This is a genomic window from Herpetosiphon gulosus (genome assembly GCF_039545135.1).
Classification (GTDB): Bacteria; Chloroflexota; Chloroflexia; order Chloroflexales; family Herpetosiphonaceae; genus Herpetosiphon; species Herpetosiphon gulosus.
This window is the reverse complement of sequence record NZ_BAABRU010000011.1, coordinates 172206-228778: the sequence shown is the minus strand read 5'-3', so window position 1 is coordinate 228778 and position 56573 is coordinate 172206. Positions and strand designations below refer to the sequence as shown.

The 56573-nt window shown below is 50.8% G+C and carries 56 protein-coding genes (1 of these 56 only partly in view); 25 read left to right on the top strand and 31 right to left on the bottom strand.

What is annotated here, in order from left to right:
• Positions 1-44: the beginning of an elongation factor G gene (gene fusA / locus ABEB26_RS16495; RefSeq protein WP_345723142.1), read on the bottom strand. 2068 nt of this gene lie to the left of the window's left edge; the window shows 44 of its 2112 coding nt (coding positions 1-44); it begins with the start codon at positions 42-44; its stop codon lies off the left edge, out of view.
• 425 nt (positions 45-469) lie between these two features.
• A complete protein-coding gene (gene recG / locus ABEB26_RS16490; RefSeq protein WP_345723141.1) occupies positions 470-2947 on the bottom strand; it encodes an ATP-dependent DNA helicase RecG in 2478 nt (825 codons plus the stop codon).
• 306 nt (positions 2948-3253) lie between these two features.
• On the opposite strand from recG, the gene ABEB26_RS16485 reads away from it, so the two are divergent.
• From ABEB26_RS16485 to ABEB26_RS16475, 3 genes are all read left to right on the top strand, one after another.
• A complete protein-coding gene (locus tag ABEB26_RS16485; RefSeq protein WP_345723140.1) occupies positions 3254-3481 on the top strand; it encodes a DUF6504 family protein in 228 nt (75 codons plus the stop codon).
• Positions 3482-3493: 12 nt separating this feature from the next.
• Complete coding sequence (locus tag ABEB26_RS16480) at positions 3494-3721, top strand: hypothetical protein (RefSeq protein WP_345723139.1); 228 nt, start codon at positions 3494-3496, stop codon at positions 3719-3721.
• 129 nt (positions 3722-3850) lie between these two features.
• Positions 3851-4957 carry an NADH-dependent flavin oxidoreductase gene (locus ABEB26_RS16475; RefSeq protein WP_345723138.1) on the top strand — a complete coding sequence of 369 codons (1107 nt, stop codon included), beginning with the start codon at positions 3851-3853 and terminating at the stop codon, positions 4955-4957.
• Between the two features lie 199 nt (positions 4958-5156).
• Here the strand turns inward: ABEB26_RS16475 and ABEB26_RS16470 are convergent, their stop codons facing one another.
• A complete protein-coding gene (locus ABEB26_RS16470; protein WP_345723137.1) occupies positions 5157-6593 on the bottom strand; it encodes a protein kinase domain-containing protein in 1437 nt (478 codons plus the stop codon).
• A gap of 98 nt (positions 6594-6691) precedes the next feature.
• On the opposite strand from ABEB26_RS16470, the gene ABEB26_RS16465 reads away from it, so the two are divergent.
• Positions 6692-7651 carry an RNA-guided endonuclease InsQ/TnpB family protein gene (locus tag ABEB26_RS16465; protein ID WP_486348314.1) on the top strand — a complete coding sequence of 320 codons (960 nt, stop codon included), beginning with the start codon at positions 6692-6694 and terminating at the stop codon, positions 7649-7651.
• Positions 7652-7919: 268 nt separating this feature from the next.
• Here the strand turns inward: ABEB26_RS16465 and ABEB26_RS16460 are convergent, their stop codons facing one another.
• Both ABEB26_RS16460 and ABEB26_RS16455 read right to left on the bottom strand, forming a co-directional pair.
• Positions 7920-8042: a hypothetical protein gene (locus tag ABEB26_RS16460; protein WP_287045181.1), complete on the bottom strand. Its 123-nt coding sequence runs from the start codon at positions 8040-8042 to the stop codon at positions 7920-7922.
• Positions 8043-8093: 51 nt separating this feature from the next.
• Positions 8094-8801 (bottom strand): zinc metallopeptidase, encoded by a 708-nt coding sequence (locus ABEB26_RS16455; protein WP_345723136.1) that lies wholly within the window; start codon positions 8799-8801, stop codon positions 8094-8096.
• Positions 8802-8944: 143 nt separating this feature from the next.
• Here ABEB26_RS16455 and ABEB26_RS16450 point away from each other — a divergent pair, with 143 nt between their 5' ends.
• Complete coding sequence (locus ABEB26_RS16450; RefSeq protein WP_345723135.1) at positions 8945-10831, top strand: ABC transporter ATP-binding protein; 1887 nt, start codon at positions 8945-8947, stop codon at positions 10829-10831.
• A gap of 147 nt (positions 10832-10978) precedes the next feature.
• On the opposite strand, the gene ABEB26_RS16445 is transcribed toward ABEB26_RS16450, so the two are convergent.
• The 4 genes from ABEB26_RS16445 to ABEB26_RS16430 are packed head-to-tail and all read right to left on the bottom strand — an operon-like array spanning position 10979 to position 15584.
• Positions 10979-12172 carry a glycosyltransferase family 2 protein gene (locus tag ABEB26_RS16445; protein ID WP_345723134.1) on the bottom strand — a complete coding sequence of 398 codons (1194 nt, stop codon included), beginning with the start codon at positions 12170-12172 and terminating at the stop codon, positions 10979-10981.
• Positions 12165-13331, bottom strand: coding sequence for a glycosyltransferase (locus tag ABEB26_RS16440; protein ID WP_345723133.1), 1167 nt, complete (start codon positions 13329-13331; stop codon positions 12165-12167). Before ABEB26_RS16440 ends, ABEB26_RS16445 begins: the two co-directional genes overlap by 8 nt.
• Positions 13331-14170, bottom strand: a complete 840-nt coding sequence (locus tag ABEB26_RS16435; RefSeq protein WP_345723132.1) for an alpha/beta fold hydrolase — start codon at positions 14168-14170, stop codon at positions 13331-13333. The genes ABEB26_RS16440 and ABEB26_RS16435 overlap by 1 nt, the downstream gene beginning before the upstream one ends.
• A gap of 13 nt (positions 14171-14183) precedes the next feature.
• A complete protein-coding gene (locus ABEB26_RS16430; RefSeq protein ID WP_345723131.1) occupies positions 14184-15584 on the bottom strand; it encodes a sensor histidine kinase in 1401 nt (466 codons plus the stop codon).
• Positions 15585-15686: 102 nt separating this feature from the next.
• On the opposite strand from ABEB26_RS16430, the gene ABEB26_RS16425 reads away from it, so the two are divergent.
• From ABEB26_RS16425 to ABEB26_RS16410, 4 genes are all read left to right on the top strand, one after another.
• Positions 15687-17426, top strand: coding sequence for a VWA domain-containing protein (locus ABEB26_RS16425; protein WP_345723130.1), 1740 nt, complete (start codon positions 15687-15689; stop codon positions 17424-17426).
• Between the two features lie 111 nt (positions 17427-17537).
• The gene (locus ABEB26_RS16420) at positions 17538-18440 is read left to right on the top strand and encodes a LysR family transcriptional regulator (protein ID WP_345723129.1); all 903 of its coding nucleotides are present in this window, start codon (positions 17538-17540) and stop codon (positions 18438-18440) included.
• Positions 18441-18524: 84 nt separating this feature from the next.
• Entirely contained in the window at positions 18525-19112 is a 588-nt protein-coding gene (locus ABEB26_RS16415; protein WP_012187954.1) for a sigma-70 family RNA polymerase sigma factor, read from the top strand.
• Positions 19113-19142: 30 nt separating this feature from the next.
• Complete coding sequence (locus tag ABEB26_RS16410; RefSeq protein ID WP_345723128.1) at positions 19143-20012, top strand: anti-sigma factor family protein; 870 nt, start codon at positions 19143-19145, stop codon at positions 20010-20012.
• Position 20013: 1 nt separating this feature from the next.
• Here the strand turns inward: ABEB26_RS16410 and ABEB26_RS16405 are convergent, their stop codons facing one another.
• On the bottom strand, positions 20014-20616 hold the full coding sequence (locus tag ABEB26_RS16405; protein WP_345723127.1) for an HD domain-containing protein: 603 nt from the start codon (positions 20614-20616) through the stop codon (positions 20014-20016).
• Between the two features lie 242 nt (positions 20617-20858).
• On the opposite strand from ABEB26_RS16405, the gene ABEB26_RS16400 reads away from it, so the two are divergent.
• Genes ABEB26_RS16400 through ABEB26_RS16390 form a run of 3 tightly spaced genes read left to right on the top strand, consistent with a single transcriptional unit; the run spans position 20859 to position 23020 of the window.
• Positions 20859-21680, top strand: coding sequence for an alpha/beta fold hydrolase (locus ABEB26_RS16400; protein WP_345723126.1), 822 nt, complete (start codon positions 20859-20861; stop codon positions 21678-21680).
• 12 nt (positions 21681-21692) lie between these two features.
• The gene (locus ABEB26_RS16395; RefSeq protein ID WP_012187950.1) at positions 21693-21980 is read left to right on the top strand and encodes a metal-sensitive transcriptional regulator; all 288 of its coding nucleotides are present in this window, start codon (positions 21693-21695) and stop codon (positions 21978-21980) included.
• An 8-nt stretch (positions 21981-21988) separates the two neighbouring features.
• Positions 21989-23020, top strand: a complete 1032-nt coding sequence (locus ABEB26_RS16390) for a magnesium chelatase ATPase subunit I (RefSeq protein ID WP_345723125.1) — start codon at positions 21989-21991, stop codon at positions 23018-23020.
• Here the strand turns inward: ABEB26_RS16390 and ABEB26_RS16385 are convergent.
• The 6 genes from ABEB26_RS16385 to ABEB26_RS16360 form a co-directional block, all read right to left on the bottom strand.
• The gene (locus tag ABEB26_RS16385) at positions 23014-23409 is read right to left on the bottom strand and encodes a hypothetical protein (RefSeq protein ID WP_345723124.1); all 396 of its coding nucleotides are present in this window, start codon (positions 23407-23409) and stop codon (positions 23014-23016) included. The two genes, ABEB26_RS16390 and ABEB26_RS16385, sit on opposite strands and share 7 nt — an antisense overlap.
• 13 nt (positions 23410-23422) lie before the next feature.
• Positions 23423-24643 (bottom strand): phospholipase D-like domain-containing protein, encoded by a 1221-nt coding sequence (locus ABEB26_RS16380; RefSeq protein WP_345723123.1) that lies wholly within the window; start codon positions 24641-24643, stop codon positions 23423-23425.
• Between the two features lie 17 nt (positions 24644-24660).
• Positions 24661-25896 carry a molybdopterin molybdotransferase MoeA gene (locus ABEB26_RS16375; protein ID WP_345723122.1) on the bottom strand — a complete coding sequence of 412 codons (1236 nt, stop codon included), beginning with the start codon at positions 25894-25896 and terminating at the stop codon, positions 24661-24663.
• A gap of 57 nt (positions 25897-25953) precedes the next feature.
• Positions 25954-26331: an aspartate 1-decarboxylase gene (gene panD, locus ABEB26_RS16370; RefSeq protein WP_345723121.1), complete on the bottom strand. Its 378-nt coding sequence runs from the start codon at positions 26329-26331 to the stop codon at positions 25954-25956.
• A 295-nt stretch (positions 26332-26626) separates the two neighbouring features.
• The gene (locus tag ABEB26_RS16365) at positions 26627-26848 is read right to left on the bottom strand and encodes a hypothetical protein (protein ID WP_345723120.1); all 222 of its coding nucleotides are present in this window, start codon (positions 26846-26848) and stop codon (positions 26627-26629) included.
• A 38-nt stretch (positions 26849-26886) separates the two neighbouring features.
• The gene (locus ABEB26_RS16360) at positions 26887-27555 is read right to left on the bottom strand and encodes an HAD family hydrolase (RefSeq protein ID WP_345723119.1); all 669 of its coding nucleotides are present in this window, start codon (positions 27553-27555) and stop codon (positions 26887-26889) included.
• Positions 27556-27762: 207 nt separating this feature from the next.
• On the opposite strand from ABEB26_RS16360, the gene ABEB26_RS16355 reads away from it, so the two are divergent.
• Positions 27763-28644, top strand: a complete 882-nt coding sequence (locus ABEB26_RS16355; RefSeq protein ID WP_345723118.1) for a hypothetical protein — start codon at positions 27763-27765, stop codon at positions 28642-28644.
• Positions 28645-28647: 3 nt separating this feature from the next.
• Positions 28648-29286: a hypothetical protein gene (locus tag ABEB26_RS16350; RefSeq protein ID WP_345723117.1), complete on the top strand. Its 639-nt coding sequence runs from the start codon at positions 28648-28650 to the stop codon at positions 29284-29286.
• A 12-nt stretch (positions 29287-29298) separates the two neighbouring features.
• Here ABEB26_RS16350 and ABEB26_RS16345 read toward each other — a convergent pair whose 3' ends face one another.
• From ABEB26_RS16345 to ABEB26_RS16330, 4 genes are read right to left on the bottom strand one after another with little or no spacing between them, the layout of a single operon-like run.
• Positions 29299-29844: a protoglobin domain-containing protein gene (locus tag ABEB26_RS16345; protein ID WP_345723116.1), complete on the bottom strand. Its 546-nt coding sequence runs from the start codon at positions 29842-29844 to the stop codon at positions 29299-29301.
• A 16-nt stretch (positions 29845-29860) separates the two neighbouring features.
• Positions 29861-30238: a roadblock/LC7 domain-containing protein gene (locus tag ABEB26_RS16340; RefSeq protein ID WP_012187939.1), complete on the bottom strand. Its 378-nt coding sequence runs from the start codon at positions 30236-30238 to the stop codon at positions 29861-29863.
• Positions 30231-30806 (bottom strand): GTP-binding protein, encoded by a 576-nt coding sequence (locus ABEB26_RS16335; protein ID WP_345723115.1) that lies wholly within the window; start codon positions 30804-30806, stop codon positions 30231-30233. Before ABEB26_RS16335 ends, ABEB26_RS16340 begins: the two co-directional genes overlap by 8 nt.
• Before the next feature lie 8 nt (positions 30807-30814).
• Complete coding sequence (locus ABEB26_RS16330; RefSeq protein WP_345723114.1) at positions 30815-31513, bottom strand: DUF4388 domain-containing protein; 699 nt, start codon at positions 31511-31513, stop codon at positions 30815-30817.
• A 360-nt stretch (positions 31514-31873) separates the two neighbouring features.
• On the opposite strand from ABEB26_RS16330, the gene upp reads away from it, so the two are divergent.
• From upp to ABEB26_RS16295, 7 genes are read left to right on the top strand one after another with little or no spacing between them, the layout of a single operon-like run.
• On the top strand, positions 31874-32494 hold the full coding sequence (upp, locus tag ABEB26_RS16325; protein WP_345723113.1) for a uracil phosphoribosyltransferase: 621 nt from the start codon (positions 31874-31876) through the stop codon (positions 32492-32494).
• Between the two features lie 6 nt (positions 32495-32500).
• The gene (locus tag ABEB26_RS16320) at positions 32501-33481 is read left to right on the top strand and encodes an NAD-dependent epimerase/dehydratase family protein (RefSeq protein WP_345723112.1); all 981 of its coding nucleotides are present in this window, start codon (positions 32501-32503) and stop codon (positions 33479-33481) included.
• Between the two features lie 3 nt (positions 33482-33484).
• Positions 33485-34300 (top strand): MBL fold metallo-hydrolase, encoded by an 816-nt coding sequence (locus tag ABEB26_RS16315; RefSeq protein WP_345723111.1) that lies wholly within the window; start codon positions 33485-33487, stop codon positions 34298-34300.
• Positions 34297-35598: a F390 synthetase-related protein gene (locus ABEB26_RS16310; RefSeq protein ID WP_345723110.1), complete on the top strand. Its 1302-nt coding sequence runs from the start codon at positions 34297-34299 to the stop codon at positions 35596-35598. Before ABEB26_RS16315 ends, ABEB26_RS16310 begins: the two co-directional genes overlap by 4 nt.
• The gene (locus tag ABEB26_RS16305) at positions 35595-36848 is read left to right on the top strand and encodes a glycosyltransferase (protein ID WP_345723109.1); all 1254 of its coding nucleotides are present in this window, start codon (positions 35595-35597) and stop codon (positions 36846-36848) included. The genes ABEB26_RS16310 and ABEB26_RS16305 overlap by 4 nt, the downstream gene beginning before the upstream one ends.
• A gap of 19 nt (positions 36849-36867) precedes the next feature.
• Positions 36868-37854 carry a 3-oxoacyl-ACP synthase III family protein gene (locus tag ABEB26_RS16300; RefSeq protein WP_345723108.1) on the top strand — a complete coding sequence of 329 codons (987 nt, stop codon included), beginning with the start codon at positions 36868-36870 and terminating at the stop codon, positions 37852-37854.
• Between the two features lie 9 nt (positions 37855-37863).
• Entirely contained in the window at positions 37864-38619 is a 756-nt protein-coding gene (locus ABEB26_RS16295; protein ID WP_345723107.1) for an SDR family NAD(P)-dependent oxidoreductase, read from the top strand.
• A 110-nt stretch (positions 38620-38729) separates the two neighbouring features.
• On the opposite strand, the gene ABEB26_RS16290 is transcribed toward ABEB26_RS16295, so the two are convergent.
• The 3 genes from ABEB26_RS16290 to ABEB26_RS16280 all read right to left on the bottom strand — a co-directional run bounded on the left by ABEB26_RS16290 (position 38730) and on the right by ABEB26_RS16280 (position 41754).
• Positions 38730-39224 (bottom strand): hypothetical protein, encoded by a 495-nt coding sequence (locus tag ABEB26_RS16290; RefSeq protein WP_345723106.1) that lies wholly within the window; start codon positions 39222-39224, stop codon positions 38730-38732.
• Positions 39225-39539: 315 nt separating this feature from the next.
• The gene (locus ABEB26_RS16285) at positions 39540-40445 is read right to left on the bottom strand and encodes a DUF58 domain-containing protein (RefSeq protein ID WP_345723105.1); all 906 of its coding nucleotides are present in this window, start codon (positions 40443-40445) and stop codon (positions 39540-39542) included.
• Entirely contained in the window at positions 40417-41754 is a 1338-nt protein-coding gene (locus tag ABEB26_RS16280) for a hypothetical protein (protein WP_345723104.1), read from the bottom strand. Before ABEB26_RS16280 ends, ABEB26_RS16285 begins: the two co-directional genes overlap by 29 nt.
• Positions 41755-41914: 160 nt before the next feature.
• On the opposite strand from ABEB26_RS16280, the gene tkt reads away from it, so the two are divergent.
• Both tkt and rpiB read left to right on the top strand, forming a co-directional pair.
• Positions 41915-43918: a transketolase gene (tkt, locus tag ABEB26_RS16275; RefSeq protein WP_345723103.1), complete on the top strand. Its 2004-nt coding sequence runs from the start codon at positions 41915-41917 to the stop codon at positions 43916-43918.
• 78 nt (positions 43919-43996) lie between these two features.
• On the top strand, positions 43997-44440 hold the full coding sequence (gene rpiB, locus ABEB26_RS16270) for a ribose 5-phosphate isomerase B (protein WP_345723102.1): 444 nt from the start codon (positions 43997-43999) through the stop codon (positions 44438-44440).
• A 66-nt stretch (positions 44441-44506) separates the two neighbouring features.
• Here rpiB and ABEB26_RS16265 read toward each other — a convergent pair whose 3' ends face one another.
• The 3 genes from ABEB26_RS16265 to ABEB26_RS16255 form a co-directional block, all read right to left on the bottom strand.
• Positions 44507-47113 carry a choice-of-anchor J domain-containing protein gene (locus tag ABEB26_RS16265; RefSeq protein ID WP_345723101.1) on the bottom strand — a complete coding sequence of 869 codons (2607 nt, stop codon included), beginning with the start codon at positions 47111-47113 and terminating at the stop codon, positions 44507-44509.
• 290 nt (positions 47114-47403) lie between these two features.
• Positions 47404-48273 (bottom strand): fumarylacetoacetate hydrolase family protein, encoded by an 870-nt coding sequence (locus tag ABEB26_RS16260; protein WP_345723100.1) that lies wholly within the window; start codon positions 48271-48273, stop codon positions 47404-47406.
• 94 nt (positions 48274-48367) lie between these two features.
• Complete coding sequence (locus ABEB26_RS16255) at positions 48368-49609, bottom strand: PP2C family protein-serine/threonine phosphatase (RefSeq protein ID WP_345723099.1); 1242 nt, start codon at positions 49607-49609, stop codon at positions 48368-48370.
• 143 nt (positions 49610-49752) lie between these two features.
• On the opposite strand from ABEB26_RS16255, the gene ABEB26_RS16250 reads away from it, so the two are divergent.
• Both ABEB26_RS16250 and ABEB26_RS16245 read left to right on the top strand, forming a co-directional pair.
• Positions 49753-50883, top strand: a complete 1131-nt coding sequence (locus ABEB26_RS16250) for a M20 family metallopeptidase (protein ID WP_345723098.1) — start codon at positions 49753-49755, stop codon at positions 50881-50883.
• A 234-nt stretch (positions 50884-51117) separates the two neighbouring features.
• Complete coding sequence (locus ABEB26_RS16245) at positions 51118-51579, top strand: OsmC family protein (RefSeq protein ID WP_345723097.1); 462 nt, start codon at positions 51118-51120, stop codon at positions 51577-51579.
• On the opposite strand, the gene ABEB26_RS16240 is transcribed toward ABEB26_RS16245, so the two are convergent.
• The 5 genes from ABEB26_RS16240 to ABEB26_RS16220 all read right to left on the bottom strand — a co-directional run bounded on the left by ABEB26_RS16240 (position 51576) and on the right by ABEB26_RS16220 (position 56454).
• The gene (locus ABEB26_RS16240) at positions 51576-52979 is read right to left on the bottom strand and encodes a hypothetical protein (protein ID WP_345723096.1); all 1404 of its coding nucleotides are present in this window, start codon (positions 52977-52979) and stop codon (positions 51576-51578) included. The genes ABEB26_RS16245 and ABEB26_RS16240 overlap by 4 nt on opposite strands.
• Positions 52972-53784, bottom strand: coding sequence for a sensor histidine kinase (locus tag ABEB26_RS16235; RefSeq protein WP_345723095.1), 813 nt, complete (start codon positions 53782-53784; stop codon positions 52972-52974). The genes ABEB26_RS16240 and ABEB26_RS16235 overlap by 8 nt, the downstream gene beginning before the upstream one ends.
• The gene (locus tag ABEB26_RS16230) at positions 53781-54470 is read right to left on the bottom strand and encodes a response regulator transcription factor (protein ID WP_345723094.1); all 690 of its coding nucleotides are present in this window, start codon (positions 54468-54470) and stop codon (positions 53781-53783) included. Before ABEB26_RS16230 ends, ABEB26_RS16235 begins: the two co-directional genes overlap by 4 nt.
• Before the next feature lie 401 nt (positions 54471-54871).
• On the bottom strand, positions 54872-55723 hold the full coding sequence (locus tag ABEB26_RS16225) for an aldo/keto reductase (protein WP_345723093.1): 852 nt from the start codon (positions 55721-55723) through the stop codon (positions 54872-54874).
• A gap of 98 nt (positions 55724-55821) precedes the next feature.
• The gene (locus tag ABEB26_RS16220; RefSeq protein WP_345723092.1) at positions 55822-56454 is read right to left on the bottom strand and encodes an HAD-IA family hydrolase; all 633 of its coding nucleotides are present in this window, start codon (positions 56452-56454) and stop codon (positions 55822-55824) included.
• Between the last annotated feature and the right edge of the window lie 119 nt (positions 56455-56573).

The following is a 56573-nucleotide window of genomic DNA, read 5'->3' as shown; positions in this document are numbered from 1 at the left end:
AACAGGCCAATTGTGTGGATACGATCCGGACCGTACTCTTTCATAGAGACTCCTCCTTTGGAGTTACTTGAAACGACGACGGAATCAATGTGAGGTTGATTGTCTGTCGATTATAGCGCCGTCGTGACCGAACGGCAAGCCTAGCCAGATCTATTGCTCAAATAAGCCAAACAATCCAAATCCTCTTGATGTTGATTTAGGCTTTGAGCATACCACTTGCCAAGTGGCAGAAAGTTGTAGTTTCGCTACCGTTGGATACAAAGTAAAATTTTTTAGGGCAAAGTGAGAATGGGTTTGCTATTGAGGGAAAATAAAAAAGGTTCTAAAACCACAAACGGCTCGCATAATGGAGCCGCTTGTGGGAGAGAAGAGAGAGGAGAAGGTTTGAACATATAGTACCGCAACAATCACTCTCTGTCAAGAGGGTTTTTCGTGTTTTAGTCACGCAATGTTGCGAATTCGTCACAACCTAGTTGCTTTGGGTTTCCATGCCCGCCCAAAAAGCTTGTAATTTTTCACGAACTTTGCCATGCTCAGGCAATTCCAATTCAGGATCAAGCTTCAATATTCGTTCAGCCTCAATCCGGGCCGCATGCAGCAAGCGCGTATCAGTCAACTGGGCAACTTTGAGATCAGGTGTGCCGCTCTGACGAATGCCAAAAAACTCGCCTGGCCCACGCAATTCAAGGTCAATTTCAGCCAAGCGAAAGCCATCCTCGCTCTCTTCCATCGATGAAAGCCGCGCCACCGTGACATCATTATCTTCTTTATCGCTGACCAACACACAAAACGATTGATGGCTACCCCGCCCAACCCGCCCACGAAACTGGTGCAATTGAGCTAAACCAAAGCGCTCAGCCCCTTCAATCATAATTGTTGTAGCATTGGGAATATCAATCCCAACTTCAACCACCGCCGTTGCCACCAAAATATCAAATTCACGGTCACGAAACTGAGCCATAATCGTGTCTTTTTCGCCCGAAGTCATGCGGCCATGAATCAAGCCCACCTTGAGATCAGGGAAAATCTCGTGTTGCAAATGCTCTTGCTCAACAATTGCCGATTTTACATCTTCGAGTTTTTCGCTTTCCTCAACCAAGGGGCAAATCACAAAGGCTTGGCGACCAGCCGCAATCTCCTTGCGCATATGTTTGTAGGCTTTGCTGCGTTCGCCCGAGGTGATCCATTTGGTGCGAATTGGCTGGCGGCCTGGTGGGCGTTCGTCGATTACCGAAACATCAAGATCGCCGTAAATCGTCAAGGCCAACGAGCGCGGAATTGGCGTGGCAGTCATTACCAACAGATGTGGATTGAAGCCCTTGCGTTTGAGTGCCTCACGCTGCTCGACCCCAAAACGATGTTGCTCATCGACCACCGCCAAACCGAGTGCCTGATAATCGACATTGGCCTGAATCAGGGCATGGGTTCCAATAATGATATCAACTTCGCCATCAGCGATCAGTTTGAGTGCTTCACGGCGTTGGCGAGCTTTGAGGCTACCTGTCAGCAGCGCAACTCGAATGCCACCTGGCTCAGGTTCTGGCTCGTCGGCAAGCATCAACAATTGCTTAATTTGGGCTAATCGATTGCGTTTCTCTTGATCAAGCTTATCGCGCCAATCGCCGTTGCTGTTGGTTTCACGGCCTGGAATTTTGACGTTTGCGAGTAATTTTTTCAGCCCCCGATAATGTTGCTCGGCCAAAATTTCGGTTGGAGCCATCATCGCCCCTTGAAAGCCTGCCGCGACTGCTTGCACCAAGGCCGCCGCCGCCACCGCCGTTTTGCCCGAACCAACGTCGCCCTGCACCAACCGCGTCATAGGCACGGGTCGCTCCATGTCACGGCAAATTTCGTTGAATGTCCGGGTTTGGGCATTGGTCAAAGCAAAGGGCAAGCTACTCAGGTAGGCATCATGAATCGCTTGATTAAAAGCAATTGGCTGGCCTTGCACCCCTTGATACAGCCGTTTGCGCTGCAATACGCCCAACTGAATATACAAAAATTCATCAAAGCCCAAGCGTTGGCGAGCACGTTGCACCATCGCCCAGCTATCGGGAAAATGAATTTGGCTGATCGCAACGCCCAAGGGCAATAATCCAGCTCGTTCGCGTAGTTCAATCGGCAGTGGGTCGGGCAAGGTTGGGGTCAAGGCATCAACAACCCGTTTAATCACTTGACGGGCATTGCGATCTTGCAAGCCTTTGGTCAGTGGGTGAACAGGTACAAGTCGGCCTGTATGCACCAAATCGTCTTCAACAAATGGCTCCCACTGTGGGTTGCTCATCGATTTCATTTCGCGGAACATGCTGACTTTGCCACTGAGCACAATCCGCATGCCTTCGCGAAATTGCTTGGCCATCCACGTACCACGAAACCACGAGGCCTTGAGCACGCCCGTATCATCGCCAACGGTAATTTCTACGCCCTGGCGGCCTTTAGCATTGAAGCTTTTGATCGCATCAACGGTCACAATCACCGTATCGGTTTCGCCCACCACCAAATCGCAAATCTGCTTGCGTTTGCTGAAATCGTCGTAGCGATGGGGCACGTGATACAGCAAATCTTCGAGCGTATGCACATCGAGTCGGGCGAATGAACGGGCGGTGCTTGGCCCAATGCCTTGCAAATTTTTCAACAAGGTATCGATTGGCGGCACAGCACCCACGGGTTCAGCCGGAGCTTTGGGCTGTTTGCGAAACAAATTGCGTAGCCGATCAAGCGCGACACTCAAACGAGCCTCACGTTCAGCATGGCTCAAATCGGAGTAGCCATCGAGTGCATCAAGCACGCCCTGCACGACTGGTTCGTGTAAAGCTTGGGGATGTTGGGCCTGCCATTCACGCAGAAATATGCTGATGCCTTGGTTGGTCGCAGTATCATCGCAGCCAGCCTTTTCTTCGGCGGCCAAGGTTTTGCCAAGTTCAATAATATGCTGATTTGCTTGCATAGCCATCAAAATCTAGATTCGCTCAATTGTGCTTTATTGTAACAGGGATCAGGGACTAGGGATCAGAGTAGTCAATAATCCTGAGGACAGGATTGATAATGGATAGCCTTAGGTCGGTTATGGCACAAATTAATTGACATAGCACATACGTTCGTGTATACTCGAAGCACAAATTCTCCAAGTTGCTGTTTGTGATCCACGGTGCGCACCTTTACCTGAGGGCTTGAATCAAGTCCATGCTAGGCTTTTACAGCTGCGATGCTTGGAGCATTGCCACGATTGAGTACAACACGAAGGGTAACCGAGATGCAGATTGAGCCAATTCAATTAACTCACAAACGCCATAACTATTTGCCGATGGCCTTTTTATGGCGTGGCATCAGCCATCAGGTCGCCAAGATTGAGCGAGTTTGGAGCAAAGAGGCGCGTTGGGCCCGACCACCACGCCACTACTTTCGGGTGCGTTGCACCAACAATCAAGTTTACAACATTTTCCAAGATGTGCGCTTAAATGCGTGGTGCGTTGAACGCTAGAGGAGGCCGACCGTGTATTTAGCTTGGTTTGATGATCATCCGCGTAAAGAGTTACGCTTCAAAATTGCCGAAGCAATTTTTGCTTATGAAGATCGTTTCGGCGAACGCCCAAATGTTGTGCTGGTCAATGCTACCCAAATCTTTAACGAGGATGTTGAAGGGGTACGGGTGGTTTCACGGCCTTATGTTCGCAAAGATAACTTTTGGGTTGGCATCGAAGGCATCGTTGCTAGCTCGTAATCAATTGCTGCTTCTATAAGATTTGTGTTAATTCTCCTCTAGCTTGGCCGTTTTCAAAATCGACTTGTGGCACAATATATTGGGATACGCATATCTGCGTAATTCGATATATTGTGCTACGAGGAACTTATGTCATTGTTCGAGCCATATACGCTGCCTGTTAGCGGTGTTACCCTGCCCAATCGCCTCGTTCTCGCCCCCATGACCACCTATTCGGGCACACCGGAAGGCCAAATTAGCCCAGGTGAAGTTGCTTTGCTCCAACGTCGTGCTGCTGGCGGCTTTGGAACCGTTATCACCGCCGCTTGCTATGTTGATCGGGCTGGTCAAGCGTTTATCAATCAATGGGGCTGTGATAATGATGACAAGCTCGATTCATTACGTCAAGCAGCCAGCGCCATCAAGGCCGAAGGGGCAATCGCCATTCTACAAATTCACGATGGCGGACGCATGGCTGATCCCAAAGTGTTAATCGAGCCAACGCCACGCTCAGCCTCAGCCGTTGCCGCCGAACGCCAAGGCTACCTTGAACCTCGAGCCATGAGCGCTGCCGAAGTTGAAAAAAGCATCGCCGATTTTGCCGCTGCGGCCAAACGGGCAGCAGTCGCAGGCTTCGATGGGGTTGAAATCCACGGTGCAAACACCTATTTGATTCAGCAATTTTTCTCGCCACACTCCAACCGCCGCGACGATGAGTGGGGTGGCGATTTAGAACGGCGTTTGCGCTACCCAGTAACGTTGGCCAAAGCTGTGCGCGAAGCCGTCGGCGATACCTTCATTGTGGGCTATCGCTTCTCACCAGAGGAGATCGAAAATCCAGGCATTACGCTTAAAGATACTTTGGTTTTGGTTGATCGTTTAGCCGATTGCCGCTTGGATTATTTGCATATTTCGTTGGGCAATTATGCTGCTGGCTCGATCCGCAACCCTGAATCAACCCAACGGCTCAGCCCGTTGGTGATTGAAAGATTAGCCGGGCGTGTGCCCTTGATGGCAGTTGGCGGGATCGAAACCGTTGAACAAGCCGAATTGCCATTAAGCGATGGTGCTGAATTGGTAGCACTTGGCCGAGTAGCATTATGGGAGCCAGATTGGCCCAATAAAGTTAAAGCTGGTCGCAGCGATTTGCGCCAAGCCTTGCCAGCTAAAGATGGCGATGTGATTTGCAGCTTGCCTAAGCCGTTGTATGAGGTTTTAGTCCAACGCGCTGGTTGGGTCAAAGTTGCCGCCGAGTAGCTGCTAAAATTTAACGCAGAGGCGCAGAGGCAGCCTTTAGAGAACTTTTTTGATCAGCCACAGTTTTTGTTTTCATTGCAAATATTATTCAGATCAAATTGGTACTTTGCTTCTCTGTGCCTCTGCGTTAAAGCCCAATCCCCAATCCCTTATTGCTCTGCTCCCTGACAACTAGCCCCTGATCCATAGACTCTTGCAACTAATCATCGTCGTCGTTACCTTTGCCTGGTCCAGGTGGTTTAGGCTTTTTGGCTTCTTTGACCGCAATCACCAAAGTAATGCGGCTATTTTCGGCGATTGGGCTACCAGCAGCTGGCTCTTGGCTTAAAATTCGATCTTTGGCTTGCTCGTTGGCTTCTTCGACAAAATCGATTTTTAGCCCCAACTGACGTGCTTGCTGCTCGGCCTCGCCGCGTTTTAGCCCGACAAAATTGGGCATGCTAGGCAAGGGTTGGCTGGCGATGGTGGGTTCGGGAGCCGGAGTGCTGGTTGCCTCGGCCACAATCGTTGCCGTTGCTTCAGCTACAGGCTCAAGCGTGGCACTTGGTTGAGCAACAATCGTCGCATTGCCACTAGCGCTGGGTTGTTGGGGATCGCCGCTCAGTTTGGCAAAGGCAACCGCAATCATCACTACAAACGCCAAGGCGGCTAGGGTTAGGCCAATTTGTTTGTTGGCAGCAGGTTTGGGATTGGCAAGCAAAGCTTTGGTTGGGATTGGTTGAGGTTTGGCCTGCACCAAGGCTGCGGTTTTAGGTGGCACACGCACCGCCGTGGTCTCCATATTGTGAATCGAAACCGTTGAGCGGTGGCGCACTGGCATGGCAATCGTGGCCGAATTTGCGCCCTGTTGAATGCTCTCGATCTCGCCAGCTAAGGCTTGGGCTGAGGCAAACCGCTGGCTTGGCTGGCGCTCAGTCGCGCGTTTGATCAAATGCTCAATCGCGGTGGCTGTGCCAGGCAAGGCTTGGCGTAATGCCGGCACACCTTCATTCAAATGGCGCTGCACAATCGCCCACGCCGAATCTCCATCAAGCGGCACGCGCCCGGTTAATAGCTCATACAACATAATTCCCAAGGCATAAATATCGCTGGCCTCGATGGTTGCTCCACCTTCAGCCCGTTCGGGAGCAATATATTGGGGCGTGCCATAAACTTGTTCGGCATTGGTTGTGCCGATTGCTTGCACAATTCCAAAATCGAGTAAAACCGCATGGCCATCGGCATTAATCCGAATATTTTGCGGCTTGACATCGCAATGGACATAGCCTTGTTGATGAATCGCAGCTAAGGCTAGGGCAATTTCACGAGTCCATGTCAGGGCTTGGGGCGCAGCGACGGGCAATAATTGATCAAGGCTTTGGCCTTCGATCAGCTCTTGCACAAAAAACGGCCCGCTGCTTGGATCATGGCCGACATCGAAGATTCGGGCAATATGGGCATGGCTCAATTGGGCGGCGGTTTGGGCTTCGGCGCTAAATTGCTGGCTCAAGCTAGGATTATTGGCAAACTCAGGCCGCAAAAGCTTCAAGGCCACATCGCGCTTGAGCAACAAATCACGGGCACGATAAACCGTTGCCATGCCACCTTGGCCAAGCGTTGCTAAAATCTGGTAGCGATTTGCTAGGGTTTGATTCATAGAATGACGTGGCGCTTCCTCTCCATCCCTTTATGGGTGGGGTTTCCGCGCCGCCCTCCAAGCTTGCATCAGTTTCCAATTACTGGTATCATCATAATATGAGATTAATTGCACAACTCAAATTGTTGCCGACCCCTGACCAACATGCGGCATTGCTGCATACGCTGGAACAGGCCAACGCGGTGTGTAATGCGATGAGTGCAGCGGTCTGGACCACGCAGACGTTCAAGCAATTTGATCTGCATCGTTTGGTGTACGCTCCCACCAAGGCCACATCGGGCTTGTCGGCGCAAATGATTGTGCGCCAGATCGCCAAAGTTGCCGATGCCTACAAACATGACCGCACTGTCCAGCGCATATTTACCCCGCGCGGGGCGATTTCCTACGATGACCGCATCCTCAGTTGGAACCTGCACGCCCCATCCGTCAGCATCTGGACGCTCACTGGGCGGCAGTCGATCCCGTTTGTGTGCGGCAAACGGCAATGGGAACTGCTGCAATCGCGGCGTGGTGAAACCGATCTTGCCTATGTTCGTGGACAATTTTACCTCCTTGCGAGCTGCGATGTTGAGGAACCAACACCCGATGATGTGGACGGCGTGCTTGGTGTTGACTTTGGGATTGTCAATATCGCGACGACCAGCGATGGCGATACGTACAGCGGTGCGGCGGTTGAACGCACCCGCCAACGCTACAGCCGCCGCCGTTCCGCCCTGCAAACGGTTGGTACGAAGAACGCCAAACGGCGCTTGAAGCAGATCAGCGGCAAACAACGCCGCTTTCAAAAAGATACTAACCATCGAATCAGTAAGCAGCTTGTTGCAAACGCCCAACACACAACGCGTCTGATTGCCGTCGAAGCGTTGACGGGGATTCGAACGCGGGCAAGGGTTCGCGGTGCAGCGCAGCGTGCGAAACACAGCAATTGGTCGTTCCACCAACTGCGATCGTTTGTGACGTACAAAGCGGCGCGGGTCGGCATCCAGCTGATCGCGGTTGATCCACGGTTTACGTCACAAGCGTGTAATCGCTGTGGCACGGTTGACAAGCGCAACTGACCGAATCAAGCGACGTTCTGTTGTGTAGGGTGTGGACATACCGATCATGCTGACCACAATGCTGCGGCAAACATTCGTGATCGGGCGCTGGTCACCGCGCCTATGGCGACAGGCCTCCGGGTCTAGTTGCAAGCCTCGCCCCTTGTGGGCGGGGTAGGTTGACTGCAGCATCCTTATTGGTTGAGCCAATCTTGCGGCTATGATAGCAGAATTAAAAAAATTAAGAGGCGTAAGCTACGCCTCTCAACATCATTCGCTTAGTTTAATTTTAGACGGTTTCTGGTTCGCCCAAGATTTTGTTGGTTAAGTATAAGGCCAAACGGGTGGCCAATGTACCCAAGGCCAAGCTCAACAAACCATAGACAATCCGCCGTTTCAAATCATCATCCATGAATTATTCCTCCTAAATCAAAAAGCGCTGCTAGGCGCTAGTATAGCATTTTTAGTCGCGGCGACCACCAAAAACCCGAAATGCGAAGTAGGCAAACGTCAAAATCGATTGCGCCGCAGCCGCAACATAGGTCCAAGCAGCAGCATTCAACACCTTGGAAACCGCTGCTTGATCTTGTGGGCTAACCAAACCATTGGCGATCAACATTTTTTTGGCGCGGCTTGAAGCGTTGAATTCAACTGGCAAAGTTACCAACGTAAACAGCACCGCCCCAGCAAACAGCACCAAGCCAATCAAGGCCATGGTAAAGCCAATGCCGCCACTGCGTGAAGCAGCACCAAACATCAGGCCCAACATCACCAACCAAGTACCAATGTTGCTGCCAATGTTAGCAATCCCAACGATGGAGCTACGCAAGCGCAACATGGCATAGCCTTCGCGATCTTGCAGCGCGTGGCCCAATTCGTGGGCAACCACGGCCATCGCTGCGACTGAAGGATTAACCGACGATTGCGAAATATTGATCGACTTATCGGCGGGGTTGTAGAAATCGGTCAATTGGCCAGCAACTTGATTGACCCGCACATAGTTCAGGCCTTCAGCGTTCATCAAACGTTGAGCCACCGCAAAGCCGTTCATGTTGTGCATATTGGCCACATTGGCATATTTGCTAAATGTCGATTTGACATACCACTGTGCCCAGAAAGCAAACAACATACCAGGGATGGCGAAAACGAAATACAAAGGGTCGAAGATCATCGGTATCCTCCAAGGCGATGCTTGTCAATGTTCCTGTCCGCATGGACAGAAAATTCTAACATTAAGTATAGCAAGCTCTAGGCCTAGGCGTGTTAGCATGACATTAATACGCATACCCAAAATAGCACATAGAAGGAGTTTGCATGAATGGTGGAGGCTGGCGAGGGTTTGTTCGCGCCAATGAGGACGAACAACCCACCATCAGCCGCATGTTGTTGCAGCGCGTATGGGGTTATGCCAGACCCTATCGCAGCGGCATCATTGTGGTCTTAATTACAATTTTCATCGGAACCTTGTTGGATCGGATTACACCGTTGTTGGTGCGCCATTTGATCGATGTGGCGATTCCAGAGCGCAATCTAGGGCGATTAAATCTGGTTGCTGTCGGCTTAGTTGCAATTCCCTTGATCGGTGGTCTGCTCGATATTTTGCAGCGTCGCCATTCATCATTGGTTGGCGAAGGGATTATTTTTGATCTGCGGCGAGCGTTGTATAGTCATATGCAGCGCATGAGTTTGCGTTTTTTCACCAGCACCAAATCGGGCGAGTTGGTTTCGCGGCTCAATAACGATGTGGTTGGTTCGCAACGGGCGGTTACGGGCACGCTGATCACGTTAATCACCAATGTCATTACTGTCAGCATCACGCTGTTTATTATGTTGACGATTGAATGGCGTTTAACCTTATTAGCCTTGCTGGTTTTGCCTTTGTTTATGCTGCCAGCTCGCCGCGTTGGGCGAATTGTGCGCAACTTGACCCGCTCACAAATGCAGGCCAACGGCGAAATGAATGGCTTGATGGGCGAAACCTTGAATGTTAGCGGCGCGTTATTGGTCAAGATTTTTGGGCGACGCAACGATGAAGTCGCCAAATTTAGCCAGCATGCTGGTGAAGTCCGTGACCTTGGCATTCGCACCGCCTTGGTCATGCGCTCGTTTTTTGTGATGGTTGGTTTGGTCAGCGCAGTTGGCGTGACCTCAGTTTATTGGTTTGGCGGCTATCTCGCAATCACCTCGGATAATTTTAGCACTGGCGATATTATTGCCTTGGCCTTGTATTTGCCTGGTTTGTATGGCGCAATTTCTACGTTGGTCAATACACGGGTCGAATTAGCTTCATCATTGGTTTCATTCGAGCGGGTATTTGAAATTCTCGATTTGCCGCTAGAAATTGTTGATGCTGAGCAACCTCAAATACTACAAACCATTCGCGGCGAAGTGCAATTTGAGCATGTCTGGTTTCGCTATCAGGCTGATGAAATGAGCAGCCTCAGCTCACGCGATGGTAAAGAAACTACCATAATCAGCCCAATTACGACCCGTGAATGGGCCTTGAGCGATATTGATTTCACCGCCAAACCAGGCCAATTGGTGGCTTTGGTCGGGCCATCGGGCGCGGGCAAAACCAGCCTAACCTACCTGTTGCCACGTTTGTATGACCCCAGTCGTGGCCGTGTGCTGATTGATGGAATTGATGTGCGCGAGTTGGAGCTTGATAGCCTTGGCCAAGCGATCGGCATGGTCACCCAAGAAACTTTTCTCTTCCACGAGAGCTTGCGGGCCAATTTGCGCTATGCCAAGCCCGATGCAACTGATGCTGAACTAGAGGCCGCCTGTCGCGCTGCCAATATCCACGATTTGATCGCCAGCCTGCCCAATGGCTACGATACGGTGGTTGGCGAACGGGGCTATCGCTTCTCGGGTGGCGAAAAACAACGGATCGCGATCGCCCGCGTGATCCTCAAAAACCCACGGATTTTGGTGCTTGACGAGGCCACCTCAGCGCTCGATTCACGCTCGGAAGCATTAATTCAGGCCGCCCTGCAACCATTGCTCAAAGATCGCACCAGCATTGTGATTGCCCATCGGCTTTCGACAATTTTGGCAGCCGACTTGATTTTGGTCGTCGATCAAGGCCGCGTGCTCGAACGGGGCACGCATAGCGAGTTATTAGCCCAAGCCGGATTGTATGCCCAGCTCTATCAGACCCAATTTAAGGAGCGGGAACAAGCCTTAGAACATAGAACATAGAGCAGAGAACAGGGAGTTGGAGCTTTTTCAACGCAGAGGCGCAGAGGATTGTATGGTTATGGGCTGAAGGCTAGCGGCTAGCGGAACGTTTTGTAGTATCCCAATAATTCCGCTAGTCAAAAGCCCATAGCCTAGTGCCTTTCTCCCTCACCCCTCGTCCCTCCGTTTCACAAAACGAAACGCGCCGCCTTTTTCCACATCCATCACATGGCCACGCCAAACAATTCGCTGTGGAGCAAGCAAGGCTTGAATTAGTTGCACCGGAATCAATAATTCTAAACATGGCACCAATAGCCAATAGCGGCGTGGCGTGGCCTGCTCAAGATAGTGTTGATCAATTTGAATAAAACTGATCAGGCCAAGCAGAGTGTAGCTTGCCGCAAACCAGCGTTGGCGTTGACTGGGGCGCAAGACGGTCACTATGGTCAAAACCAATGGAAACAATGTGGGCACAATTGCCAAACAAAACATTAAGCTGCGTTCGCGCAAATTCAAATGGCGTAGCAGCGATTCACGCGGGAAGATAAACCAACGCTGAATGAGGCTGCGATAGCGTTGGGCATTGGTCACGGTGGTACGAATTGCATGGCGCATGCTGGTTTGTTGCAAGCGCAGACCAGCCTGTTTAACCCGCTGGGCCACCGCAAAATCGTCGGCCAAAATATGCTCTAAGCCAGCAAAACCATGCAATTGCTCCAAAACTTCGCGGCGCATGGCATAGAACATCCCATTAATCGTAAATGGCTCGCTCACTTGGCTATAAGGCACATAGGTCAGCAAACTATTGCTATTAACAAACAATGCCACCAAACTCGACCAAGCATTATCGAATGAGCGATAGTAGGGCAATCCAAAGGCCAAGCCAATGTCCGCTTGATCCAGCCATGGTAAACATTGTTCCAAGCCATAGGCTGGCAGGCTAGTATCATCATCAAGCACACAAATAATCTGGCCTTGGGCTTGTTGCAATCCAGTAATTAGCTTGAAGGTTTTGGGATTAACCCGCTCGGCTGGTGCTGGCAGGCTGATAATGCGGATAGTTTGATCGGCATATTCAGCTTGTAATTCATAGCAAAGGTGTTGGGCGACCTGATCATCGTCATCAATTAACCACAGCCATTCGCGCTTATAGCTGCTTGGAGCATTCAAATTGGCGCGTAAACATGTAGCCAGATGGGGGTCGCCACTCAAAATTGGCTGGAGCAAACTCACCAAGGTTGTTGCAGGCTCGTGTTGCATAGCAGGGATAGGCTTATCAAAAAAGCGCCAAACCTGCCACCACTTCCAACAGCGTTGACCAAGCATCAAGCCACACAACACTATCCAAGCTCGTTTAATCATGATCTTGCTCCTTGCCCAACCACTGTGCTGAGGCCGAACGCCGCAACCGAATACGCTCCCCACGCCAAACAATCGTATCATCGCCCAGCAAGCCCCACAGCATCAACAATGGGTCAAGCAATGTGCCAATGATGCTCAACGGCCAAGCCCACCAAGGCAATTTGGTTTGGCAATAACGCTGCATTTGCCAACGCTGCAAGCCTAATTGCGCTAGTAAACATGCCAACAGCCAAGGTCGTAGTTTTGGCTGGCGAATGCTTGCCAAGGCCAAAATTGTGGGAATAGGCTGAGCAAGGCTGGTCAAACTGGTCACAAACTGGTCGTGCTGGTTTAGATCAGGCAGCATCAGCACGCGGGGAATCGTAAACCAACGCTGCATCTGCTGAAGATAGGCTGGTAAATCCACAAAATAATTATCAACAGCGTAGATTAATGGCGTTTGTAGATTGCGCAGGCCATGGGCTTGCACCCGCCGCGCCAACTCATGATCGTCGTCGATGCGCCCCTGCATGCCACTAAATCCGCCAATTTGTTCAAACACCCTGCGTTGCAAAGCAAATTGATGCCCAGTAATCGTGTATGGCTCGGTCAAAGCCGCCAAGCCGATATAGCTGGGCAAGGCATTGGCATTAACAAAATTGCTCATCAAAGCCGACGGCAAATTACGCCAATTCACATAGCAGGCCAAACCAAAAATCGCCCCACCCTGCGGCTGCAACAAGTATGGTAAAGCTTGATTCAAACCATCAACGGGCAAGCTAACATCATCATCAATAAACCATAACACCTCGGAATTGGCTTGGGCCAGCGCAGCTTGCAATTTAACTAATTTCGAAGCGCGTTGGCCCCAATCTGGCGCAACTTGGATAATGGTGATGCGCTGCTCAGGATTTTTTCTCTGTAAAGCAGAACACACTGCAAATGTTTGACTATCAGCTTGGTCGATCACCCAATAATGTTGCAGTTGGCCCGTATAGCTCAATGTGAGACGTTGTTGCAAGGTTTTGGTTAAATCGAAAACCCCATGAGTTAATGGCTGAATCAAATCAATGCTGGGCCAACGTTTGGGTGCTGGTGGCTGAGACTTGGCAAAAAACCGTCGAATCATCAACCAACGCCAACAGCGATCAAGCAGATACCACCAAGCCAACCAACGCATTAGGCAACCTCAATCCAAGCCAAAGCCCAATCAATATAGGCATCAATTTGCGCCAGCGATGCACAATGTTGGGCGTGGGCCATGAGTTGGTAATTAGCAGCAGGGTAATATTGCCGCAACAACTGTTGATCACGCTGCCCAAACAAACCATCATGTTCAGCCACAATCATTGCCAACTTACCATGCCAGCGGGCCGCGCCCAAATGCCAATCAAGCTCACGCCACCAATTCAACAAGCGCAGATAATCGTGGCGCTGCAAATGGTGAATATTATGGTGCAAGCGCTCAGCCCAGAATGGCCGCAAGCTAGCAGCCATCGGCTGCAAAAATTGCTGTGTGCCATGCCAAAACAAGCGCCGCACCACGCCCAAGGGCAAGATCGCGACCAACGGTTGTAGCAATGTCAGCCAAACCCAGCGACTTCGGCGCGGCACGCCCGTATCGGAAAGTAGCAAACCCAAGGCCAACTGCGGGCGATAATGCAAAACAGCTTGGGCGATCAAACCGCTATACGAGCCAGCCACAATCCAAGCTGCCTCAAGCTGCAAATGCTCAAATAATTCTTGTAGCTTGGCTGCTAAATCTGCGAGCTTACCAATCGTGTTGGGATAGGCCAGGCTAATCACCCGAAAGCGTTGATGGCCACGGGCCAACCAACGAAAAGCTAGATCAGCGCGGGCCAAACCACCAGGCAAAATCAACAACACAGGCAAATCGCCACCAGTATCACAAAACTCCCATGTGTGGCGGTTGATGGTTAAGCGCTGAAGTGGATAACGCTCAAGCATAGCCTGATAGCAACGTTGGCAATCGGCAGCAGTTATGAGATGTTGAATCAAAATCGCTCCAGCATTACCCATCAATTGGCAGGCGTAATTGAATATGTGCGCCTTGCTCACTAGGAATTAGCATAGCTTCACCGCCATGAGCACGCAAAATTGTGCGGACAATTGCCAAGCCCAAGCCTGAGCCACCTTCAGCACCACGCACGCCCCGTTCCCAAATTGCCTCACGCAAGGCGGTCGGAATCCCTTCGCCAGTATCTTGCACATCAATCACCACCTGATCGGCGGTCAAACTGACGCGCATGCTAATTTGGCCGCCTGGTGGGGTGGCCCGTAAAGCATTATCAAACAAATTTAATAAAGCCTGCTTCAAACGGTCGCGATCAGCCTCGACCACAATTGGACGCGGCGGAACTTGGGCCAATAATTCAACGCCGCTCCGTTGTGCCCGCCCGCTCAAATTCTGCACCAATTCGTGGATCATCGCACCAAGATCGAGGGTTTGTTTGGGGCCAAGGGTCAAGCTGGGCTGAGCATCATTGCGCAAAAGCTCATCGGCCAAACGCGCCAAACGGGCAATTTCGGCCTGCATTGCCCGAATCGATTGAGCTTGTTCATCAGCGTTCTCGGCATCCTCGATATTTTCCAAATAGCCGCCCAAGGCCATCATTGGGGTGCGCAATTCATGCGAAACATCACGGTAAAAGCGCCGCTGAGCCTCAGATTGCTGCTCGATCCGCGATAAACGCTCGGCTAGTTGGTCGGTCATGGTATTGATTGAACGCGCCAATTGCACAATTTCGGATGGGCCACGTTCAAGTGCCCGTTCAGTTAAATCACCATCAGCCACTTGTTCAGCCGTTTCACGCAATTGACCAATCATACGGGCTAACCAACGGGCCACCAACGAAGAGCCTAAAAAGGCCGCTGCAAAGGCCAAACCAATCGAAATAAACACAAAACGAATCAACACTCGCAACAAGCGATCTTCATCTTCGACGCTTTGCGAAACCTCAATCACCCCCACAACTTTTTGCTGCCAACGGACTTGGCCCGCCACATAGCGCCGACCACGGGTCTCGGCCACAAACACGGTTGGAATGCTGGTCACAAATTGGCTGGCGGCAGCACGGCTGGGAAAAGCCGAGTTTGAGCCATTGGCCCCAAAAATCTGGCCCGCACTGCCAAACACCCGAATTGCCCCATCGCCACTCCCAACTGGCCGACTCAACAAAATATTGCTAGCTGATTGCAAATCGCCATCGCTGGCAATCAATTGCTCAGCAAAGGCTACATACAATTCAAGCTGATTATTTAATTCTAAGCTGCGGCGATCAGCTTCGCTGATGCGGACACCTAATAGAATAATTAATGCAATTAATGCTAATGGCAAGACACTAACCGCCACCATCGTGATGGTGAGGCGGACTGCCAAGGTTACAATTTTTGGGCGTTTAAATTTCTTCATGGCAGTATTATCGCATAGCTAGGGGGCTTGCATAGCATGATATAATCGCCTTTGAGAAAAAATCTCCCCTGATACGAAATAAATGTAGAAAGTGTAGAGGCAATGTCTACGTTAACCTACCCATCGCTGCCTGTGCCATTTGAAATGATTGGCCCTTGTGGCAAGCAATCGACCCATCGTCGTTTTTTTATGGCCAAAAAATCGGGCATTCCGCACCTCGTTTGGTGGGAAAGCCGCATTCCTGATGCCTTGCGCAAACAACAAATGGTCGTCCAGATTGCCGACCAAGCTGGTAGCGAAGTAGCAATTTTAGATGTGCAGTCGTTGACGCTCCAACAACTATTGGATACAGCCGGAAGTTTGCCAGCGCAGGTTGCGGCCCAATATGCCTTAGGCTTAATTGAAACTGCTGAATTCAATCATCGCCAACGCACCGCGCTCACTGCCAGCAATCTGTATGGGCCAAGCCTGCTTGATCTTGGTTCACAAGGCACAATCGTGCCAAAAATTGATCCCAGTGCTGGTCAAAAGGCTGGGCCAATTCCAGCCCAACTCTTGCCAGTCAACGAACAGCCCAGCCCTCAATGCGATATCTACTACATCGGAGCATTGATCGCGTGGATGCTTAGTGGTCAATTTGCCCCACAAGGCAACCCTTTGGCAATGCTACCAGCAATTGATGGCACGCTACGCAGCATTTTGCAACGAGCTACTGCCGCTAACCCCAGCCAACGCCCAAGCGCCCAAGACCTTGGTCAGCAAATCCAAGATTGGTTATCGGGCAAAGTTACCCCAGTTGCCAAAAAGAAGCCTTCCCACTTGAAGTGGCTGGCGGGCGCAATCGCAACCGCAGCAATTATGTGGTTGGTAATCTATGCTTTGTCGCGCCGCGATACCGTACCAAATACCTCGTTTGGAACAGCCGAAGCCAATGGCGAAACTACCGATTTTAACCAAGGCAATACGAGCAATGGTTTGATGCAGCTAGAAGATATCGATGGGGTTGAAATTAATCGGATTGACGATACCCGCTTCCCTGAAATTGATATGTACTTGAGCGTCATGCGCCCAACTGGTGTCATAACCGATGTACCACGCCAAAATGTGAGTGTCTTTCAAAATGATAATCCGATCGAAGGCTTTTCATGGGTCAATCTCTCACGGGTCAAAGATCCGCTTAATATTATGTTGGTCATGGATACCAGCGGGAGTATGGGGCCAAGCAAAGAGGGTTTAACCGATGGCGGCCTTGATGCAGCTAAAATTGCGGCCCTCGATTTTCTCGATCATCTGCCCTCAAACGCCAATGTTGGCTTGATTCACTTTGGTACGTTGGTGACGGTTGACCATTCACTAACTGATGATATTGAAGCAGTGCGCCAAAGTATCACCGAGCTTAAACCCGAAGGCCAAACCGCGATCTACGATGCATTGGCGATCAGCTATACCCAATTGCGCCGTGCCAAAGGCCAAACCTTCATCGTCTTGATTTCTGATGGCGCTGATACTGCCAGCAAAGGCGATAATTACGACAGCATCGTGACCAAAGCCAATAAAGCCAAAATTCCAACCTACATCATCGGCCTAACCAGCCCTGAATTTGATGGTAAATTGTTGGAGGATTTGCAGCGCGATACCAAAGCCATGATCTACCAAACCCCTTCAAAAGAGCAACTTAGCAGTTTTTATGGCGAAGTCGCCGAAGAAGTTTCGGGCCAATATCGCGCCAGTTTCAACATTCCTGACAGCTATAACACTGGCGACGAAATTATGCTCAAGGTCGAGGTCAACGCTGGCGATGGCCGCTTAGTCACCAAAGAACGCAAGTACATTCATCCCTAATTGTTGATCACCAATCAAGTGTCTATCGCAGCATCGTTAAGGTGCTGCGATTTTTGATCGGCTTAAACTTATGCTACAGTGCAGGCCACAATCACCACAGCGAGAACACGTATGTTGGATTTACAAAAATTACGGATGTTTGTGGCAGCAGCTCAAAGTCGCAATTTTACCCGGGCTGCCGAGCAACTTGATCTAACTCAACCGACCGTGAGCCAGCAAATTCAGACCCTTGAGCGCGAATTAGGCGTTAGTTTGTTCGAGCGGCTAAGCCGAGGAATCGAGCTAACAGCGGCTGGGCGAGCGCTCTTGCCGCATGCCGAGCAAATGATTGCCCTCGAACGGATTGCCGAGCAAGCGGTGCGAGCCGCCGCTGGTCAAAGCGAACGCACCTTACTGTTGGGCGTTGGCAATACCTTGGCAACCTATGCCCTGCCCGATTTGCTGCAACGTTTCAACTGGGAACACCCTGAGTTTGTGGTACATATTGGCACTGGCAACACTGAACAATTGCTAGCTCAAGTCATTTCAGGCGAGTTTGAATTGGCCTTGGTTGGCTCGCCAATTGTGCATACCCAATTGATCATTATGCCGTTTTTGACGACTGAATTGGTCGTGATTGTCAGCCCTGATGACCCATGGGCACGCTTGAAACAGATTAATATCGAGGCCTTACACGGGCGACGCATGCTCTTACGCGAGGAAGGTTCAGCCTTGCAAGCCAGCGTCAGTGAATTGCTCAACGCCCAGCAAATTCGCCCCAAACAACCAATTGTGCTAGGCAATTTAGAGGCGATCAAACGTTCGGTTGAGGTTGGCTTGGGCATCGCCTTAGTGCCAGCCATGGCCGTGCGGCGCGAAGTAGCGGCTGGCCGTTTGCGCCAAATTCATTTAGCCAATGTGCCAACCCGCCGCGTTTATAACGTCGTGCATCATCGCGACCGCCATATTACCAACGCCGCCCAGTTATTCCTTGACCTGTTGCGCAAACCCTTGGGGCCTGATACTAACGAATGAGCGGTTGATATGCTATGATATGGGCTATTGCTTCCGACCACCTTTTGGAGCAGAACCCGTTATGGGTGTGGGGGAATGGCCTGCATGACCGATGCAGAACGACAATGGGTTAGCGCCGCCAAGGATGGCGACGTTGAAGCCTTTAATCAATTAGTGCGCATGTACGAAGGGCGAGTCTATGGTTTGGCATATCGAATGCTTGGCGATAGCGATAGCGCTGCCGATGTGGCGCAAGATACCTTTATCTCAGCATTTAAGGCGATCAAGCGTTTTCGCGAAGGCTCGTTTGCCGCTTGGCTGCTGCGCATCGCCACCAATGCATGCTACGATGTGCTACGAGCGCAAAAACGCCGCCGTACCACCTCGATGGATCAATTGTTAGCTGGCGATGATGATAGCCCAGGCGAGCAATTCGAGGATCAATCGTTGCCGCTCGATCAGCATATGATCAATCGCGAGTTACAGGCAGCGATTCAAGCAGGCTTGGCAACCTTGCCCGAAGATCAACGCGCAGTATTAATTATGTGTGATATTCAAGGCTTTGCCTACGAAGAAATCGCGGCGGCTACTGATACCCAACTGGGGACGGTCAAATCGCGGCTCAGTCGCGCACGGGCAAAGTTACGCGATTATCTTAAAAGTCGGGAACTTTTGCCAACTGCCGAACGTTAAGCGTGATATGACTACACAAGTGGGTATGCAATGACACCAATATCTGAACAACAACAAGAACTTCTTTCGGCAGCCCTTGATGGTCAGCTTAGCGCCGCCGAGCAAGCTCAACTGGATCAACAGCTTGAGTACGACCATGGTTTAGCTGCGGAATTTGACGAGTTGCGCTCGATCCAGGCGTTGTTGCAAGAACTCCCGCCTGTGCGTCCACCCCGTAGCTTTACCCTCGATCCAGCAATTCATGCCCCCAAACGCAGCTTCTGGCTCGGCGGTTGGATGCGTTGGGTCGGTGTGGTTGGGGCATTTGCCTTAATGCTCACGGTTGGTTTACAACTGACGAATCAAACCGAGCAATCGATGACCATGGCTCCAGTAGCCGACAGCATAAATCCGCAAGCCGCCAATGGTGTATCAGAACACATGGCAACTGAAAACGATGCTATAACTGCGGAAGCTCCGCCCATGGGCGCGGGGAGCGATAGCGGCCCAGCCGATCCAGATCAGCCAACCACCGCAGATGCCGAAGATATGGCACGCATGCATCCAATGGTTGGTGGTGCAGCCCCAGCGATGATTGAGGGTTATCCAACGCCCATGGCCTATAGCTCAATCCCAATCAGCGATACTGCTGATATGGCCCGCATGAGCGCTGAGCAAGCCACCGCTATGGCTGGCAGTCCCTTGAATAACCCGCTGCTTGAGCAAAACGATACGTCATCACCCGATACGCTCGATTTGGAGCAGCCAGAGCTTAAGCAGCCGCCAGTAGTTCAGCCTGTGTCAGTTACGATTGCAGAGCCTGAACCATCATTGTTACTCTGGTTTAGCATCGCCTTAGTGCTAGGCGTTGGCTTGGCCGCCGCTATGGTCTACTGGCTCAAAAACTTCAAACAGCCCTAAATCACCACGGCTGCCCTTGCGATTCGGCTTGGGCAGCCGTAATAAATTGCTGCAACACCGCAATTCGCGCTTGAGCCAGTTGTTGCGAATTGGCCAAATGCAGTTGGCTCGGCAACTGCATCACATTATGTTCTAACGTCGCCAAAGCTTGATCAAAGGTTTGATAACGCGTATCTCGCCCAACTTTGCTGACAATTCGCAAGATTGCTACCGCCCCTAGTTGCTCCAATATATCAGCATCGCGCAACAAACTTGCTTCAATACTCGTTGGCGTTTGCTGCGGGCTATGTTGGGCAATCGCTGTCAACACTGCCTTAATTTTTTCAAGCGGAAACTGCCATTGCTGCAATAAAGCCGGAACCTTTTCCAAGGCATAGGCCACATTATCCCAAGCCGCCAATGCGGCAAGATCACTTGGACGATGGCCGATAAACACGCCCAAGTCGTGCAACCAAGCAGCGGCGTAGACCACATCATCATCATAGCTCAAGCCTTGGCCGATAGCTAAAATTAATTGATACAAACGTGGCTGATGACTATATTTATCGATTGGCAAAGCGTGTTCACGAATATATTGCTGAATCTGAGCACGAAAATCTGGCATCCAACTCACCTCTTGGGAAATACCACAGACTGCCATTTTACCCGACAAGCCCAACCTACAATTGACCCAGAAGTCCCCCTTGTAGATCCTACTTTTGAGAATTGACATAAACGTGCTATCACGGGTACACTACAGCGACCACTCAACCGTGAACCGATTGTTGCTGGCAATCCTGCGTTGCCGAGCTTTAGGCGGTATGGTATAGTTTGGTTGACAGCAGTCTGCAACGTGAGAGCATCACCATGAGCGTAATCGTCATTGATGACCAAGTTGTGCATTACGAGACCTTTGGGCGTGGTCGTCCAGTCCTATTTCTCCACGGCTGGCTCGGTTCGTGGCGATACTGGATGCCGACGATGGAATTCGTTTCCAAAGATTTCCGCACATATTCGTTCGATTTTTGGGGTTTTGGTGATTCAGATAAAACGAGTACTGCCAAGAGCATTAGCATTACCAATTTCTCTGATCAAGTGATTCGATTTCTCGATGCGATGGGCATCGATAAGGTTCCGCTGGTCGGCCACTCCATGGGCGGCATGGTCGCGCTCAAAACTGCAATCCGCCACCCCAATCGGATTAGCCGAGTTGCGGCGATTGGTGCTCCGATCGTTGGTACATCGCTTTCAGGCTTGCTCAAACTCACCGATAATCAGTATGTTTCGCGAGCTATGGCGCGAGTGCCAGTCGTCACCAAGTTTTTGTTTCGCTGGTTCTTAGGCAATGTCAACGATACGGCCTATGGCGAAATTCTCGACGATAGTGTCAAGCCCACCGAAGAGAGTTTGCGCCGCGCAGTTGGCTCAATGATGCGCACCGATTTACGGCCTGAACTTGAACAATTGACGATTCCAACCCTCGTTATTCATGGTGCTCGCGACGATATTGTTAATCCCAATCAGGCCGATATTTTCTTGCAGCGCGATATGGCCAATACTCAGGTGTTTGTGATGCCTGAAAGTCGCCACTTTCCGTTCCTCGACGAGCCAGCTCAATTTAACAAGGTGCTTCACGCCTTCTTAAAGCGGCCAGTCAACGAAGCGCGAGCTGCGGCAGAAGCGGCGTAGTAGGGCTAGTTCATGATCGATGAACAAACTGAAGCATTAGTGCGACGACTCAAAAGCATCGAAGGCCATGTGCGTGGCGTTCAACGCATGCTTGAAGAGGATGCCTATTGTATTGACGTGCTGCGCCAAACATTGGCTATCCGACGTGCCCTCGAAAAAGTCGATGCCTTGGTGCTCGAACGCCATCTCTCAACTTGCGTGACGAATGCAATTCGCTCACCCAACGAGGGCGAACGCGAACAGGCCATCACTGAGATTCTCGAAATTTTTGCGGCTACCCGCAGCGTTAGCGAGAAATAAAGCGCCCCATGAATGAGCTATTGCCCTATCCACTGCTCGGAATTGTCGGCCAGCGTGAGCTTAAAACGGCGCTCACCTTGGCCTTGGTCAATCCAGCGGTGGGTGGGGTTTTGTTAAGTGGCCCCTACGGTGTAGGCAAAACCACCGCCGTGCGTGGCTTGCTTGATATTATGCCCTTGGTCAAACGTTCGCGCTGCGAGAATAATTGCCCCCCTGATGACGAGAGCGATCTTTGTCCAACCTGCCTTGATTTTTTGGCGCGGGGCGAGTCACGGCTCAAAGATGATCTGATGCGCTTGATCGAGCTGCCCCTCAACGCTCGGCTAGAGGATGTGGTTGGTGGTTTAAACGAACGGGTTGCAATCGAACAACAGCGGGTAGTGCTCGAAGAAGGGGTTTTGGCGCGGGCAAATCATAATTTGCTGTATGTTGATGAGATTAATTTGCTTGATCACGCCGTTGTTGATGCAATTCTCGACGCAGCCGCCCAAGGCCAAACCTTCGTGCGGCGTGGGGCAATGGTCAAGCTTTATCAAAGTCGCTTGATTTTGATTGGCTCGATGAATCCGGAAGAGGGTCGGCTGCGCCCGCAAATTTTGGATCGGCTGGGTTTGCGGGTTTGGGTTGGGCCACTGCCAAATGCCCGCGAACGCTTGGAAATTTATCGTCGTGCGATCGCTTTTCGCCAAGATCGTACAGCCTTTCGCATGGCCTACGCCCAAGCTACCACCCAATTACGCCTCGATGTGCTCAAAGCTCGCGAACTCTTGCCCAAAGTTCACTTGACCAAAACTGCCGAACGCTATGCCATGCAGGTCATCACCCAATTGGCAATCCCTTCGCATCGTGCCGAAATTGTGTTGCTTGAGGCGGCGCGGGCGCGGGCGGCGGCTGATGATCGCGTTCGTGCCACCCCCAACGATATCAAAGCGGTCGCGCCCATGGCCTTGCGCTGGCGACAAAGCCCACATTTGAGTGATTTTTTGCAGCAGCATGAAACTGATGAGCACTTGATCACTCAAGCCTTGCAAACTCAATAATAGACTTCACGCCCAAAAAAGGCCTGCACATCGCGCGAATTCATATAGGCCAGCACAACCACATTCCACAACATGCCACCCCAAGCCCAGCGCTCACCCAACAAGCCATCCAAAATATAGCTGCCAATTGAAAGATAGGCACTGCCAATCACCACCCACCACATCACCCGCCAGCCTTGAAATAGTGCCAAACCCATCATTACTTGAAAACATGCCGTCACAATCAGCAAAAACGGATCATCAGACAAAATAAATTGTTCAAGGAATGCAGGCACTCGTCCATATAAGGCAACCGCAACTTCCAACATTGCGGTTAATACATAGCCAATCGCAATCACCGTAATCAAAAATGGACGGCCAAAGGCTAAAGATTCGTTGCGTTTGAGCATGCTTGCTCCATTTCTACAAAATTGGCCATAACGGCGAGAGCACCAATTCGGCGGCCTTGGTATACCATGGGCGCTTAATCCATTCGGCCAAGGTTAATTCACGGGCATTGGCCATATCGCAGGCAAAAATTTCTTGCATTCGTTCGGCGAAGGCCGCATTATAAATTTCTAGATTGATTTCATGATTGCCCGCTAAACTCAGCCGATCAAGATTGGCCGTGCCAACCGTTGACCAAATTCCATCGATCGTAGCGGTTTTGGCGTGAATCATGGCATTTTCATAGAGAAAAATCTTAATCCCATGGCGCAGGCAAAATTCAAAATAATGGCGTGCCAGCCAATCGGCTAGCACATGGTTCGATTCAGCTGGAACCAAAATTCGCACATCAACCCCGCGCCGTGCGGTCATTACTAATGCCTCTAAAATCGCCCGATCAGGAATAAAATAGGCGTTGCTGATGTAAACAAAGCGTTCAGCCCGTTCAATTGCATCAAGATACATCGAACGAATTGGGAAAACCAAACGGCCAGCGTCGTTGCGTTGCACCCGCACTGTCGATTGCCATTCCAAATCGAGGTCGATGTGCAAGCGCGTTAGGCGGCGACGATAGCGGTTCCACTGCGAAGCAAACATTTCGGCCAAATTGCTGACAATCGGGCCACGCACCTGCACATGGGTATCGCGCCACTCAGTACGATACAATTCGCCCAAATTGTAGCCGCCAATAAAAGCCACTTCGTTATCAACCACCAACAGTTTGCGATGGTCACGCGCATACGAACCAATATCGAAAATCTGCGATAAACGCGGAAAAGCCGGATAGCTCAACAGTTGAATTTCGGGCGGGAACTTCTTGAATTTGCGCGGAACCACCAAGTTGGCAAACCCATCGATAATCACATAGACGGCCACGCCATTGCGTGCTTTGCGCAATAAAGCTTCGCGAAATTTGTGGCCTAAATCATCGCCCTTGAAAATAAAGGTTTCGAGCAAAATCAAGCGCTGCGCCGATTCAATCGCTTGAAGCATGGCCGGAAACAGCTCTTCGCCCGACATATACAACTGAAATTGATGGCGCTCGTCGTTGGTTGGCGGCAGACTGATGCGCGGATAGCGTTGATAGCGCGTTGGTCGCCATTTGCGCACGCCAATTAACAACAATGCCAAGCTCACTTGGAGCACGAGAATAACCACCAGCATTGTTATCAGATCTTGAAACGACTCAAACGGCATGCGCGACGCTCCCTCAACTAGTGCAATTCCCCAAATAACACAACTTCGGCTAATTCACCACGATTAATGCCCTGTCCCGCCTCGGGTACAATCAATAAACCATTGGCGCGGGCCATCGAGCTAACCAAGCCCGAACCTTGTGCCCCAGTTAATTCGGCAGTCAGGCCAGTAGCGCTGCTTTTAACGATCACCCGCAGATATTGGCGACGCTCATTGCTTTCCAAATCGGCATCAAGCAACTTCGCCCAAACGCTCGGTCGCAGCAATTGTTGATATCCGCCCATCTTACGTAAAGCTGGGCGTACAAACAACTCAAAACAAACCATGGCCGAAACTGGATTACCAGGTAAGCCAAAAATTGGTTTGCCATCGATCGAACCAAAAGCCAAGGGCTTGCCTGGGCGCATACGCACTCGCCAAAATTCCAGTTTACCAACTTCATTCAAAATTTGCTTGACCAAATCGTAATCGCCAACCGACACGCCACCAGAAGTTAATAATACATCGGCTTCAGCGACGGCTTGAGCTAAAGTTGCTCGCAAGGCAGCAGCATTATCGGGCACAATCGGCAACATTATTGGAATTGCGCCTGCTTCACGCACTTGGGCGGCATTAGCATAGCCATTCGAGTTGCGAATTTGGCCTGCGTTTGGCTCAATACCCACATCAACCAACTCATCGCCAGTTGCAATAATCGCCACTCGTGGTTGGCGAAAGACTGGCACTTGCGCAGCACCAATCGTTGCCAAAACCCCAATACTGCCAGCATTCAACACTTGACCAGCCGCCAAAACCAAGTTACCAGCTTGCATGTCTTCGCCAGCAGGCCGAATATTGTTGCCATGCTGAGTTGGCTGAAACATGCGCACAACTTCGGTTTGGGCATTGGGTTGGCCTTCATCGGTTTCTTCAAATGGCACAACTGCCTCGGCATTGGCAGGCACTTGCGCCCCGGTCATAATCCGAATAGCGCTGCCAGCTCGCAATTGGTGTTGTGGCACAGCACCCGCCGCCACCCGCTCAATAATCTGCAACGCCACCGGATTATCAGCGCTGGCATTGTTCAAATCAGCGACCAACACCGCATAGCCATCCATGGCCGAATTGGCAAATGGCGGTGCATCGCGGTCGGCGTACATTGGCTCAGCCAGCACGCGGCCTAAGGCAGTAGTTAAGTCGATTCGTTCGCTGGCAAGGGTGGTCATGCGCTCAAGAATCGCCGCTTGAGCATCAGCAACAGCAAGTAACGTCATAAAAAAAGGCCATGGATGGGTCGCAAAACCCAATCCATGGCACGCTCCTCACAACAACTAGCGACCACCAACTGGAAACAAGGCCTTAACCTCGGTAATCGCATTTTGTTCATCCACAAACACCACGGTTGGCTCCCACTCTTCGGGCTTGGCATCAACTTGGGCATACGCCATGATGATCACCAAATCGCCAACATTGACCAAGTGCGCCGCTGCACCGTTGAGTTGAATCGTGCCTGAGCCACGTTCGCCCACAATTGCATAGGTTTCGAGGCGTGCTCCATTATTGACATCGACTACCTGAACCCGCTCAAATGGCCAAATTCCGGCTGCTTCCAACAGATCCTCATCAATGGTTATCGAACCAACATAATTGAGGTCTGCACCAGTCACGGTTGCCCGGTGAATTTTGGCATGCACGAGGGTACGAATCATCGTTGATTACTCCTTAGGTTGGTCGCCGCTGTTCATCCCATCGATCAACAGTCGCCGCCATAAACCATGATACGGCTGTGATTGGCCGAACGCAAGTAGCTTTTATTAAAGGTTTATTCATGCCCTCACCCCAACCCCTCTCCCACTGCGGCGGGCGAGGGGCATGCCAATGGTCATGATCGGATGATTCCCCCTCGCCTCGCGGGTGAGGGCATGCAAATCGGCTACGAATTCCACCCAACCATTATTAACAATCTACCAGGGGGTAAAGGAACCTTGACTCTCAAAAATCGGCCTATTTTTGCGGGTTAGGATAACGCTCAAGCTTGCCATCAAGGTCGGCAATCCGTTCGCGCAGCTGCTCAACCGTCAAGGTAGTACCATCATCGTCAGTTGGTAAGACAATTCCTTCGGCCTCAAGATCCCAGTTGTGTTCGAGGCCTTCCAAAGCTCGCGCCAATTTACGGCGTTCCGAGAGCCATTCCTTACGATACATGCGATTTTTATATTGTGGCATACAATCCTCCAGAAGTTGAGATGTTGTTATTGTACCATTCAGGCTGGTTGCGCCAACCAAGCAGGCAGTTCACTTAGTTGCGCCAAAATTGCCAGTGGCTGGGCGGCAGTTAATGTTGCCAGATCATGGGTGCCAGTCGTAACCGCCAAACTGGCAACGTGGGCATTATGTCCAAGCGTAATATCGTGCGTGGTATCACCAATCATCAAGGCTTGGGTTGGATTCAGCCCAAAATAGGCCAAGGTTTTAGCCAACATCTCAGCGTGAGGCTTAGGTTGGCTGACCGAATCGTTGCCCATCAGCAAATCAAAATAGTCAAACAAGCCAACTTGGCGCAGCACCGCGCTGCTCACTGGCGTGATTTTTGAGCTAGCAATCGTCAAACGATGGCCTGCCGATTTGAGTTGATCGATGGTTTCGGCCACGCCTGCAAACAAGCGACTGCTCGGAATCGCAATTTCACGATAAATCGTGCGATAACGCTCAGTCAATATGCCATAGTTTTCAGGCTGAAAATCAGTCAAGCGCTCCCAAAAGATCTGTAATGGCAAGCCAATCCACGGGGCGATATGATTATAGGCAGCGGTTGCAAAGCCATGTTCTGCCAGCACTTGATTCACGGTATCGACAATTCCTTGAGCCGAATCGACCAAGGTTCCATCTAAATCGAAGGCCAACAATTGAAATCGCTGGGTAGTTGTGACCATCACCTGCTCCTAGTTAGGCGCATCATCCAAAGAATAATTATGCAACTTTCAGCCAATTTCGCAAATTACCCATGCTTGCATGCGAAAAATCGCCATGTTTTGTATCTAAATACAGTGAGTGAATAGATTTACCAGCTATGTTCTGCATAGCATCCATTCCACAAAGGCTGGAAATCTTCACCCAAACTAGCCTTTGTGGAGTTACCCATGCGTTATCTGGGCCTGAGTGGCCGGATTCTCAAACGCCCTGATTTGCAAGCACCCAACCAGCAGCAGCTAAGCCAATGGGTCTTGTATCTTTACGATGTGCTGCGCTATCTGGAACAACAACAAATTCATTGTTATCGCTTGCCTGCTTGGCCTTACGAATTGCTGAATACCTGGCCCGAAGCCGCCGAGCAATTCCGATTAATCGGCAATTATGCCCAACAAGCTCAGATTCGCCTAACCTACCATGTGCCAAGCAATGTGCTGCTCAACAGCCATGATCGACAAATTCGCCAGTATGCGCTGAATTATCTCACGAGCGCCGCAGCCTATTTAACCAATTTGGGCAGTGCTGATCCGGTGATTGTGGTGCATATTGGGGCTCAATATGGCGATCGGGCAAGTGCTTTAGCCCAAAGCGTTGCTAGTTTGCGACAACTTGATCCAGCGGTGATCAATGTTTTAGCACTTGAAGCTGATGGACGGGTCTGGAGTTTGCTTGATGCCTTGCATATTCATGCCCAAACCAACGTTCCAGTGATTTTCGATTGGCTGCATCATCAACTTTATAATCCAGCTCAATTGAATAATGCTGAAGCCTTAAATTATGCCTTGGCAACATGGCCAATTCAGCGCAAGCCCAAAGTGCATTTTAGCTCACCGCGAACCGAAATTCGGCTTGGGCAGCGCCAACAATTGTTACTGCCAACTTGGCATGAACATAGCGATTTGGCCAATCCATTTGAATTGATCAGCCTGCTACGTTTGCCCTATCAGCGTGAGTATGATTTGATGCTTGAGGTTAAAGCTGGTGATTTGGCAATTGAACGGGCACGCAACGATGTACAACGCTTCGCGCCTGAGATTCTTGATCTGGAGTAAGATATGCCTGAGGCCAACACCCCTGTTTTAGTCGCAGTTTTGAATAACCACGCCGATTGGCAGCGAATTCAACAAGAGCACTGGTATCGTGTTCCGTTGGCTCATGCTCCACGCCGCATGGCTGCTGGCATCTTGGCATGGTATCAAACCAAAGCCTTTGGTGCTGAGGGTGGTCAAATTCGCTGGTATGCGCCAATTGAGCATGTCGGCCAAGCCACGCGCAGCCAACTTATCCCCGAACAACCTGAGCATCCGCGTGCCCACGAACATTATTGGCGGCTCGAAGTTGGAGCCTTGCAAACATTGCCCCAGCCAATTCTAGCCCAGCGTTTTCGGCGCATTACCTTCATCAGCACTAATTGGCAACAGCTAATTCATGCCAAACAGATCAGTGATCTCTGGCTAGGTGATAGCTTGCTTGAACAACTGAGCCAACAATTACTCAGCGAGGGCATGAACGTGGTGCGGCGGCGCTTACACGATGGTAATACGCCGCCACAGGGCACATTTGTACTTATCCCACTGCTCAATCAGATAGAGGTAAACATTGGTGAACAGCGCTTACGCCTCGATCACGACGATTTAATTTGGGATTTTTCCGGTTGTCTGATGAACATTCGGGCGTTACAACAGCGGAATTGAAGTAGGCACAACTTATTGACCAGCCAGCAACAAACGCGCTAGGCGCTCGCCGCCAACCAAATCGGCCAAATGCGACAATTGGTTATCTTCGTAGGCTTGATTAAAGAGGGCAACATCGAGGGCTAATACTTTACGAAATGCAGTCATCGCTTTGGCAGGGTCACTGCTGGTGGCGGCAACTTGCTCGCCGAATGGCATAATCACATCGAGCATAGCCAAAGGATAACGCACAGGCAAGCCGATCCGTACATGAATTTCGCCAATTTTCAGGCGCTGTTGAGCATAGGCTTCATCATAATTGCCGCGAAACAGATCGCTAAACCACATACCGAGCATGCCTGTTAAGCGTTCAACTGAAACTCCATCAAGGTATTCAGCAGTGGCGGCGTGACCAAGCAAGCGTTTGTAAAAAGCATCGGTAAAGGCTGTAGTTTGCGCTTTGGCGTTATCGTGCAAACTGCCGAGTAATTGCGATTCAGCAGCCGAAACATCCATCATTTTTACCAACTCGGTCAGAATTGCGGTTCCCTTCACGCTCCAACTTTGACGATCTGCCATGAGCTACCTCCTTGAATTAAGCGGTCATCAGTTCGGCGATGGCCCGACCTGTTTCACGAGCTTCAATCCGAATCATGCCCAAATTGGCGTGTTGGCGCAGAATGATTGCTAGAATCATCTGAGCGGCCACCGGCATAACCAAGAGATAGCCACTTTCAGCATTAACAATTGCCTCATTGGCTTTACCAATTTTCAAATCGTTGACCACGCGGGTGGTAACCCCCATCATGGTTGCGGCGATTGCGCCCATGCGATCGGCATTCACATCCGCCGACATGCGCGAGCCAATTAAAATCCCATCGGAGCTAATTAATGCAGCCCCGTTGATATCATTACCATTGTTTGTGACCAATTGGCCTAAGATAGTATTAATTTGTTCCGAACGACTAGCCATGAGAATGCTCCTTGTGATTTTCAGAGGAGGAGGAAGAATCTTGGGCTAAAACGTCGATTCGATCAAGCAAAGTACTAATCACATCGCTTACTGAGGGATAATCGGTGGCAATGCAAGCGAGGATCGGAATATCGGTTGGTAGTCCCAAGCGGCGGCGAATATACATTGGCGGCAAAGCCCCGGGTAAATCTTGTTTTGTGGCGGCAACCACAAATGGCACAGGGGTCATGGCCGCAAAGCGTTCCAACACAACAATCGTCTCGTTAAAATGGGCGGGGCGGCAACTATCCACTAAAACAATATAGCCCAAACAACCTTCGGCTAAAATTTCCCACATAAAATCAAAACGTTCTTGACCAGGTGTGCCAAATAAGAGCAAGCGTTGTTCGGCATCAATGCTCAAGGTGCCGAAATCCAAACCAACCGTTGTATGATGTTTGAGTTCCTTCTCCTCGGCATGGGTCACGGGAACATCAGTATCGACCACATCAATTTCGCTGACGGTACGAATAAATTGCGATTTCCCCGCCGCGTATGCTCCCGTGATCACAATTTTATAATTGACCATTGTCACTCCTACGCACTAGCGCTGGTGCGACGCAGCCGCGCTTTGATTGCTTGAACCAACCCACGCACCCGATTCTCAACCATATGTTCGTGGTTAGGAGCCATCAAAACTGGGCTAAGCGAACGCTGAGAAACAACAATCTCGCTACACACCTCCACCAAATTCAAGGCGATCAAACGATGCAGCACTTTGAGCGTTTGATCGTAATTCCAGCCTGTGGCTTCGACGAGTTCGGCCACGCTTAATTCTTGCACCAACTGGCTCAAAATGCGCCAATCTTCGATAGTTAGGGTAATATCGCTGGCTTGCCGCAACATTGGCACCAAACGTAAACGCGAGGTTGGTTGGAGTTTAGTCGTGCCCGCCAAACGTTGCGGTTGATCGCGGCGGCGCAAGCCTTCGATAATCAACCAATCGATCGAACGTTGAATTTGCACCGACACCGACTCTTGTGGGTTGGGTGGCAAAAAGACAAATTGGGCATCATCCCAAGCCAGCATATCAAACACTGCTTGTTCGCCACACGAAATTCGTTCGTGAGCATTTTGGGTGACAACCCCTGCATTGATGATCGCACCATCGAAAAACCACAACATCGCTTTGAATGGAGCATTTGCAATCAAGAGACGACCGGTTTTGCGCCCATGATGAAATACATGCATCAAGTCAATTAATGGCATATCAGCAAAATTACCTTCGAGCGCCATAGCCGTCTCCTTTGTGTACAGTGCAACTGGTCGATGTTGTCGATGTTTTGTCCAAATAATGTCAATATTTGATATAGATGGAACAAAAATATTTTCTAGTAGGCCTTATTGCAAGCATCGACGTTAGAAAAATGACAACCCTATTATGGTCGCAACTGGATGTATCCGTCTATGATATGCCAATACTCTTTGTTACTATGCAGGGGTAAGGTTAGGGTTGGGATGGAAGTACTAGAAGACGTTTCCATGGAGAGGAGTGAAAGTGCGATGTGACGGGTTGATTTAACCACGCCTAAGAGGGGTTTGTCAAGATGGGATACAATAGCCTCGATCTGCTGTTTTTTAGTATGAGGTTGTGTTATGGGCTTGCATGTATCGTCACATCCATTGGTGTTACATAAATTGGCTTTACTACGCCGGGTAGAAAGCGAACCCAAGAAATTTCGTGAATTGGTGCGTGAAATTTCGCAATTTCTGGTCTATGAAGCGACGGCGGATATGCCACTCGCACCCTATACAATTCAAACGCCCTTATCAACCATGCAAGGTCATGCCATCGGCGCACGCATCGGCTTGATTCCGATTTTACGGGCTGGTTTGGGCATGGTCGAACCAGTCATCGACCTTTTGCCAACCGCTCATGTTTGGCACTTGGGCCTCTATCGCGACCACAACACGCTTGAGCCAGTCACCTATTACAACAAATTACCAGCCCAGCCGGATATTGATGTCTGTTTGATTCTCGATCCAATGTTGGCAACTGGCGGCTCGGCAGTTGCGGCTGTCGATATTTTGAAGGTTTGGGGTGCTGCCAAAATTAAATTCTTAGGGTTAATCGCCGCACCCGAAGGGGTAGAACGCTTACAAACCGCTCACCCCGATGTGGAGATTCATTTGGCGGCGCTTGATGAGCGTTTGAACGATCAAGGCTATATCGTGCCCGGATTGGGCGATGCTGGCGACCGCCAATTTGGGACGTAGATTGCAATGCGAATCTTAGTGACCGGAGCCACCGGTTTTTTGGGTGCGCACACCGCTTTGGCTTTGCAAAAAGCTGGGCATACGGTGCTGGGTTTGGGCCGCCGCTGGGAACACGTTCCACAACTACTGATTGCTGGCATTCAGCCAATCAAGGCCGATCTGCGAGATCGTGCTGCGCTGATTGCGGCCTGCGCTGGCTGTGATGTGGTCGTGCATAGTGCGGCACTTTCGGCTCCTTGGGGCAGTCGTAGCGATTTTCAAACCATTAACGTTGATGGTACAGCCAATCTGCTAGCAGGTTGTGCAGCGCAGCAGGTTAGACGCTTGGTGTTTATTTCATCACCAAGCGTTCTTTCCAATGGCCGCGATCAGTTTGATTTGCTGGATACGCTGCCTTACCCAGCGCGGCCAATTTCGCTATACTCGGCTAGCAAACAGCAAGCAGAACAATTGGTGCTCAAACATTCTACGCCCAGCGTGATTTTGCGGCCTAAGGCAATTTTTGGCGAGGGCGATAATGCCTTGTTGCCGCGAATTATCAGCGCAGCCCGCGCTGGCCGCTTGCGTCAATTTGGCAACGGGCAGAATTTAGTTGATTTGACCTATGTTGCCAATGTGGTGCATGCGATTGAGTTGGCGTTAACGGCTCCGGCAGCGCTTGGCAAGTGTTATACAATCACCAATGGCGAACATCCCCAGTTGTGGGCAGTGATTCGGCGGGTGTTGGCGGAATTGGGCTTGAATAGCCAGTTGCGACCAATGCCCCTGTCAATGGCGTTGGTGGTGGCACGAATCATGGAAAGCATCAGTTTGCTGACGCAGCGCGAGCCATTACTGACGCGCTACAGTGTCTTGGCGCTTGCCCGCAGCCAAACTCACTCGCTGATTGCTGCCCAACACGATTTGGGTTATCAGCCGTTGGTTAGCCTTGAAACGGGGATTCAACGGACCATCGCCGCGCTTAAACAACCAACCAAGGGAGTTTAACCAATGCAAGTGATATTGCTGGATACTGGAATTTGCCGCGTGCCTGAATTTCATGTGCTACGCGATGGCAGTCGCCGCATGCTCGATTGCCATGCAGTTGTGGCCTTGATTGAGCATCCCCAACGCGGCTGGGGCTTGTTTGATGTTGGGTATAGCCAAGCGATGATCAGCGCAACTCAACAATTGCCGTGGTCGCTCTATCGGCAGGCAACGCCCTTGCAATTATCGCCTGAATTAGAAGTAGTCAATCAATTGCCACGCTATGGTTTGAGTGCCGCCGATATTGGTTGGATTGTGCTTTCGCATGCCCACGCCGACCACGTAGCCGCCTTGGCCGATTTTCCCCAAGCCCAAATCTATATGTCAGCAGTAGCATTTGAATTGCTCAGCCAAGTTCAAGGGATTAACGCCTTGCGGCGCGGGATTATTCCCAGTTTGTTTCCCCAAGGTTGGCATCAACGGCTGCATTTAATTTATGAATTTCGCGACCAACCACTGTTTGCGTTGGGTAACACCCACGATTTGTTTGGCGATGGCTTATTAAAGTTGGTTGAGTTGCCAGGCCATGCACGCGGCCAAATCGGCATGTATATCGCCAATTCGCGCCCAATCTTGTTGGCAGCAGATGGTGCTTGGCATTCGCGGGCAATTCGCGAGCAAGTGCTGCCCCACCCAATCATCTATTTTATGATCGATGATGCCAAGGCCATGGCCACAACCTTGGCCCGTTTGAGCGCCTTTGCCCAAGCCTACCCTGAGGTGCTAATTGTACCCTGCCATTGCCCAGAAATCTATGCCAGCGAGGTTGCGACGGCGTGAGCATCAGCGATGTCTTGACCATGGGCTATCATTTTGGGCAGGCGCGTTGGCGTTGGCAACACCTGAATGGCGAGCGCCTGCCTGCCTTTCAAGCTACTAAAACGCGGCAATTAATTGCGTGGGTTGCCCAGCATTCAGCCTTCTATCGCCAGCATTGGCAGGGCCACAACCTCAACGATTGGCGTAATTTGCCAGCCGTTGATAAAAGCTTGATGATGGCCAATTTTCGTGAATTCAACACGTTGCAAGTGCCAGCCGCCGCCGCCTTCGATTTAGCGCAACAAGCCGAGCAACAACGTGATTTCGTGCCACGCTTGGGCGATCTGACGATCGGACTTTCGTCGGGCACATCGGGGTATCGCGGCTTATTTTTGGTTAGTGCCGCCGAGCAATTACTGTGGGCGGGCACGATTTTAGGCCGCACTTTACACCAAATCAAGCCAACCAAAATTGCCTTTTTTCTACGAGCTAACAGCAATCTCTATCAGCAGTTGGGCGGGCGGCTAATTCAATTTCGCTATTTTGACTTGACCCAAGCCTTAGTAGGCCACATTCAAGTGCTGAATGAATATCGACCAACGATTATTGTTGCTCCGCCAGCGTTGTTGCTGCAATTGCTAGCAGCGGCGCAAAACGGCCAACTTAGCCATCGACCTGAACGAATGATTAGTGTTGCCGATGCTTTGGCAAATGATGAACAGCAACAGCTCAGCAACTACTTTGACATTCCAATTGAGCAAATCTACCAAGCAACCGAAGGCTTATTGGGGATTTCGTGCGCTCACGGCAATTTGCACCTACAAGAAGATATTGTGGCAGTCGATTTTGAGGATTTGGGCCAAGGGCGGGTTACGCCGTATATCACCGATTTATGGCGACGGACGCAGCCAATTATTCGTTATCGTTTAAATGATGTGTTGCGCTTGAGTTCGCAGCCATGTACCTGTGGTAGTGCCTTTGCAGTGATTGAGCAAATCGAGGGGCGGCGTGATGATCTGTGTTATTTCACTTGCCACGGTCAACGCCAAGCGATTTTCCCCGATAGTTTGCGCCGCGCTATGCTCTTGGCGCATTCGGCCATCCAAGAATATCAAATCACCCAAACTCATGACGATCAACTTACAATTAACGTGATGCTGGCGGATTTTGCCGATCAAGTGGCTGTTGGAGCAGCAGTTGAGCAGCAGATTAAGCTACATCTCGCTGATTATGGTTGTACCAATTGCCAACTGAGCATTGGTTTTGAGCCAATCGAGTATGGCTTAGTTAATAAACGTCGTCGGGTCATTCGCCAATGAATTATTGCATTTTGGCGCTTGGTTCGCGCGGCGATGTGCAGCCGTTTATCGCCTTGGCACTGGGTTTGCAAACTGAGGGCCATCAGGTCGTTATCGCTGCTGCCCATGATTATCGTAGCTTGGTCGAAGGCTATGGCTGCCGTTTTGCCCCGTTGGTTGGCTCAATTCCAGCCTTGCTCGACCCTGAACAGATGGCAGCGGGCTTGGCAGCAGGTCGCGGCGCAATCATCAAACAATTTCTTCAACAAACGCCACCAATTCTTCATCAATTAATCGCTGATGCGTTAGCGGCATGTCAAACTGCCGATTGTTTAATTGTTTCCAGTTTAGGGATGTGGCCTGCGCTGCATCTAGCCGAGCATTTACAAATTCCAGTGGTGTTGGTGCATCTGCATCCTTATGGCTCTAGCAGCCAAACCGCGCATCATTTTGTGCCTCAATTAACCTGGGCCAGCTATCGCCGAATGAGCTATCGCATGGCCGAGCAATTGCAATGGCAAGTCTTACGCATGGCCTTCAATCAGGCTCGTCAGCAACTATTGCAGCGCCCAAGCCTAAGCATCGGACAACTTTGGCAACGGAGCCGCGATTTTCAGCCGCCAAGCTTGTATGCCTACAGCCCGTTGGTGGCTCCGCCGCCAGCAAATTGGCGCGACGATGGCTCAATCACTGGCTATTGGTTGCTAGCGCCAGCAGCAGATTGGCAAGCGCCAGCGGTGGTTCACAATTTTCTGGCAGCAGGTTCAGCGCCAATCACCATTAGTTTTGGCAGCATGCTGCATGGTCAAAAGCGCGGCAATCAATTGAGCCAATTAGTGATTGCTGCCAGCAAAAAAGCCAAAGTTCGTTTGATTATCAACCAAGGCTGGGGCGATTTGGCTCAGGGCAATTTACCCAGTAATTGCTTGGCAATCAATGGATTGGCCTATGCTTGGTTATTTGAGCGGGTAGCGGCGATCGTACATCATGGCGGGGCGGGCGTAACCGCCACAGCCTTAGGCGCAGGCAAGCCCGCCTTGGTCACACCATTTTTGGGCGACCAATACTTTTGGGGTCGGCGGGTGTATGATCTCAAAGCGGGGCCAGCGCCTGTGCCAGCCAACCAATTGCAAATTGCGCAGCTGGCTACCCTGCTGCGCAGCTTGATTGAGCGCGATGATTATCACGCAGTGACGCAACAACTTGCGACGCAACTAGCCCAAGAGCACGGCGTAACCAAGGCCATCGCTTGGCTAAAACAACGATTTTGAAATTACACGAGGTAGTGTTATGCAATTTCCTCTGCGCATCGCCGGAATCGGCGCGTACTTACCAGCCACCATTGTTACCACCAGCGAGCTAGCCGAGCGCTTTGGGGTTGATCCAGGCTTAATTGAGCGGATCACGGGCATTCGTGAGCGCCGTTACGCTGGAGCTGAAACTGCCTTGACCATGGCCACCCAAGCCGCCCAGCAAGCACTAACCAACGCCAATTATGCGCTTGATAGCATCGATTTAATTGTGGTGGCTTCAGCTGGAATGCACCAAGCGATTCCATGTACGGCGGCCTTATTGCAAAACGCTTTGCAAGCACCAGTTGGCCGTAGTGCCTGCTTCGATTTGAATGCAACTTGTATGAGTTTTATGCTGGCGTTGCAATTGTTAGCCCCATTAATTAACAGTGGTGTCTATCAACGAGTGCTATTAGTCAGCAGCGAACGGGCCTCAGTTTCGCTCAATCCGCATGAATGGGAATCGACGGCCCTGTTTGGCGACGCAGCGGCAGCGGTGATATTGGAGCGCGGCGATGGCAGCAGCAGCCTGCAACATAGCCAATTTGCCACGTGGAGCAATGGCAGCGATTTGATTCAGGTGCGTGGCGGCGGCACGGCCCAACATCCCAACGCTGCTGATACCACGCCCGACATGAATTGGTTTATGATGCAGGGGCCGTTGGCGTTTCGCTTTGTCTTGCGCGAAATGCAGCAATTTGTTGAGCGATTTTTGGCTGAGCTTGGTTGGCAAAATAGTGAAATTGATGCAGTTATTCCACATCAAGCCAACCGCCATGCGATCGAGCAAGTGCAAGCACGCTTGGGCTTTCAGCCTGATCAAGTAATTAGCAATCTCGCCACCCGTGGCAATTGCGTTTCGGTATCTGTGCCCTTGGCCTTGGCCGAAGCAGTTGCGGCTGGCCGAATTCAGCGTGGCAACCGCTTAGTGCTACTTGGCTCTGGTGCAGGCATTACCTTAGGTGCAGTTGCTTTGATTTACTAGGAAATCACGATGGTTGGGTTAATTACTGGGGCTGGCACGGGCATTGGTCAGGCCATGGCGCTGGCCTTGGCCAAACATGGCGCAACAATTATTTTAGTTGGTCGCCGCCGCGAACCGCTGATTCAAACGGCCAGCTTGATCACTCAAGCTGGTGGCCAAGCTTGGCCGATTGTGTGTGATTTGAGCGATCGTCAAGCGGTTGCCGCCCTCGCCGCTCAAATCAAACAACGTTATGTTCAGCTCGATTTGCTAATTCATAATGCAGCGTTGCTAACAGGCGGTGCGTTTGATCAACTGCCAGAATCAGCCATTCTTGCAACCCTTAATACCAATTTGCTACACCCCATTTGGCTGACTCGCCAACTACTGCCTAAAACAGTGTTGATTGTTGGCAGCACTGTTAGCCGCGTCGCCATGCCTGGAACCAGCTTGTATAGCCTGAGCAAAGCTGCGCTTGAGGCTTGGGGCTTGGCATTAACAGCAGAAACCAGCATCAAGGTTGTGCGGGCCTATCCCCCAGCCACCAAAACCGCCATTACTGCGGCTATGGCCCAACAAACAGGCCAACGCTTCCCACTCGCTGAGTCCAGTAGAGTCGGCGAACAGATTATCCAGCGCTATTTGGCGGGCGAAACCGAAATTGTGCTGAGTGCCAGTGATCGGCTGCTGTTTCGCTTGCAACGCTATGCCCCAAAACTTGTACAAGCCTTGCTCAAACGCTATCGTCAACAGCTAATCAAGCTTTGGGGTGCTAAGATTGATTGAAACTACGAAAAACACGAAGGTTAAGTTTTTAGCCACGAATTTCACGAATTGCCCAAATTATAGATTTCATCCCTCATAATTCTTCCTTCATTTCTTTGCCAGATCGTCAATCAACGAATCGTAAACGGCAAATAAATAAAATTGGCTGGCGTGACCGAGAATCTACGGGTGGCACTTTGGCCTTGATAGCTACCACAATCGTACTCAACATGCCAGTTCCATTCGTCTAGGGCAGTGGCTGGCAGGGCTTGGGTTTGGGCGTAGCTATAGGTAAACGACGATGGTGGCGGTCCAGAACCCATACTACCATTGAAGATATAGGCTCGATCACCTGGGCCATTGAGGTAGATTTTGTGACCACAGCGTGGGCCTTGCCAATTAAACGTCCATTTATTCGGGGCAATCGGTTGCGCCAAAATGGCACTATCTGCTGGTGATTGCAAAACTGGTTCTGGCGGTGGAGTTGCGGTTGGCCCACCGCTGGCTTGCACAAGCGTGGTTGACGTTGCGGAATTGGCATTACCAGGATCAACAAGCATAGCGACGGCAAACAGTCCGATCAGCCCTATCAAAAGGATAGCGCCTGAGCGTTCGAGTAAATTCATACCACCCTCCTAAACGATAGCCTTGGCTGAATCAGTACAGCCAATATGCTATAGATCGATGGTAGTTTTTTCGAACGCGATAAGCAATAGCCGATCATGGCTAGATCAGCGATGTTGATCCACACAGGACACGAAGAGCACGAAGCGTTGAAACCACGAAAGGCGCGAAGACCACCAAGATGAGGCTATGGGCTTTTGGCTATTGGGATTCATGGTCAATACTCAATAAACTTCCGATAGCCCATTGTCCAAAGCCTATAACCATCCTCTCCTCTGGGTTAAATCTCCCCTTGATCGCTATGTTGCCTTCTGACGTTATAGGCCAATAATGCCGCGCCGACGCAGGAACGGTAGAATGCTTTGTTCGAGTGGACGATCAGTGCGGATGCCAGCATAGGTTGCACCATAGCGCTGACATACTTGTTCGTTCATGCGTACCCAGCGTACTAATTTTTCGCGATAGGCTTTGTGCGTTTGTTGATCAAGCTCAAGCGCCAATACTTGGCCAGTTTCGCTATCTTCGAATTCGACTGGGCCAGTCAGGGTCGGCTTAATTTCTTCGGGATGTAGAAGATGCAGGATTACAACTTGCCAAACTGGTGGAGCAGCGGCTCGCAGTAGTGGTTCTAAATCACTCGTCCATAAATCAGAAATAATTAAAAGCATGCCGCCAGCATTGCGTCGAACTGCTTGGGTAATTGGGGTGAATGAGGTTTGTTCAGCCCAGTTCAAATTGCTCAAATAGCGCAGCATATCGGGGCCACGCGCCCGACTAACCATCGGCCCAAATGGCTTGATTAATTTGCTGGTGAAGGGCCAAATTGTGGTTTGATCGTTTGAGGTTAGGCCGAGGTAGCCCAGCATTGCTGCCAAACGCAAGGCATAACGGCCTTTGTGCAGTTCGCCATGGCCCCAATCCAGCGAGGCTGAGCAATCGAGGGCAATGGTTACATTAATATCTTGCTCGGTTTCACCAAGCTTAAGATGCAAATCTTCATGGCGAGCATAAGCAAACCAATCAACGTGGCGCAGATCGTCGCCTGGGCTGTAGGCGCGATGGTCGCTAAATGTTGGAGCTGGCAAGCGGCGGCGTGAGGCATGTTCGCCGCTCAAACCACCGCGCAAGTTACGGCGTGAACGCAAGGCTAAGCGCTCGATTCGCGCTAAAAATTCTGGGTTGAACAGATCGCCGCTAGCGCCCGAAGTAGTCTTGAATCGCATCGCGTAGCTCCGCTGGAATATTGGATGGATCGCTGATATCGCTGGGAACGCTGCCGCCGCTGCTCCCAGGATTGCCGCCGCCAGTGCCCTCGCCACCTGGCAGGGTGATTGAGGTATCGCCGCCAGTGCCAGCAGTAGTTTCGCCAACTGGTGGGGCTTCAGGCAGTTGCACATCAGGGCCAAGCGCATCGGCAGCGGCTGGCGATGAACGGCTGCCAGTGCCTGGATTATTGCCAGCACCATTATTGTTAGGTTGACCAGTTTCAGTTTGGCCAGTCTGGCCTTGTTGCTGGTCGCTACCTGCTTGAGGATCAGTGCTGGTTTGACCGTTTTGCTGATCGCCATTACCAAAATCAGCTTGGGCATTATCAAGTTGGTCGGTTAGTTGGGCCAAATCTTCGAGCGCATCGGCAGCATTTTGCGGATTACCGCGCAGTTGGTCAGCATTATTGCGCAAACGCTCGGCCACTTCAGGTTGATCTTGTAGCTGCTCGGCGGCTTGTTCAAGCCCATCGGCAATTTCGTTGCGGGTTTGGGGCGATAGCTGATCAGCTTGATCGGCTAGTTTGGCCAGTTCTTCGCTGGCTTTTTGGGTATCACCACGACGCAGCGCATCGGCAGCAGCACGGGTTGCGCCATTATCGCTCAAACCATCAGCTAAAGCATCGGCAATTTCTTGACCTTCAGGGCTAAGCTCGGGCTGTTGATCAGGTTGGTTGCCGACTGGCTGATTGGGATCGGCGGCTGGATCTTCTTCAGCAGCAGGTTGCTGAGGTGGCTCGGTGGTCGCCAAACTGGCCAATTCGCTCAATGGCTCAGTGGTGGCATCAGGCAAGCCTGCGTTGATTTGACCAAGCACAAATAAGCCAGTTGCCAATAACGCGGCCAAACCCAAGCTTTGCCATTCTAGGGCAATTGGGGCAAGCACACGGCTGGTTGCATCGCGAGCAACACTGGGCAAACGCCGATTAGCGCGTTCAAGATTGACCACATGAAAGCCATCGCGTTGGCGTTGAAACTCGCTGGCAGTACTCAATTGGGCATTTAATTGATATTGTTGATCAAGTAATTGAGCCAATTGAGTAGGTGAGAGTATCGACTTCCATGCATAAACTACGCCTAAGGCTACAACCAAAATTACAATCAACCCGAGAATTGGCCATGAAAGCGGCCAATCTAGCCAGTTTCGGCCAATTAAGCCAAGACACAACACGCCAAGTGCCATCCATGCGGCCCGAATCAGCAGGCGCTGGCGCTGGTAGCGTTGGAGTCCTGTATGTAATTCAGTCAGTTGTTGATTAATATTCATTGTGTGCTCCTAGCCTTGGCACGCTGGTGAATAGCTGCATGCGCTGAAGCGTGGGAAGTGCAACCAATCAATTGCTTTTAGGAGTGTACCATAGAATAACAATGGATCGGCCTCTGCTATAATTGACAGTTGGAACTGATACACCACCGCAGGAGGATTTGTGACTCAAGCACATACACTCGATGAACGGGCCATCAATACAATCCGCATGTTGTCGGTTGATGGTGTGCAAGCGGCTAATTCGGGCCACCCAGGCTTACCAATGGGGGCGGCGGCCATGGCTTATGTGCTCTGGACGCGCCACCTCAAACATAATCCGGCTAATCCAGATTGGGCTGATCGCGACCGCTTTGTGCTGTCGGCGGGCCATGGCTCAATGCTGTTGTATAGTTTGTTGCATCTCACGGGCTATGATCTTTCGCTCGATGATTTGAAGAATTTTCGCCAATGGCATAGCAAAACTGCTGGTCACCCAGAATATGGCTATGCCGCAGGCATCGAAACCACGACTGGCCCACTTGGCCAAGGGTTTGCCACGGGCGTGGGCATGGCGATTGCCGCCCGTCACTTAGCAGGCACGTTCAATCAACCTGATCTCGAGATCGTCAAACATCATATTTATGCAATTGTCTCCGATGGCGATTTGGAAGAAGGAATTAGCGCCGAAGCCGCTTCGTTGGCTGGTCACCTCAAATTGGGCGAACTCATTTACCTCTATGATGATAACGAAATTTCGATTGAAGGCGATACCTCAATTGCCTTCACCGAAGATGTGCCAGCCCGTTTCCGCGCCTATGGCTGGCATGTGCAAGAGATCGACGGGCTTGATCCTGAGCAAGTTGATGCGGCCTTGCATGCTGCCAAAGCGGTAACCGATCAGCCATCGTTGATTGTGGCCCACACCGTGATTGGCTTTGGCTCGCCCAATCGGGCTGGCACGGCCAAAGCTCACGGTTCGCCGCTCGGCCCCGATGAAGTTAAATTGACCAAAGAGGCGCTTGGTTGGCCGCTCGAACCGACCTTCTACATTCCCGAAGAAGTCTTGGCCCACTTCCGCCAAGCCTTGGATCATGGGGCAGCGGCTGAGCAAGCCTGGAACGAATTGCTCGAACGCTACACGGCGGCCCATCCTGAAAAAGCTGCTGATTTCAAGCAACGTATGTCGGGCGAATTGCCAGCAGGTTGGGATAGCACCTTGCCTGTTTGGCCAACTGATGCCAAAGGTGTAGCAACCCGCAAATCATCTGAAACCGCCTTGAATGCCTTGGCCGAGCAAATTCCAGCCTTAATTGGCGGCTCAGCCGATTTGGCCGAATCGACCTTTACCTTGATCGAGCATGCTCAATCGTTCCAAGCTGATACGCCGCAAGGCCGCAATATGCACTGGGGGATTCGTGAGCATGCCATGGTTGCCGCCGTCAACGGGATGGCTTTGCATGGTGGCACGATTCCATACGGCGCAACCTTCTTAGTTTTTAGTGATTATTGCCGGGCCTCAATTCGCTTGGCAGCCTTGATGGGCATTCGCACGATTCAAGTTTTTACCCACGATAGCATTGGCGTTGGCGAAGATGGCCCAACCCACCAACCAATCGAACACATCCCATCGTTGCGGATTATCCCCAATTTGAATGTGATGCGGCCTGGTGATGCCAACGAAACCAGCCAAGCTTGGCGTGTGGCAGTTAGCCATAAAGGCCCAACCTTGCTAGCCTTGACCCGCCAAAACTTGCCAACCCTTGATCGCACGCGCTATGCCTCGGCAGAGGGTGTGGCTCAAGGTGGTTATGTCTTGGCTGATAGCGCTGGTCAACCAGAGTTGATCATCATTGCAACTGGCTCGGAATTGCAACATGCCGTCGCTGCCTACGAACAATTAAGTGGCGAAGGAGTCAAGGTACGGGTGGTCAGTATGCCGTCAACCTTCTTGTTTGATGCCCAATCGGCGGAATATCGTGAGAGCGTGCTGCCCAAGACTGTGACCAAACGGATTGCGATTGAAGCCGCCCATCCAGTGACTTGGTATAAATATGTTGGAACTGAGGGCGATATTATTGGGATTGATCACTTCGGTGCCTCAGCGCCAATTAATATTTTGATGAAGGAATTTGGCTTTACCGCCGAAAACCTGATTGCCCGCGCCAAGGCCTTACTGGCCAAATAATTAATCGATCGATCAACCTTATAACGCGAAGGACGAGTTGCTCGTGCTTCGCGTTATGCTGTAGAAAGGCAATTAATCATGAAAATTGCGGTCGGAACTGATCATGGTGGTTTGATTTTGAAACAAGCGGTAATTGAAGAGGTGCAACGATTAGGCCATGAAGTGCTCGATTTTGGCACCGATTCGCCAGCCTCAGTCGATTATCCTGATTTTGCTGCGGCTGTGGGCAATGCCGTGGTGAGTGGTCAAGCTGAACGCGGAATCGCGATTTGTGGCAGTGGCGTTGGCGTGACGGTCGCCGCCAATAAAATTAAAGGGGTACGAGCCTGTTTGTGCCACGACACCTACTCGGCGCATCAAGGGGTTGAGCACGACGATCTAAATGTGTTGTGTTTGGGCGGTCGAGTAATTGGCCCAGCCTTGGCAGGCGAAATTGTGCAAGCATTTTTAAGCGCCACTTTTCAAAATGAAGCTCGCTTTACTCGACGCTTGGATAAAGTGATTGCCTTAGAAAACCAATAGATTAGGGCTAAAACAAAGCCCCGTGCTTGTAATAAGCACGGGGCTTTTTGAATTTAGTTGGTCGGTTTAGTTCTTGGTGATGGCTGGCAAGAAGACCAATGATGGGCCTTCTGGCACAACTTCTGCAACACAAGCCTTAACGCTGATGTTATCGATCTTCCAACCATCAGGGCGGCCAACTGAATCGTCGGAGGCGAGGCGGAAGCGGAACATCACGCTTTGACCATTGTAGGCATTCAAATCAACCACGCTCTTCAACCAATCTTGGGGATCACCACACCAAGCTTGGCTACCGTTGAGTGGGTTAGTTGATGCAGTAATTGCACCGTTATAGGGGTCGGTCAACAAAGCTGAGTTTGGAATTTGGTTCCAAGCTGAGCCACCATCAGTTGAAACTTCAACCAGTGCACCGTCATAACAGCCACCAGCCGATCGATCTTCGATGGTTTGCGAGTTCCAGAATTGTAACGTTGGGGTTAAACCTTCGGTCAAACTAATTGCTGGAGTCGTGATCCATTGATCGGATACCGATGCAGGATCAGTTGCCTTGATGCCATTGCCACCGTTATAGCCGAATGCGCCATAGGCCCAAGTATCGCCAGTGCCACCGTGCACCCAGCTTGGGTCGCTATCAAAGGTTTCGTTGAAGGCAACCACAGTTTCGGTGCCAATTGGACAATCGCCAGGTGCAGCTTCGGTGGTGAAACTGAAGGTGCTGCTAAAGGCGCTGACTCCACAAGCATTGGCAGCGCGGACGCGCCAGTAGTGCTTGGTGTTGGTGCTCAATGGAGCGCTGGTCAAGCTGGTTAGCTCGGTGGTTGCAGTGTAGACCAAGTTGCTGAAGTTGGCATCGCTAGCAATTTCCAGCAAGTAGTTGGTTGCGCCAGCAGCACTTGACCAACTGAATGCCGGGGTTTCGCTGACGTTGGTCGCATTGTTAGCAGGAGCCGTCAAGCTTGGGGCGGCACTTGGCAAACCGCCTGAGATACTGAGATCTAGGTTGGTGGTGCGGCTGATCGTCGTGCTATCGCCACGGATAGCCACACTATAATCGCCAGCCATGGCTGTGCTGAGGTTGCCAATTGTGAGTTGGCTGCTTAAGGTTGGCGAAATGACTGGATTTGGCGTAAAGCTGGCAGTTGCCCCAGCAGGTAAGTTGCTCGCTGAGAGGGTTACTGGCTCGCTGAAGCCTGAAATCCAACCGAGGTTAACGGTCGTTTGGGCTGAAACAGGCGCACAAACTGCTACGCTGGATGGGTTAACATTCAACGTGAAGGCTGGGGTTCCACCTGTACCATCAAGCACTAATGCGCCAGAGTTAGTTGGATCAAGCCAATCTTTCAAGCGGCTTGTACTGGTACCACCACCATTCCACGAAACCGAAACCCGGCCATACCAGTCGGAAAGTTCGTTACCACAGGCAGCATAGCCACCATGCAGCTGACCAACGATCCGGTGATTGGGATCATACAATGGTGAGCCTGACGAACCACCTTCAGTTGTTCCAAGATCCCAGTCAACAACCCGAATGTGGGTGCCACCGCCTGGAACGGTTGTGCCAAGGTAATCGGTGGTTTGGGTTGCTTGATCTTCAAAGCTGATGCGTTTTTCTTCAACGCCAGGGTGGTGAATCGCCACAACACTGGGGAAGTCGCCACTTTGGGCATTCCAACCAGACCAGAATGGTGCATATTCGGTTGGAACTTCGTCATCAAGTTCAATCAAAGCAAAGTCGGAGGCAGCATAGTTGGCCAGTAAAATTGCCCCAGTCATGGTGGTGTTGGGCTTGGGCAATGGCGTGCCGTTTTCAGCTGAGCCAATCGTGCGACACAGGGTTGATTCGTAATTCCAATAGGTTACAACGGTGGCTGCATTCTCTGCGGTAATGCCACAGTGATTAGCGGTTAGGAAGTAGGGCTTTTGATCATTGGCCGTGGTATTGATCAATGCACCACTACACATATCCAAGCCATTGCGGGTATAAGCGGCAACAGAATTAATTTCTGCCCGCCAGTCATCACCCTCAGGACAAACTACATCGACGTTACACGAGCCAGATTTATCGACCAATAGATCGCGGGGAATACCGAAGCCGCTGAAGCCACGGTTAATTGCGCTCAAGGTCAGGTCGGCAAGGGCAAACTCGCCACTATCGGCGCTGTATTCGATAATCATTTGATCGCCAGCGACGATTGGAGTCCATAATTGGCCGTGCTCTTCGTTATCAGCAGCACTGTATGGCCCAAGAATTGAGCGATAATCAGGGCTGTAGAGAAACAATTGGCCACTCTTGGGGAGGTTGTAGCTGGTAAAGCCTACGTTGATCGACAAGGCCTTTGGTGCGTCGATGCGTAAACGAGCGACGGTACGATTGCCAACGATTTCGATTGAAGCCACTTGCTTGATGTCAAGCGTGGTTTGGTAATCTTTGGCGAAACGCGTTGGCAAATTACTTGGGCGCTTGGCGGCATCAGCGCGTTCTTTGGCAAGGTCAAGTTCTGGCACAGCAATCTGGGCTACTGTGTTCAAATCCTTTAAGCCTTGAGCCAATCCTAACGGACGGTCGGAAGTGCTGGCTTGATTTTGCGCAGCGGTGAACGGCACCTTAGCCCCAATTACCGATAATAAAACGGTAATCGCAAGTAAGGCAAATACCCAACGGGATCGAACCATGCCATAACCTCCTGAGGCGTGTTCCACACAACATTGAGGGGAATTGGAGAGGATTTTGTGAATAGGTCTACTATAAAAATAATTAGACGATTTGTCAAATTTATTAACTATTGTCTTATCGCGATAATCCGATATATGTTTAGATGGCATGAAGTAAGTGCAATAACCGATATTAGCTAGCTAGATGGGGATTCATTATAGCGATAGAATGATTAAATATCTGATTCAGGCCATAAAAAACAGCATTCTGAAAATAATGTAGTTTTGTCAGAATGCTGTTTTTACGAACATTAACCTGCTACGACAGGGTTACGAAGAATACCAATGCCCTCAACTTCGGTTTCGAGCAAATCGCCTGGGCGCAAAAATTCTTGGGGAGTACGGGCAAAACCCACGCCAGCTGGTGTGCCAGTCGCAATAATATCGCCTGGCTCAAGAGTCATGCCTTGTGAAAGCACATGAATTAATGTAGGAATATTAAAAATAAGATCGTTGGTATTGGATTCTTGCTTGATCTCGCCGTTGACCCGTAGCCGAACCACCAAATTATGTGGGTCGCTCAACTCATCGCTAGTAATGATCCACGGTCCCATTGGGCACGAGCCATCAAGCGCCTTGCCTTTAAAAAATTGCTGATGGCGCATTTGTAAATCACGGGCCGAAACATCGTTAATGACGGTATAACCCCAAACATGCTCCATGGCTTGCTCGCGGCTGATATTTTTACCTGCTTTGCCGATCACCACGCCCAATTCAACTTCCCAATCGATCCGTTCGGAAACCGCTGGATCAATCACAATTTCGCCAGTTGGGCTGTTGATCGCGGTTGGTGGTTTGGTGAAAAAAACTGGATGTTCGGGCATTTTGACTTCTAGCCCTTTGGCTTGCAACGATTCACGGGCATGGGCTGCATAATTGAGGCCCACACAAAAAACATTTTTCAATGGGCGGGGCAAGGGAGCCAACAATTGATCCATATTCAATTGGATGCCTGCCCGGCTTTGATAGTCGGGCAAGGCCGCCTTAATCGTATCCAAGCCAGCCTCATTTGCTTCGATTAAGGCTTGGAGCGATTGATAGCCATCGAGCAACATCACCCGATCGCCAAGCACAATGCCTGGACGGGGTCCAACCGCAGTTTTGAGGGTTACAAATCGCATGGTATCTCCGCAACATCGCCATGATAACGTTTTCACATCATCGTTTGGCAAAAAAACTATAGTTGCATTATAACGATATTCGTTTCTGGTGATGCTACGCTTCAGGATTGAACTTAACGACCAGCAAGGTTAAATCATCGATTGGTGGTGTGCCACTTTGGAAGGCCCGCACATCGCCCAGAATCGCATCGGCCAACCCATGAGCAGGCAAGCGGCCATAGGCTTGCACCGCTGAAATCAAGCGCTCACGACCATAGGTATCGCCAGCAAAATTACGGGCATCACACAACCCATCGGTATAGAACACCAAAGCATCGCCTGGCTCCAAATCGGTGTGCATCTCCTCGAAAAAGGCTTCTTCGGTAATGCCAACCGGCATGCCACCGCCCTCAAGCATGGTTACGCGGCCTTGCTTGGCACGATAATGCAACGGCCAATCATGGCCAGCCCGCACATAGGTAAAGCGTCGTCGCGCAATATCCAAATGCGAATAGACCATGGTAATCACCGCAGCATCAAGATTCGTTGCCCGAATCAGCTGGTTGAAACGTTCGACCAAGGCCAATGGATGGCGCTGATCCATGCCCAACAATAAACCTTTGGCCATCGCCATAACCAAAGCAGCTCCCGCCCCCTTATCGCAAACATCAGCCATCACAATCGAAAGCATATGCTCGCTGAGTTGGCGCACCTCGTAGAAATCGCCGCTCATCTCATAGGCGGGAAACGTGGCAGCAGCGATCACCACGCCATGCAAATTAGGGAAAATAGTTGGCACAAGTCGGCGCTGTAATTCGCGGCCTAACTCCAATTCACGGGCGGCGCGAGCACGGCGCAGGGCTTCGGCTTGGGCTTGCTCCAAGGCGGTGTAGGCATCAGTCAACAGCCGATTTTTATGGCGTAAATCTTCCAAACGCCGTTCATCGGAGCGCCGTACATGGGCTGCTACCCGCCGCAACATATTGTAAGCAATCGCGGGATAGGTGTGTAATAAGGTTTCAAAGGCGGCAATCGGAATCTCTAAAACCTCACTTTGCACCACCGCAATTGCCCCAGCGGCGCGAGTTCCATCAGGCTCCAATAAACTTAGCTCGCCAAAAAATGCTCCAACCCCCAACAAACCAAGGGTCGTTTCCTCAGAACTACCTTGCTCAAGCACTAGCCGCAAGGTTCCGCTGACCACCACATAACAAGCATCGCCACGATCACGCTGGTGAAACAACCAAGCATCAGCTGGCAACGCACGAATTCGGGCCTGACTATCGAGCATTTGCAAGCCTTCGAGCGAAAGATCTGCAAATAGTGGGACTCGACGTAGGAACTCCATTTGGGACATACCCACCTCCTAGCAACGACCAAAATGCAGCATAGCACGCTCGCTACGCTGATGCAAGATAGGCCTAATTGTGGCGATTAAGTTGGTATAGGCGCTGGCTGCGGTACAATACAGCTACGACTGCTTAGTGATGGAGGAAGCCCATGCCTCGTCAGCTTTTAACCTATCTTGATGCTTGCCTACCAGATCTGCTGGATGAAATGCGGCAATGGATCGAAATTGAATCGTTTACCCGCGATATTACGGCGGTTTCTTGGATGGTCAACGTGGTTGGCGAGCGTTTGAGCAAGCTTGGTGCAAGTGTGCGCAAATATAATGGCAAGCCTCAAGCCGACCATTTATTGGCAAGTTGGTCAGGCGAGGGCCAACCATTGCTGATTGTAGGCCATGTTGATACCGTCTATCCGCCAGGCACGCTTGATCAATTTCCGTTCCGGATTGATGGCGATGTGGCGCGTGGGCCTGGAGTCAGCGATATGAAGGGCTGTATTTTGCTGACCTGCGCAGCCTTGCAAGCCTTACGCCACTTTGGGCGCTGGACGAGCCGTCCCTTGAAATTTTTAATTACGACCGATGAAGAGATTGGTAGCCCAACCTCACGGCGGTATATTGAAGAACAGGCTCGCGGTTGTCGCGCCGCCCTGATTATCGAATCGGCAGAAGAGGGTGGTTGGCTCAAAACATGGCGCAAAAGCGTCAGCATGTATGATTTAACGATTACTGGCAAGCCCTCGCATGCGGGCGTAGCCCCTGAGCTTGGCATTAGCGCAATTCACGAATTAAGCTACCAAATTGGCCAGATTTTGCCCTTGGCGCGACCTGAGATTGGCACAACGATCAATATTGGCAAAATTAATGGTGGTACTGCCACCAACGTCGTTGCTGCCGAGGCCCATTGCACGATCGATGTGCGGGCCTTAAAAGTTGGTGAAGCTGAGCGCGTCGATCAAGCGCTGCATCAATTAGTGCCGCATTTGGCTGGAGCAAAATTAACTTTAGAAGGTGGCGTGAATCGCCCAGCCATGGAACAAACACCTGCCACAATGGCATTATATGCTGCTGCCGAGCAAATTGCCAATCAATTAGATTTGCCGATTAAAGCCAGTGGCACTGGCGGTGGCTCGGATGGCAATTTCACATCGGCGATCGGCGTGCCAACTCTTGATGGGCTTGGTGGTTGGGGCAGCGATTCACATAGCTTCGATGAATGGCTCTCGATTAGTCAATTTGCCCCGCGTGCTGCTTTATTAGCGCGGTTGATTGAGACATTGTAGGATTTGGCGACCGTTTTTAACCACGAAGGACACGAATGTTGGGTTTCGGGATTAAGCTTTAACGCAGAGGCGCAGCGAAGTTATGGTTCTAGGCTCTCAGCTATCGGAACGATGTTTGGTAGCTCCATGATCATCCATCCCATAGCCAAAAGCCCATAGTCTCTATTTTGCGTTCTTTACGGTTAAATTTCATCCCTCATAATTCATCCTTCATCCTTGAATCAGGAGTAGAGAATGGCTAGCTACACGGTTACAATTGAGTGGGAGCGCCAAGCAGCATCATTTAGCGATGGCAAGTATAGCCGCGCTCATCGTTGGATCTTTGATGGCGGTCAAGTCGTACCAGGCTCGTCATCGCCGCATGTCGTGCCATTACCCTACTCCGATCAGCAGGCGGTTGATCCTGAGGAAGCCTTCGTAGCAGCTCTATCAAGCTGTCATATGTTGTGGTTTTTATCAATTGTGGCCGAGGCTGGTTTTGTTGTCGAGCACTATCAGGATCAAGCGGTTGGCAAAATGGGCAAAAATAGCGCAGGCAAAATTGCCATGACCAAGGTTACGCTCCGCCCAAGCATCACATGGCTCGAGCCAGCTCCTAGCACCCAACAAATTGAGCAATTTCATCATCAAGCTCATGAGCAATGCTTTATTGCCAACTCGGTACATACCCAGATCAGGATCGAGCCACAAAGCTAGCGTAACAATTGATCAAACTCCTGAGCGGCTTCATGCAATTTGCCTTGAGGCTCGCTCAGGCTCCATTCATACCATTGTTGACCAAACGGCTGATCAACAAACCAACATAAGGCCTGCACTTGTGGGTTGCTACTCACTTCAGCCAAGGCATTACTGAGCCAACCTTTGGGATAATTTTCCAATGGCGTGCGTTCTTGCTCTGGATGAAATGTATTGGTGGCGGTGATATAAACCGGACGATTAGCGGTGCTAGGATAGCGATTGATAATCGTCAGCCAATCACGATAAACTCGAAAACCACGTTGCGCCTTGCCGGATTGCGCCAAATAGAGATCGTTCAATGGCTCTTGGGCTGGGTCAGCGCTGCGCTCAGGCCAACCAGCCGTACTTAGCGCAAAGCCATCGGGGGCGACATTAATTTGCTGTTGATGCTTGCTGCGAATCGTTTGATCAAGCAAGACCAACAAACTATTGAAATAATTGAGCCATGGCTGATTCAACGGGTCGGCCCAAGCACCATCAGCCTCATTGCTCCAAGGCCGCACTGGCCCAACCAACAGCTTCAATTGGGGATTCAAGCCGCGCATGGTTTCAATCACATTATCGTGACGCTCGGTTGCAACCCCATAACCAACTAAGATCCGTGCTACCCACGCAGGAGTTAGCGGTGCTTGGCTCAGGCTATTTTCACCCAGGCTATTGTAGCCATTGCCAATACTATAGCCATAAACCTCCTGCAAGCGTTGATCGTGGGCCAAGCGCTGGCAAAACCGCAAAAAGATCGCTAAGGCAGTTTCATCATTATTAGGTGGCAAACTTTGACCTTGATCATAAGCAACGCGAATAATCACCCGCAAACCGGCTTTATGCGCCGCCGCCACCCGTGAAGCCAGGGCATCAACACTCCATTGGCTCTCATCGGCTCGCAAAGCATACACCAAATCCACCGACCACGCCGCCCGACCATGCCAATCGCGCTCGGGGTTGGCAAAGACTGCGCCCAACAGGCTACTTTGGCGTGGAGTCGGGGTTGGATCAGGCTGTCCAAGCATAAGACTGCCACGTTCTTGGCAACCACGATCACAATCGTGATAAAAGCGAATATCGGCTTGGGTTAAATTATTGCTGGTGGTACTCCAGCGCCATGTCCATGGCTCACTACCAGCAGTAAATTGCTGATCACGCTGCAAACTCGTGCCATCAAGCGTCAAGGCCACATAAACCCATGGCTGATTATCGCGTACATAAATCCATTGTTGATTTTGGGCATCGCGTTCAAACCAAATTTGCGGCCAACCAGCTTGTTGGTTGGTCTGAAGCACTAAATTGCCGTCGATTGGCAAAAGCCAGTAGATGATCGAACCAAGAATGAGTAGGCTAAGCCAACGCAATTTAGTCATAGGGCAAGATCCACCATATATGCGTGCCAGTTGGCGGGCTGGTGCTACTTTCAATCTGCAAGTTGCTATGATGCCGCGCTAAAATCTGTTGGACTAAGCTCAAGCCCAAGCCACTGCCTTCGTTATCTAAGACCCCGCGATAGAGCGGCTCGGTCACATGTGGCAAATCAGCAGCAGCAATCCCAGGCCCACTATCTTCAATGCTACAGCGTAAACCCTGCTCGCTCGCCAGCACCCGCACGACCACTACATCGCCTGCACGACAATAGCGCAAACAATTCATCAATACATTCAACCAGACTTGTTTTAAGCGATCAGGGTGGGCTAAAACTCGCTGATGGGTTGGGTCAGCCTCGAATTGCAACTCAATCTGGGCTTCGTCAGCCATCACCCAGATGCTAGCAATCGCTTCTTCAGCCAAAAGTGCCACATTCACCGGAACCAAAGGCAATTCGTCGCTTAATTCTAAACGATGCAATTCCAACAAATCGCGCACCAAGCGAGCCATACGTTGGGCTTCGCGCTCCAAAGTAAGCAATGAATGCTCGCGAACGGCTGGCTCACTTTGTTGATTGCGCACAATTGCGGTATGGGCCAAGAGTGCGGTTAATGGTGTACGCAACTCATGCGAAAGTGTGCCAATAAAGGCCCGATGTTGGGTAATTTGTTGGCGCAACAATGGGTCGGCACTATGTTGGATAATTGGGCGTTTGCCACGCTGACCAAGCCACCAACTAAGGCTAGCAACCAGCCACAGCAGCAGCAAGATTCCAAAGATTAATCCTTTGAGCGGCAGAACAATCATGGCTCACACTTTAACCGATAGCCAAAGCCTCGCACCGTCTGAATCGGGTCGGCATGGGCATCAAGTTGGTTGATTTTAGCACGTAAGCGTTGCACACACACATCAACAATCCGCGAATCGCCCAAGAAATTTGTACCCCAAACAGTTTGGAGCAAGGCCAAACGCCCCCAAACATGGCTCGGTTGACGCATCAACTGGAATAACACGCCGCTTTCTTTGGGCGTTAATTCGAGTAATTGTTCATCCCACCAAGCGCGTTGCAACTCGCAATCGAAGCGCAATTTACCGCATTCCAACGAGCCAATTGTCTCACGTTGATGTTGGGCCAAGCGCAAAATCGCCCGCACGCGAGCCACTAATTCGGCAGGCGCAAAAGGCTTGGTTAAATAATCATCAGCGCCAACCGTCAAGCCTTCAACCCGATCGTGTAATTCATCGCGGGCTGAAAGCATCAAGATGGGCAGATATTGAGCACCTTGGCGAATTTGGCGACACAACTCAAAGCCATCACCATCAGGCAGCATCAAATCGAGAATCACCAAGCTTGGAGGATTAAATGCTTGCAATTGAGCACGCGCCTGTGCCAAACTAGCAGCCTGCACAATCTCGTAGCCTGCTTGCTCCAACAGGGTGCTGACCCCACTCAAAATCGCTGGATCATCATCGACAATCAGGATGCGACTCATAGCCCAAACCTCCAAACTGTTGCATAGCGCTATTTTAGCCAAAAAAATACCTATCAGAGCAACATCAGGCATTTATCAGCCAATTGTTACCAGATTGTTACACTTGGGTGCTAGGCAGTTGCGTAGGAAGTTGCTACAATATTCAGCGAGGGGTGCGACGTGTGAATTTTAGTGTGTGGAAGTGATATGTGGTGGTTGATTGGGGTAGCCTCGCTACCCTTTTTGTTTTTAACGAGGGATCAGGGGTCAGGGATCAGGGTCTAGGTTTGATCTATAAAGAGCACAAAGGCGATTTTCTAGCCACAGATTGACACAGATTGCTATGAGTATTCTGTTCTATGCTCTATGTTCTTTGTTCTATAACGTCCCTGACCCCTGAATCCTGACCCCTGATCGCTACTTTAGGCTTGCAACTCGCGCAGGGTTTGGAAATCCTCGTCGCTCAGGGCGATTTTTTCAGCACCCATATTTTCTTCGAGATGCTTAACTTTGGATGTACCAGGAATTGGCAAAATCACTGGTGAGCGTTTGAGCAACCATGCCAAGGCAATTTGGCCTACGCTGGCTTCGTACTTTTTGGCAATTTGATCAAGTGTGCCGCCAGGCGCAGTTAATTTGCCAGCCGCCAATGGAAACCACGGAATAAAGGCGATATTTTGGGCTTCGCAGGCATCGACCATGCTTTCCCATTCGTGGTCGCCAATGCTATAGCGATTTTGCACTGAAACAATCGGCACAACTTTTTGCGCTTGAGCCAATTGTTCGTTATTGACTTCGCTCAAGCCGATATGGCGAATTTTGCCTTCGTTGCGTAAATCGCTCAGCGTGCCCAATGACTCTTCCAAAGGCACTTGCGCATCAATTCGATGCAATTGATAAAGGTCGATGCGTTCGAGTTTTAATTGGCGCAAGCTTTTTTCCAGCGAAATGCGCAAATGCTCAGGCCGCCCATTGGAATACCAAATATTTGGGCCGCCACGCAGCAAGCCGCCTTTGGTTGCAATCACCATATCGTCTGAATAGGGGTGCAATGCCTCGCCGATCAAGCATTCGCTGACATCGGGGCCATACGAATCAGCAGTATCAATAAAATTCACGCCGAGTTCGGCAGCGCGGCGTAATACCGCCTTAGCTTGTTCGCGGTCGCTTGGCTCGCCCCAAATGCCATCGCCAGTGATGCGCATCGCACCAAAGCCCAACCGCCGAATTTCGAGATCGCCACCAAGCCGAAATGTGAGAGAACCGAGGCTCATTGAGCTTCCTCCAAAACACATAATCAATACCGTTCAGTACTGAACCACATGTATTGTACTCCCAAAAAAACTAAAAATCTGGTTGATCGATCAGCAATTCAATCAATCAGACGGGTGGCAATATCGGAAACCTGAAAAAAAACTTCGCGTGGAGCATACGGTGCAAAATCTTGAATGCGGCTCATGCCCCAGCCCACTGCACCAAAAGCCAACTGAGCTTGCTTGGCCGCCTCGGCATCGCGAATTTCATCGCCAACACACAGAATTTTTTCGCGCTCAAGGTTAGCTTTGCGCACAATCCGTTCGAAGCGGGCACGTTTGCGCAAAATCGGCACGCTACATTCATAAAACTCAACCACATTGGCCAAGGCATCGCCCAACACATGGCGCACATTCTCTTCGCTGTTGCTGCTGACCACGCCCAACCGCACATCGGCAGCATCCAATTGAGCCAAAATCAATTCCATGCCATCGAAAAGCTGAATATTACGAATATTCTGGGCGGCCAGTTGGCGCATATGGCGGGCAATTAATGGCACTTTCCACCAAGCCACCTGCATATATTTCATCACCTCGCGGGGGTTTTGGCCGCGCAACTCGGTAAATTCCTTGGGCGTAAGTTGGCGAAACTTATATTTCTCGGCCACACCATTGATCGCCTTGACCAACCAAGGAATTGAATCAGCCAAGGTTCCATCAAAATCAAACAGCACTAGTTCGTATTTTTTCATTGGGCAACCACCACTAAAATTGCTTCGGGTTAAGCATACCTTGTGCTCGGCTAGTTGCCAATTCTGATTCTATTTTATGTAGTCTTTGTGGGTGCTTCAGGAGGTTTGTAAGTAGACGA

What these genes read in the sequence shown, in the direction of transcription:
- recG (WP_345723141.1), bottom strand. Translation starts at nt 2,947, where the DNA reads ATGCAAGCAAATCAGCATATTATTGAACTTGGCAAAACCTTGGCCGCC.
- ABEB26_RS16485 (WP_345723140.1), top strand. Translation starts at nt 3,254, where the DNA reads ATGCAGATTGAGCCAATTCAATTAACTCACAAACGCCATAACTATTTG.
- ABEB26_RS16475 (WP_345723138.1), top strand. Translation starts at nt 3,851, where the DNA reads ATGTCATTGTTCGAGCCATATACGCTGCCTGTTAGCGGTGTTACCCTG.
- ABEB26_RS16470 (WP_345723137.1), bottom strand. Translation starts at nt 6,593, where the DNA reads ATGAATCAAACCCTAGCAAATCGCTACCAGATTTTAGCAACGCTTGGC.
- ABEB26_RS16465 (WP_486348314.1), top strand. Translation starts at nt 6,692, where the DNA reads ATGAGATTAATTGCACAACTCAAATTGTTGCCGACCCCTGACCAACAT.
- ABEB26_RS16460 (WP_287045181.1), bottom strand. Translation starts at nt 8,042, where the DNA reads ATGGATGATGATTTGAAACGGCGGATTGTCTATGGTTTGTTGAGCTTG.
- ABEB26_RS16455 (WP_345723136.1), bottom strand. Translation starts at nt 8,801, where the DNA reads ATGATCTTCGACCCTTTGTATTTCGTTTTCGCCATCCCTGGTATGTTG.
- ABEB26_RS16450 (WP_345723135.1), top strand. Translation starts at nt 8,945, where the DNA reads ATGAATGGTGGAGGCTGGCGAGGGTTTGTTCGCGCCAATGAGGACGAA.
- ABEB26_RS16445 (WP_345723134.1), bottom strand. Translation starts at nt 12,172, where the DNA reads ATGATTAAACGAGCTTGGATAGTGTTGTGTGGCTTGATGCTTGGTCAA.
- ABEB26_RS16440 (WP_345723133.1), bottom strand. Translation starts at nt 13,331, where the DNA reads ATGCGTTGGTTGGCTTGGTGGTATCTGCTTGATCGCTGTTGGCGTTGG.
- ABEB26_RS16430 (WP_345723131.1), bottom strand. Translation starts at nt 15,584, where the DNA reads ATGAAGAAATTTAAACGCCCAAAAATTGTAACCTTGGCAGTCCGCCTC.
- ABEB26_RS16425 (WP_345723130.1), top strand. Translation starts at nt 15,687, where the DNA reads ATGTCTACGTTAACCTACCCATCGCTGCCTGTGCCATTTGAAATGATT.
- ABEB26_RS16420 (WP_345723129.1), top strand. Translation starts at nt 17,538, where the DNA reads ATGTTGGATTTACAAAAATTACGGATGTTTGTGGCAGCAGCTCAAAGT.
- ABEB26_RS16415 (WP_012187954.1), top strand. Translation starts at nt 18,525, where the DNA reads ATGACCGATGCAGAACGACAATGGGTTAGCGCCGCCAAGGATGGCGAC.
- ABEB26_RS16410 (WP_345723128.1), top strand. Translation starts at nt 19,143, where the DNA reads ATGACACCAATATCTGAACAACAACAAGAACTTCTTTCGGCAGCCCTT.
- ABEB26_RS16405 (WP_345723127.1), bottom strand. Translation starts at nt 20,616, where the DNA reads ATGCCAGATTTTCGTGCTCAGATTCAGCAATATATTCGTGAACACGCT.
- ABEB26_RS16400 (WP_345723126.1), top strand. Translation starts at nt 20,859, where the DNA reads ATGAGCGTAATCGTCATTGATGACCAAGTTGTGCATTACGAGACCTTT.
- ABEB26_RS16395 (WP_012187950.1), top strand. Translation starts at nt 21,693, where the DNA reads ATGATCGATGAACAAACTGAAGCATTAGTGCGACGACTCAAAAGCATC.
- ABEB26_RS16390 (WP_345723125.1), top strand. Translation starts at nt 21,989, where the DNA reads ATGAATGAGCTATTGCCCTATCCACTGCTCGGAATTGTCGGCCAGCGT.
- ABEB26_RS16385 (WP_345723124.1), bottom strand. Translation starts at nt 23,409, where the DNA reads ATGCTCAAACGCAACGAATCTTTAGCCTTTGGCCGTCCATTTTTGATT.
- ABEB26_RS16380 (WP_345723123.1), bottom strand. Translation starts at nt 24,643, where the DNA reads ATGCCGTTTGAGTCGTTTCAAGATCTGATAACAATGCTGGTGGTTATT.
- ABEB26_RS16375 (WP_345723122.1), bottom strand. Translation starts at nt 25,896, where the DNA reads ATGACGTTACTTGCTGTTGCTGATGCTCAAGCGGCGATTCTTGAGCGC.
- panD (WP_345723121.1), bottom strand. Translation starts at nt 26,331, where the DNA reads ATGATTCGTACCCTCGTGCATGCCAAAATTCACCGGGCAACCGTGACT.
- ABEB26_RS16365 (WP_345723120.1), bottom strand. Translation starts at nt 26,848, where the DNA reads ATGCCACAATATAAAAATCGCATGTATCGTAAGGAATGGCTCTCGGAA.
- ABEB26_RS16360 (WP_345723119.1), bottom strand. Translation starts at nt 27,555, where the DNA reads ATGGTCACAACTACCCAGCGATTTCAATTGTTGGCCTTCGATTTAGAT.
- ABEB26_RS16355 (WP_345723118.1), top strand. Translation starts at nt 27,763, where the DNA reads ATGCGTTATCTGGGCCTGAGTGGCCGGATTCTCAAACGCCCTGATTTG.
- ABEB26_RS16350 (WP_345723117.1), top strand. Translation starts at nt 28,648, where the DNA reads ATGCCTGAGGCCAACACCCCTGTTTTAGTCGCAGTTTTGAATAACCAC.
- ABEB26_RS16345 (WP_345723116.1), bottom strand. Translation starts at nt 29,844, where the DNA reads ATGGCAGATCGTCAAAGTTGGAGCGTGAAGGGAACCGCAATTCTGACC.
- ABEB26_RS16340 (WP_012187939.1), bottom strand. Translation starts at nt 30,238, where the DNA reads ATGGCTAGTCGTTCGGAACAAATTAATACTATCTTAGGCCAATTGGTC.
- ABEB26_RS16335 (WP_345723115.1), bottom strand. Translation starts at nt 30,806, where the DNA reads ATGGTCAATTATAAAATTGTGATCACGGGAGCATACGCGGCGGGGAAA.
- ABEB26_RS16330 (WP_345723114.1), bottom strand. Translation starts at nt 31,513, where the DNA reads ATGGCGCTCGAAGGTAATTTTGCTGATATGCCATTAATTGACTTGATG.
- upp (WP_345723113.1), top strand. Translation starts at nt 31,874, where the DNA reads ATGGGCTTGCATGTATCGTCACATCCATTGGTGTTACATAAATTGGCT.
- ABEB26_RS16320 (WP_345723112.1), top strand. Translation starts at nt 32,501, where the DNA reads ATGCGAATCTTAGTGACCGGAGCCACCGGTTTTTTGGGTGCGCACACC.
- ABEB26_RS16315 (WP_345723111.1), top strand. Translation starts at nt 33,485, where the DNA reads ATGCAAGTGATATTGCTGGATACTGGAATTTGCCGCGTGCCTGAATTT.
- ABEB26_RS16305 (WP_345723109.1), top strand. Translation starts at nt 35,595, where the DNA reads ATGAATTATTGCATTTTGGCGCTTGGTTCGCGCGGCGATGTGCAGCCG.
- ABEB26_RS16300 (WP_345723108.1), top strand. Translation starts at nt 36,868, where the DNA reads ATGCAATTTCCTCTGCGCATCGCCGGAATCGGCGCGTACTTACCAGCC.
- ABEB26_RS16295 (WP_345723107.1), top strand. Translation starts at nt 37,864, where the DNA reads ATGGTTGGGTTAATTACTGGGGCTGGCACGGGCATTGGTCAGGCCATG.
- ABEB26_RS16290 (WP_345723106.1), bottom strand. Translation starts at nt 39,224, where the DNA reads ATGAATTTACTCGAACGCTCAGGCGCTATCCTTTTGATAGGGCTGATC.
- ABEB26_RS16285 (WP_345723105.1), bottom strand. Translation starts at nt 40,445, where the DNA reads ATGCGATTCAAGACTACTTCGGGCGCTAGCGGCGATCTGTTCAACCCA.
- ABEB26_RS16280 (WP_345723104.1), bottom strand. Translation starts at nt 41,754, where the DNA reads ATGAATATTAATCAACAACTGACTGAATTACATACAGGACTCCAACGC.
- rpiB (WP_345723102.1), top strand. Translation starts at nt 43,997, where the DNA reads ATGAAAATTGCGGTCGGAACTGATCATGGTGGTTTGATTTTGAAACAA.
- ABEB26_RS16265 (WP_345723101.1), bottom strand. Translation starts at nt 47,113, where the DNA reads ATGGTTCGATCCCGTTGGGTATTTGCCTTACTTGCGATTACCGTTTTA.
- ABEB26_RS16260 (WP_345723100.1), bottom strand. Translation starts at nt 48,273, where the DNA reads ATGCGATTTGTAACCCTCAAAACTGCGGTTGGACCCCGTCCAGGCATT.
- ABEB26_RS16255 (WP_345723099.1), bottom strand. Translation starts at nt 49,609, where the DNA reads ATGTCCCAAATGGAGTTCCTACGTCGAGTCCCACTATTTGCAGATCTT.
- ABEB26_RS16250 (WP_345723098.1), top strand. Translation starts at nt 49,753, where the DNA reads ATGCCTCGTCAGCTTTTAACCTATCTTGATGCTTGCCTACCAGATCTG.
- ABEB26_RS16245 (WP_345723097.1), top strand. Translation starts at nt 51,118, where the DNA reads ATGGCTAGCTACACGGTTACAATTGAGTGGGAGCGCCAAGCAGCATCA.
- ABEB26_RS16240 (WP_345723096.1), bottom strand. Translation starts at nt 52,979, where the DNA reads ATGACTAAATTGCGTTGGCTTAGCCTACTCATTCTTGGTTCGATCATC.
- ABEB26_RS16235 (WP_345723095.1), bottom strand. Translation starts at nt 53,784, where the DNA reads ATGATTGTTCTGCCGCTCAAAGGATTAATCTTTGGAATCTTGCTGCTG.
- ABEB26_RS16230 (WP_345723094.1), bottom strand. Translation starts at nt 54,470, where the DNA reads ATGAGTCGCATCCTGATTGTCGATGATGATCCAGCGATTTTGAGTGGG.
- ABEB26_RS16225 (WP_345723093.1), bottom strand. Translation starts at nt 55,723, where the DNA reads ATGAGCCTCGGTTCTCTCACATTTCGGCTTGGTGGCGATCTCGAAATT.
- ABEB26_RS16220 (WP_345723092.1), bottom strand. Translation starts at nt 56,454, where the DNA reads ATGAAAAAATACGAACTAGTGCTGTTTGATTTTGATGGAACCTTGGCT.